We start from the raw sequence: 56710 nt of genomic DNA, 5'->3' as shown, positions 1-56710 counted from the left end.
GCCGCCCATGCCCTTGACCATCTTGCCTGGAATCATCCAGTTCGCCAGGTCGCCCTTTTCCGACACTTGCATGGCACCCAGGATGGCCAGGTTGATCTTGCCGCCACGAATCATGCCAAACGAGTCGGCCGAGCTGAAGTAGGCTGCGCCCGGCAAGGCCGTCACCGTCTGCTTGCCAGCGTTGATCAGGTCGGCATCGACTTCCGCATCGGTGGGGAACGGGCCGATGCCCAATAGCCCGTTTTCCGACTGCAGAAACACTTCGATATTTTCCGGCACATAGTTCGCCACCAGGGTCGGCAAGCCGATGCCCAGGTTCACATAAAAGCCATCCTGCAATTCTTTCGCCGCGCGCGCGGCCATTTCGTCTCTAGTCCAAGCCATGATGTTCTCCGTATTCTTTTTTATGCTTCAGTGCGCACGGTGCGCTGCTCGATGCGTTTTTCCGGGTTCGCGTTGACCACGATGCGGTGCACGAAGATGCTCGGCGTGTGGACCTGGTCCGGGTCGATCTCGCCCACTTCGACCAGTTTTTCCACTTCGACGATGGTGATCTTGCCGGCCATGGCCACGTTCGGGTTGAAATTGCGCGCCGTCTTGCGATAGACCAAATTGCCCGCGCGGTCGGCCATGTAGGCTTTCACCAGCGACACATCGGCCACCAGGCTGCGTTCCATCACGTATTGCGCGCCGTCGAATTCGCGCAGCTCCTTGCCGTCGGCAACGATGGTGCCCACGCCCGTCTTGGTGAAGAAGGCGGGAATGCCGGCGCCGCCGGCGCGCAGCTTCTCGGCCAGGGTGCCTTGCGGGGTGAATTCCAGTTCCAGTTCGCCGGCCAGGTACTGGCGCGCGAATTCCTTGTTTTCGCCCACATAGGAGGCGATCATTTTCTTGATCTGGCGCGTGGTCAGCAGCTGGCCCAGGCCGAAGCCGTCCACGCCGGCGTTATTCGAAATGGCTGTCAGGCCCGTCACGCCCGAATCGCGCAAGGCGCCGATCAGGGCTTCGGGAATGCCGCACAGGCCGAAGCCGCCGACGGCGATGGTCTGGCCATCTTGGACGATACCGGCCAGCGCCGAAGCGGCGTCAGGATAAACTTTATTCATAGGTGTCCCTCTATCTTTTGTTAAGCTTTGGTCTTGAGTCCATGACTCAGGCAGCGACTCAGCATAAAATACGCGAGTGGAAAGTACAATACCGTAGAACTACCGGCGCCGTGCCCGCAATCCCCCTGTGAGAGTGATACGTATCAGATGAACGCCGCGTCAGCCATCGATTATGAAAGCATCTTCCTGCACGCGCCCGTGGGCATGTGCATGTCGGAAAACCGCATCATGCGCAGCTGCAACGAAGCGCTGGCAGCCATGTTCGGCTATGCGCGCGCCCAGCTGGACGACCAGTCGTTCGAAGTACTCTACCCCACGCACGATGAATTCCTGCGCACGGGTGACCGCATCATCCCCATCATGAACGCCAAGGGACGCTATTCGGACGAGCGCATCATGCGCCGCAGTAATGGAGAATTGTTCTGGTGCCACGTCACGGGCCACGCCATGCTGGCCGCACAGCCGCTGGGGCCGGGCATCTGGACGTTCGAGGATGTCAGCGAGAAACGTCCCGTGACGGCGGAGCTGACCCCGCGCGAGCGCGAAATCGCCGCCCTGCTGGTCGAAGGCAAGACCAGCAAGGTCATCGCCCGCCAGATCGACCTCAGCCCCCGCACGGTGGAAATGCACCGTGCCAAGCTGATGCGCAAGTTCGCCGCTTCGACCTCGTCGGAGCTGGTGCACAAGCTGGTGGGCTTGCAGCTACAACGATAGGGACAGGTTCAAAGCGAGCAGCAAACGTTGCCCACAGGAAAAATACAAGTTATGATGAAGAGTCAGCAAACCCTGCCTCTCAGGCTTGCCTATTCAAGTCGTTCCAATGAAAAAAATTTCCGTCCCCACGACCGCCATCCTCGATCAACTGTCTGGCCCCGTTTTCAACCCCGACATCTTCCGCAAGGCAGGCGTATTTATCATGCGCAATGCGATCCCTGCGGATGCGATTGAGCAATGGCAAGCAAGCTGGCTTGAATTCCAGGCAACGCAGCTGCAGGAAAGCCGCGATGTGAACCAGGCCAATCCTGTTGCACTATCAGAACAGTTGCCGCCGCCACTGGCGACCATGTACCGGCACCCCGTTTTCGCGGAAACCATGCGGCAAGTGCTGGGCGAGCATATCGCACTGTACAACCATCGTTTTGTCATCAAGGATCGCTTCAGCACGGGCAAGGTGTTCTTGCATCAAGACAGTTGCTACCATGTGGGCAACCTCAACAAATGCAGCCTGTTCGTGCCGCTCAGCAAGGCAAACCGCGACAATGGCGGCATGACATTCCATGTCGGCTCGCATCAACTCGGTTTTCTCGGCGATGCCGGTGAAATCAACCCGGCGAAATTCGACGTGCAGTGGCCCACGGTCACGCCGGAACTACTGCCAGGCGACTTTGTCATCATGCACAGTTCCCTGTGGCACGAATCCGGCCCGAACACCTCCGGCATCGACCGCATCCTGGCCGATACCATCGTGCAGGCGGCCGATGACCCCACGGGCAAGGAACTGCTGTGCGGAGAATGGCAGACAGACATCTTCTATTCGCCCGTGAACTACATCCGCTATTTCGTCAATTCGCGCGTCCTCAAAATTATCAAGTATGAAAAAGAGCGTGCCGAGGCCCTGCACGCGGGGCATTGACGCGCCACCTGGCCGCATTGCCACCCTCCCTCAATACCCTCTTTAAAGTTGACAATATGCCATCCACAAGTGCTCACGCATGCCCGATTTGCCATGGCCCGATGCAGGAGGTCACGAATGCCTCCTGTGCGATGCACGCCAGCCTGTTACATCCGGCCACCGAGCTGGCACAATATCTGTGCCAGGATTGCGGGCATGGCCGGCTGACACACAGCATTCCCGCCGAGGTACTGTACAACTCGAATGTCGCCATTCCAACCGATCACTCGGCCGGAGACGTGCGCTTTGCCTTCATACAAAATGCAGCCGACTTGACGCAGGTCAATGGCACGATTGTGGAATTTGGCGGTGGCCCCGGCGAACTGGCTGAGCAGGCCCGGCAGGCGCTGGGGCGCCCGCGCGCGACCGTAATGGACTTTGTCGACCGCGTTGCCTTCCCCTCGCTTGATTTCGTGAAAATGGATTTGAATGTGGATGGCGCCAGGATTGCGCAACGACTGGAAGAGCAGTTGCATGACAAAAACCTGTTCCTGCTGTCCCACGTCGTCGAGCACCTGAACGATCCTAGCGCGCTGCTGCAGGAACTGCACCGCTTCAGCAACAGCCTGGTCTACATCGAAGTGCCCGATTTTGGCACGGCACATCCGGCCAGCACCCTCAAATTCTCATTGAATTGCCTGGAACACTACCACTATTTTACCGACCGTTCCCTGCTGGACATGGTGCACAAGGCGGGTTTCCGCGTCATCGCCTTCGAAACCCAGGACGCGCCGCGCATGCCGGCCATCCGCGTGCTGTGCACTCCCCGTCCACAGCTGAGCAATGCCGTACTGAACTACAACGACCATTTCGATGTCATTGCGGAGCGGCTGCGGCAAAAAATATTGTCCGCTCCAAAAGACCAGGAAATCTGGTGCTGGGGACTGTCCGCCTTCATGGCCGAAGCGCTGGACAAGCTGGGGGCCGAACGCCATCGCGTGAAAGGTATCCTGGATACACGCTATCCGGGCGCGGACTTCCTGGGCATCCCGGTCCAGCACGAAGCTGCCGCACGGGCCGATGCAGCGCCGCCACAAAACATCTTGCTGGTGTGTGGCTCCACTTACTCGGCAGTACAGGCAATTATCCAGGCCAAAGCCCACGCGAGCTATCCGGACGCCGAGTTCTTTACCGTATCAATTGATTAAACAAGCAACTGCGATGGGCGACTCAGGCAACGACGCCGCTCATCGCACGATCAGAAAGTGCTCATGCCGCCATCGGCGGAAATAATGGCGCCATTGATGAAATGCGAATCCTCGCCCGCCAGCAACAGCAGCAGGCCGTCGAGGTCTTCCGGCTTGCCCGGACGTTTATTCGGCAGCATTTCGATCAATTTCTTGCCCTGCTCGGTGGCAAAGTAATCTTCGTTGATTTCCGTGGAAATATAGCCGGGGCAGATGGCGTTCGTGTTGATGCCGTACTTGCCCCACTCCACGGCCATGGCGCGCGTCATGTGCACCATGCCCGCCTTGCTCATGCAGTACACGCCGATCTGCGGCAGCACCTGCAAGCCTGCCATCGAGGCGATATTGATGATGCGGTGCTGTTTCTTCGGGTCGCCCTTGGCGCGCGCGATCATGCGCTTGGCCGTTTGCTGGGCCACGAAGAACGATCCGCGCAGGTTGGTGTCCATCACGAACGAGTAATCTTCGGGCGTGACGTCGACCAGGCGTTGCGTGGTGGAGACACCGGAATTGTTGACGAGGATATCGATGGGGCCCGCTTCCGTTTCCGCATGCGCGATGGCCGACTTGATGCTGGCGAAATCGGTCACGTCGAGCGACACCACGTGCGCGGCGCCGCCGTCCGCTTCGATCTCGGCGCGCAATTCCTTCAGGCGTTCGGTGCGGCGCGACGCCAGCACGACCTGTGCGCCAGCCTGGGCCAGCACTTTCGCAAAACGCGCGCCGAGGCCGCTCGATGCGCCGGTAATCAGGGCAATCTTGCCCTCGAAATTGACTTCTATGCCCACGAGCTACTCCTGTTTTATTTTAGACAACACTTTACGCCGTGCCACTGGCACAGGGGCAAAATACCCTGCATCGCACTTGAGCAAAGGTAAACGCCATCATTACACAAAATGGCCGGATTTAGATTGCGGCGAGGGGCAATGTCACGCAAAATGGCGCCAAAGTTGCAATCCTCGCCAAAAACAAGCACACTCGTGCTTAAATTTCCCCGATGATGCTTTATTCCCTATCCTTGCTACCTAATTGAGTGACTATAAATCGAGACCATGACACAGCCTAATAACTTAGTTGAACAGTACGGACCGCGCGAAACCATGGAATATGACGTGGTGATCGTCGGCGGTGGCCCCGCAGGCTTGGCCGCGGCGATCCGCCTGAAGCAGCTGGCCGCTGAAAAGAGCCAGGAAGTGTCCGTCTGCGTGCTGGAAAAAGGCGGCGAACTGGGCGCGCATATCCTGTCGGGCGCCATCATGGACCCGAAAGCGCTGACGGAACTGATTCCAAACTGGAAAGAACTGGGCGCGCCCCTGAACACGGAAGTGACGGAAGACCGCATCCTGTTCCTGACCGAAACCAAAGCGTATAAAACGCCAGGCTTCGCCGTGCCGGCCTGCTTTGAAAACCACGGCAACTACATCGTCTCGCTGGGCAATGTAGTGCGCTGGATGGGCCAGCAGGCGGAAAACCTGGGCGTGGAAATCTTCCCCGGCTTCCCTGCCGCGGAAATCCTCTACAACGACGACGGCTCCGTGAAAGGCGTGGCGACCGGCAACATGGGCGTCAAGCGCGACGGTGAGCCGGGCCCCGACTTCCAGCTGGGCATGGAATTGCACGCCAAGTACACCCTGTTCGCCGAAGGCGCGCGCGGCCACCTGGGCAAGCAATTGATGGCCAAGTATGACTTGAACGCCGGCAAGGATCCCCAATCCTACGGCATTGGCATCAAGGAATTGTGGGAAATCGACCCTGCCCAGCACAAGCCGGGCCTGGTGATCCACTCGAGCGGCTGGCCGCTGGACACGAAAACCTACGGCGGCTCCTTCCTGTACCACCTGGAAAACAACCAGGTGATGGTCGGCTACGTGGTGGGCTTGAACTACGAAAACCCGTACCTGTCGCCGTACGAGGAATTCCAGCGCTACAAGACGCATCCGGAAATCCGCAAGTTCTTCGAAGGCGGCAAGCGCATTTCGTACGGCGCGCGGGCGATTGCGGCCGGCGGCCTGCAATCGCTGCCGAAACTGGTGTTTGCCGGCGGCGCGCTGATCGGCTGCGATGCGGGCTTCCTGAACATGAGCCGCATCAAGGGCAGCCACGCGGCCATCAAGAGCGGCATGCTGGCGGCGGACGCGGCCTTCGGCGCGCTGGGCGAACAGCGCCAGCACGACGAACTGACGAGCTACCCTGTCGCCTTTGAAAAATCGTGGCTGCATGAAGAGCTGCACGTGGCGCGCAACGTCAAGCCATGGCTGTCGAAAGGCCTGTACCTGGGCAGCCTGATGACGGGCATCGACCAGTTGATCTTCCGCGGCAAGGCGCCATGGACCCTGCACCACTCGCATGGCGACCACGAATGCCTGAAACCGGCGGCCCAGTCGAAAAAGATCGTGTATCCGAAACCCGATGGCAAGCTGACCTTCGACAAGATGTCGTCCGTGTTCATCTCGAACACGAACCACGCGGAAGACCAGCCGATCCACCTGACGTTGAAGAACGCCAGCGTGCCCGTCGACGTCAACCTGGCCACGTATGCGGGTCCGGAAGCCCGTTACTGTCCCGCCGGCGTGTACGAGTTCGTGAAGAACGACGACGGCGCCGAACGCCTGCAGATCAATGCGCAGAACTGCGTGCACTGTAAAACCTGCGACATCAAGGATCCGACGCAGAACATCGTGTGGGTGACACCGGAAGGCGGCGGCGGGCCGAACTATCCGAACATGTAATGCCCCCGTGCATGGCGACCATGTCGCCAGCTGGCAGGAAGACAGCGCCCTACCCCATGGTAGCGCGCTGTTTTTTTATCAAAAATATCATATTGCCCCACGCTTTGACCGGTCAGCAACACCAAGTTTGCATTGCGGCAGCATTCCTGGATAAATTCCACCTGGAAAGTTTCTCAGAAGCACTTCCACCAGTTACAATTCCCTTTGCTAACTATTTCACCTTCCGCCCGCTCATGAACGCAAACGCCCTTCCCGCAGTGCCCCTCGACGCCGAATTGCAGCAGGCAATCACCGAACACCAGGCCGGCCGCTACGCCGAGGCGGAGGAGCTTTACCTGGCGATCTTGCAGGTGCAGCCCTATCACGCCATCGCCAACCACAATATGGGCTTGCTGGCGGGACAAGTCGGACAATACCAGGCCGGCTTGCCGTATCTGCACAAGGCGCTGTCGGTGGACCCCGACGAAGGCCAGTTCTGGCTGTCGTATGCGGATGGCTTGCTCAAGGCGGGCGAGCGCGAGCAGGCGCTGGAGATCGTGACGGCAGCCATCACGCGCGGGCTCGACAACGAACAGTCGCAGGGCTTGCGCAACCGCATCGAAACGGCCATCGCAAGCACGCCGACAGCGCAGGAAACGCAGCACGTCATTGCGCTGTATCAAGCCGGCCATCATGCCGAACTGGAAGTGGCCAGCCATGCCCTGACGCAGCGCTACCCCAAGTCGGACTTTGCCTGGAGCGTGCTGGGCACCGCCCTGCAATTACAGGGCAAGGATGCCTTCGAGGCCCTGCAAAAAACCGCGCAATTGGCGCCCAACGATGCCGAAGCGCATGGCAACCTGGGCACAGCCTGGCAGGAACGGGGCATGTACGAACAGGCGATCGGCAGCTATACGCGGGCGCTGGAACTGAATCCGGACTTTGTCGAGGCGCATGGCAACCTGGCGGCGGCGCTGCAGGCGCAAGGCAAGCTGGAGCAGGCCGAACAGGCATACCGGCAAGCGCTGGCGCTGCGTCCCGACTACGCCAAGGGCCATTTCAATCTCGGCAATACTTTGCAAGCGATGCAGCGCAGCGCCGACGCCATCGCGTGCTATCAACGCGCCCTGGCCCTGCTGCCGGGCGACGCTGAAATCTATCTGAATCTGGGCAACGCCCAGCAAGACCTGAAGCAATGGCAAGCGGCTATCGTCAGCTATCGGGCTGTGCTGCAACTGGCGCCGCATACCTCAGCGGTGCATGCCAATCTGGCCGCCGCGCTGCATGAGGCCGAAGACTACGAAAGTGCGGTGAAAATTTGCCATTCCGGCATCGCGCTGCATGCAGATGACGCCAAATTGCACAACAATCTGGGACGCGCACTTCAGTCGCTGGGACTGGCAGAGCAAGCCATCGCCGCATATGAAGGGGCGATAGCGCTGAATGGCGATTTCTCCCAGGCGCTGAGCAACCTTGGCTTGCTTCAATGCAAACAAAAAAACTACGCGGCAGCTATCGAGTACTGTACACGTGCGCATCGCCTGCAAGCAGACGATGCACAAATCTGCGCCCAACTCGCCATCGCCTACGGTGCCGCAGAGGAAAGGGACAAGGCGCTGAAGTACTTTCAAAAGGCAATCGATTTGGCACCGGATAACGCCATAACACACAAGCATCTGGGCGATTACTACAACACGATCAAGCGCTTCGAGCAAGCCATAGCGTCATACCACCATGCACTTGAACACGAACCCGACAATAGCGATACGCATAACAACCTTGGGGTCGTCTTGCAGGAATTGAAGGCGTTCGACGAAGCGACCGCAGCCTACGAGCGCGCGCTGGAATTGAACCCGAAAAACACCTCGGCGCTATGTAACTTGGGATCGACACAACAGGCGCAAAATCAATTACAACAAGCCAAACAGACTTATCTGTCCGCGCTCGACATCGCCCCCAAATTCGAGCGCGCTCAATTTGCACTCGGCAATTGCTATGTGCTCATGAAGGAGCCCCTATTAGCACTGGAGTGTTATCACAAGACGCTGGCAATCAACCCCAACTATCGCGACGCCTACCTCAATATCAGCGCCACCTTCAGCAATATCGGCCGGATAGACGAAGCCATTGCAATCTGCCGCAAGGGCTTGGCAATCTGTCCACTATGGGAAACCCTGTTCAGCAACTACCTGTTCCTGCTGTCGCATAGCGCCGACATCGACGCCGAGACGCTGTTTTCCGAGCACCGGCGCTTCAGTGACACCTTCGAGACGCATATCGAAAAAAATCGCAAGCAGCACGACAATACCCGTGAGCCGCTGCGCATGCTGAAAGTTGGCCTGGTATCGGGCGACTTGCTCAACCATCCGATCCCGCATTTCATTATCCCGATTCTGGAAAACCTAGTCGATGGCGTCAAGCTGTCGCTGCATGCCTACCATAACAATCCGCAAGACGACGAGGTCACGCAACGCCTGCGCGAACTCATTCCCCACTGGCGCCAGGTGGAGCACCTGTCCGACCCGGACCTGGCGCAGCAGATCCGCGACGATGGCATCGATATACTGATCGACCTGTCCGGCCACTCAGGCAAGAACCGCCTGCTCGTGTTTGCCGCCAAGCCGGCGCCTGTCCAGGCAAGCTGGATCGGCTACCCGCTCACCACGGGCCTGCAGGCCATGGATTACTACCTGAGCGATCCATTCTTTTCGCCACCAGGAAAATTCGACAGCCAGTTCACTGAAAAACTGCTGTTACTTCCTGCCTGCGCACCGTTCCTGCCATCGCAATATGCACCAGGGATCAAGCCGGCGCCCGCGCTGAGCAATGGCTTCATCACCTTCGGCAGCTTCAATCGCCTGAATAAAATCAATCGCCAAGTGGTTGCACGCTGGTCCAGGCTGCTGCGCGCACTGCCCGATTCAAAGATGTTGCTAGCCGCCATGCCCAAGTCGGAAGCTCCCGCGCAACTCACGGAGTGGTTCGGAGAGGAAGGCATTGCGCTGGAGCGGCTCACCTTTGAAGGCCGCACCGGCATGAGCCAGTTCATGGCCATGCACCACCGCGTCGACCTGTGCCTCGACACCTTCCCGTATGGCGGCGGCACGACCACCTTCCACGCACTGTGGATGGGCGTGCCGACGCTCACCGTGGCAGGGCCGACGTTGCCCAGCTGCGCCGGCACGTCCATCCTGCGCCAGGTCGAGCTGGAAGAGTTCATCGCCACCGATGACGACGATTTCGTACGCAAGGGCGTTGCCATCGCGGCCAATCCCATGCTGCTGGGCGCGTACCGCCTCAGCGTGCGGCACCGCCTGGAACGTTCGACCATGGGCAAGCCGAAACTGATCGCTGAAGGATTCGAGAACGCCATGCGCATGGCCTGGCAACGCTGGTGCGAAGGCTTGCCGCCAGTTTCGTTCGAAGCGCCCGTGGCCGTGCCCAACCCGCCGATCGGATTATGATGAGCGCTCAAAAAAACAAACCAGTCTATGTCACCCAGCCCCTGCTGCCGCCGCTGGAGGATTTCCTGCCGTATCTGGAAACGATCTGGGACAACAAGATCCTGACCAATGGCGGCCCCTTCCACCAGCAACTGGAACAGGCGCTGTGCGACTACCTGGGCGTCAAGCATATCTGCCTGTTCGCCAACGGCACGCTGGCATTGATGACGGCCTTGCAGGCGCTCCGCATCAACGGCGAAGTCATCACGACGCCGTATTCGTTTGTCGCTACTGCTCATTCGCTGCTGTGGAACAACATCAAACCCGTCTTTGCCGACATCGAGCCGCACAGCCTGAACCTCGATCCGGGCAAAATCGAGGCGGCCATCACGCCGCAGACCACCGCCATCATGCCCGTGCACTGCTACGGCCGGCCATGCGACATCGAAGCCATCGAAAAAATCGCCGACAACTACAACCTGAAGGTGATCTACGATGCGGCGCATGCGTTCGGCGTGCGCCACCGGGGCAGCAGCGTGCTCAATCACGGCGACCTGTCCGTCATCAGCTTTCACGCCACGAAGATCTTCAACACCTTCGAAGGCGGCGCCATCGTCTGCCCTGACGCCAAGACCAAGCAGCGCATCGACCACCTGAAAAACTTCGGCTTCGTCGATGAAGTCACGGTCGTGGCCGCCGGCATCAATGGCAAGATGAGCGAGATCAATGCCGCCTTCGGCTTGCTGCAGCTCAAGGGCATCGACGGCGCGCGCCAGAAGCGCAAGGCCATCGATGCGCATTATCGCCAGCAGCTGGCCGGTATCGATGGCATCACCTGCCTGGAGCAAGGCGAAGGCGAGGCGGCCAACCACGCCTATTTCCCGATCCTGGTCGGCCCCGATTACCCGCTGTCGCGCGATGCCCTGTTCCAGCTGCTGCGCGACCAGGAAATCTACGCACGCCGCTACTTTTACCCGCTGATCAGCGACTTTCCGATGTACCGCGGAATGCCGTCTGCAGCGCATGGCAACCTGCCAGTGGCTCGACTGGCAGCATCGCAAGTGATCTGCCTGCCCATCTATCCGGACCTGGAGATGGCAAGCGTGGACGCCATTATTGCCATGATCGCCGCCCCCGCACGGGAACAAGAACTGACACGGAACATAGCCTGATGCACATTTCCACCGAAACCAATTTTTCCGGTGTGACGGAAAACCATCCGTGGTCGGCCCAATTCACGGTACTGGGCTACGACGATGGCGCCATCAGCACCTTACCCCACCAATTTTTCCGCGACTGGCTGGACCAGGAACCGACAAGCGGGCACTTCTACATCGGACGCGGCTCCGGTTTTGGCGTCGGTTCGCTGGTGAAATACGACAGCGGGCGGCAAAGCCTGTGCGTGGGACGGTACGTGGCCGGTGGTTCGCGCCTGCGCTTCCTGCTCAATGGCCAGCACGAGATGCGCACGATCTCGACATACATGCTGTCGATCCTCGGCGGTGGCTTGAAAAATGCGCCACAGCCACAGTATGCCGACACGGTGATCAAGAACGATGTCTGGATCGGTGACGAAGTGATGGTGCTGGGCGGCAGCGTGATCGAAAACGGCTGCGTCATCGGCGCCCGTTCGCTGTTGCCACCGAATTTCCGCTCGGAACCCTATGGAATTTATGCCGGCTCGCCGGCGCGCCTGATACGCTACCGTTTCTCTGAAAAAGTCCGCGCCGCGCTGCTGGAACTGGCCTGGTGGGACATGCCGCTGGCCTGGGTGCGCGACAATAATGCCATGTTCCTGGAAGATATGTGTGCCGATGAAGCGAAGGCATTGCTGGTCATCGACATCCTGAAAAGCAGCCGCAAACAATGGGAACAAGCGCACGGCCAGGCATCCGCCTGAAGATAGCCAGCTTCGCCTTTCCATCCTGACGCCACCGACACCTGACCCAACGACCCCGCATGCAGAACCACGCCCAACTTACCGCCATCGCCTATCACCTGCCGCAGGCCACCTTGACCAACGACGCCCTGGCGCAGGAATTGGGTGAGTGGTCGGCGCAAAAGATTTTCGACAAGACCGGCATCGCCGAGCGGCATATCGCCGCAGCCGATGAAACGGCCAGCGACCTGGCCTTCCATGCGGCAGAAAAGCTGTTCAGCGAACATGCCATCGAGCGCGATGGCATCGACTTCCTGATCCTGTGCACGCAGGCGCCCGACCATTTGCTGCCCAGCAGCGCCTGCGTCCTGCAGCAGCGCCTTCGCCTGCCCACCTCGTGCGGCGCACTGGACATCAACCTCGGCTGCTCTGGCTACGTGTATGCGCTGGCGATGGCCAAGGGCCTGATCGAAGCCGGCATCCGCAAGCAGGTGCTGATCCTGACGGCCGATACATATTCCAAGTTCATCAACCCGCGCGACCGCAGCGTGCGCACCCTATTTGGCGATGCGGCGGCGGCCAGCCTGGTATCCGGCGGCGCAACGCAGCAGGGGTTGGGGCCTTTCGTGCTGGGCACGGACGGCAGCGGCGCGAAGAATCTGATCGTGCCAGCCGGTGCCATGCGCCTGCCGCGCAGCGCGGCCACGGCGGTGGAAAGCGAAGATGCCTCGGGCAACTGGCGCAGCCAGGACGACCTGTTCATGGACGGCGCCGAGATCGTCCAGTTCACACTGGGCGCGGTGCCGCGTACAATGCAGGAGTTGCTCGATGCCGCAGGAAAGACGCTGGACGATATCGACCACGTAATCTTCCATCAGGCAAATAAATTCATGCTCGACGCCCTGCGCCGCAAGATCCGCATCCCGGAAGCCAAATTCGTGATTGAAATCGATACCGTCGGCAATACCGTCTCCTCGACCATACCGATTGCCATCGCGCGGGCGCGCCAGTCGGGCCGTATCCATCCTGGCGACACAGCCCTGCTGCTGGGCTTTGGCGTCGGCTATTCGTGGGCCGGCACCTTGGTGCAGCTGTAGCGCTGCCAGGCCATCCATGGACGCCCCCCTGCTCACTGACCAGTTACTTATTCCGAAAGAAATGATTATGCAAGAATTTTTCGACGGCATGGCCGACATCCTGGAAATCGACGCCGGCAAGATCGGGCCGCAACTGAACCTGGGCGACTACGCCTGGGATTCGCTGGCCATCATTTCCACCATCGCGCTGGTCGATGACCTGTTCGACCAGATGCTCGATGGCCAGGCCCTGGCGCAGTGCGTCACCCTGGCCGACGTACTGGCATTGATCACCGTCAAGGCCTGAACATGTCCAGCCTGCGCCTCGCTTCGGGCTTGCCGTTTACCTCCGCACACCTGGCCTTGCGCGGCGTCGTATGCGCCTTGCCGCGCACGGAAATTCATAATGCCGCGTTCGAGGAGCGCTTTGGCGCCGCCGGCGTGGCCGACGTGAGCAAGATGATCGGCGTGCAGTCGCGCCGACGCGCGCTGGAAGGACAAACCACGGCCGACCTGTGCCAGGCGGCGGCGGAAGCCCTGCTGGCAGACTTGGGCTGGGAACGCGACAGTGTCGATGCGCTGATTTTCATCTCGCAGACACCCGACTATGTGCTGCCGGCCACGGCCTGCGCGCTACACGGCCGCCTGGGCCTGCACAAGGCTTGCGTGGCGTTCGACGTCAACCTTGGTTGCTCCGCCTACGCCTACGGCCTGTGGCTGGCATCGAAAATGCTCGATGGCCAGGCCATCGGGCGCGTGCTGTTGCTGGTAGGCGACACCATCAGCAAGACGGTCGACGACAGCGACCGCGCCACGGCACTGCTGTTTGGCGACGCGGGCACGGCCAGCGCGCTGGAATTCGACCCCGCGGCAGCGGCCAGCTACTTCATCCTGGGCAGCGACGGCAGCGGCGAGCGCCACCTGATGATGGCCGCCAGCGCCTGCCGCCCCTACCTGGGCGACGATGCGCGCCTGGCGCAGCGCGATGCGGCCAAGCTGTACATGGATGGCGGCGAAATCTTCAATTTCACGCTGAAGAACATCCCGCCGCTGGTGGCCGACCTGCTGCATTTTTCCGGACGCGACGCGGAACAGATCGATGCTTTCCTGTTCCACCAGGCCAATACCTTCATGCTCAAGCACATCATCAAGAAAACCAAGCTGCCGCCCGAGCGGGCGCCCATCAACATGGACCGCTACGGCAATACATCGAGCGCCTCGATTCCATTGCTGATCTGCACCAGCCTCGGAGAGCAGGCGCACGGCAAGAACGTGACCATGTTCGGCTTCGGCGTCGGCTATTCCTGGTCGGCCGCCATGCTGCATCTCGGCTCGCTGCGCGTCAACCGCCTGATAGAAATCTGATCCCATGATATTTACTTCTGACATGCTCGCTGGCCAGCGCATTCTTGTCACCGGCGCCTCGTCCGGCATCGGCCGCGATACGGCACTGCTGCTGGCGCGCTGTGGCGCCCAGTTGCTGATCACGGGCCGCGATGCGCAGCGCCTGGAGCAAACCTTGCAGGCGCTGCCCGGCGACGGCCACCTGGCTGAAACGCTGACGCTCGATGGCGGCGACCACATCGTCGACTTCATGAAACGGGTCAGTGCAGACCGGCCCTTTTCCGGCCTCTTCCACGCCGCAGGCGTGGAACTGCTGCGTCCCGTCAAGCTGTCGAAATCACAACAGTTTGACGACGTCTTCGAGTCCAGCGTGAAGACCGCACTGGCATTGGGCCGCGCGGCTGCGCTGCGCGGCGTGATGCGCGATGGCGCGGCGCTGCTATTCATGTCCTCAGTGGCAGGTCAGAGCGGCCAATCCGGCATGAGTGTCTATTCGGCGGCCAAAGCCGCTATTGACGGCCTGGTGCGGGCGCTGGCCGTGGAACTGGCGTCTCGCGCGATGCGCGTCAACAGCATTGCCGCCGGCGCCGTCGCCACTGAAATGCATGCGCGCCTGACGCGCGGCCTGCCCGATGAAGCGATGCAAGCCTATCAGCTGCGCCATCCGCTGGGCTTTGGCAGCAGCGACGATATCGCGCAAACGGCGGCCTTCCTGCTGTCGCCGGCGGGACGCTGGGTCAGCGGCGCCACCTGGGCCGTCGACGGCGGCTACCTGGCACGCTGACGCGGCACGCCCATCCGCCCAATCACCTATTGGAAATTGCATGAAAAATATCATCGTCGTCGGCGCCGGCCGCTTTGCCCGTGAACTGCTGTGCTGGCTGGAAGACAGTCTCGATCCGGCCAACGAGCGCATCGTTGGCTTGCTGGACGACACCATGCCAGCGATGCCCGCGCTGGACGCCAACTATGCCTACCCCGTGCTCGGCAGCATCAGCTACTATGAGCCGGCGCCCGACGACGCGCTGCTGCTGGCGATCGGCGCACCGCAAGCCAAGCTGCGTATCGCGGAGGAACTGGCGGCGCGCGGCGCGCGCTTCCACACGCTGGTCCACCCGAGCGCCATCGTGGCCCGCACGGCCCGCCTGGGCCAAGGCGCCGTCATCTGTCCATTCGCCCTTGTCTCGGCCGGCAGCGACGTGGGGGACTTCGTCACCATCAACAGCTACTCCAGCGTCGGCCATGACGCCGTGCTAGGCAAGGGCTGCACGCTCAGTTCGCACGTGGACATCACGGGCGCCGTGCGCCTGGGCGCGGCCGTCATGGTGGGATCGGGCGCCTCCATCCTGCCGCGCGTCGCCATCGGCGAGCGCGCCACCGTCGGCGCCGGCGCAGTAGTGATGCGCCGCGTTGCCGATGGCGCCACCGTATATGCCCAACCGGCCAAGACCTTATGAATGCCATGCAACAAGCACAACAACTACGCGACGATTTCTGGCACCTGCTGTGCCATCGCAGCGAACTGCCGTCCAGCGGCGACTATCTCAAACTGGAATGGCTGGGCGAGGAAGTGGTCGTATATAACGACCAGGGCAATCTGCTCGCCTTCGACAATCTGTGCCCGCACCGCGGCACGCGTTTTTTCACCGAGACACACGGCAACGCGCCGCTGGCCTGCCCCTACCATGGCTGGTCCTACCGCGCTGGCGCCATGCATATCCCATGCCGCGAACGGTATGCGCAAGCCGACCTGGAGAACGCAAAGCTGCATACCCTGCAACTGGACTGGTGTGCCGACTTCCTGTTCGCCGCGCCAGCGCCACGCATGACGCTGGACGAGCAGCTGGGCAACACCTACGCGCTGCTGGCCGATATCTCCTTCAATATCGCGGGGCGCAGCGACCTCAACGCCTATACCTACGAATGTGACTGGCGCCTCGCGCTGGAAAATGCGCTGGAACCGCTGCACGTGCCCTTCGTCCATCCGGAATCGCTGGCCGAATTGCAGCTTGGCGATGGCAGCAATCAGTTTACGCCGTGGACCTCCGTGTGGCAGGCGGAACTGGGCAACGCGCCCATGGCAAAAAAATTACGTTCCATCAAACGCCTGTTCCAGCTGGACCAGCAATACGAAGGTTATCAGAGCCTGTACCTGTTTCCATTTACCATGCTCTCGTCGACCTATTCGTATTCCTATTCGCTGCAACACTTCTTCCCGTCCGCGCAGCCGTGGCGCACGCACTTTTCCAGCCGCCTGCTCAATGCCGCCGCCAGTGCATCCAGTGCGGCCGCGCTGCAAGGCTTTTTCGATTCCAGCGCGCGCATGAACCGTCAGGTATTTGAGGAGGATCATGCCATCTGCAAACGCATCGCCAAAGATGCGGCCGACACCCCCCGCTTTGACATACTGTCCAGCGACGAAGAGAAAATTGCCCACTTCCGCGCTTGCCTGCTTGCCGCCGGCAACTAGGCCGCAGTACAGGGGGCATGCTCCCCCTTCCTGTGGCAAGGCCGGAAAACAATTCAAAATTTTTCCTCAAAGCATTTAATTAAGGTGTCGGCGCGGTCGTCTTGTACTGGTAGGAGCAGCTAAAAGTCGCTCCTCACCGCAACCACCCAATTAGGAATGACACCATGCTGAGCCTTCACACCAACGCTGCCTCCCTGTCGGCACAAAATTCGATCACGAACACCCAATCCAAACTGTCGACTTCGATGACGCGCCTCTCCACCGGCTTCCGCATCAACTCGGCAATGGACGATGCTGCCGGCCTGCAAATCGCCACCCGCCTGAAAGCGCAAACCAGCGGCATGACCGTTGCGATGAACAACACGCAAAACAGCACCTCGATGCTGCAAACGGCTGAAGGCGCATTCGCCGAAGTGACCAACATGCTGGTGCGCATGAAAGACTTGGCGACCCAGGCAGCCGATGCTTCGTCGACCGCCAATGACAAGACCGCCATGCAAGCGGAATACAATGCATTGGGCCAAGAGCTGTACAACGTGATGACCAACACCACGTTCGGCGGCACCAAGCTGCTGGGCAAAGGCAGCGCCGCCGCTGACGGCACACTGTCGACCTCGATGACGTTCCAGATCGGCGCCAGCTCGACCGAAAAAATGACGTTCGACGTATCGGGTAACCTGAGCACGCTGAACGCCGCCCTGACCGGCCTGAGCGCAAACTTCTCGAGCGCCGCCGCGACAGGCGCCACGGAACTGACGTCCAACGCCAACGCCAACATCGGCCTGCTGGCTACCGCCATCGACAGCGTCAGCACCCTGCGTTCGGCACTGGGCGCGACGGCTAACCGTCTGGACCACGTCAACACCAACTTGTCGAACATCGCCACCAACACCAAAGCCGCTACCGGCCGCATCATGGACACCGACTTCGCTACCGAAAGCTCGAACATGACGTCGTCGCAAATGCTGCTGCAAGCTGGCACCGCGATGCTGAAACAAAGCAACAGCATGTCCTCGATGGTCATGTCCCTGCTGCAATAATATGGACTTGGCCGCTCGCGGCCAGACTCTCGAAGCCAGACTCCGGTCTGGCTTTTTTTTCGTGCGCAGCTGGCGCAGGTACGCCACAACACGTACCGGACGGGCTGACGAAGCAACAAATACCATTTTTTTTAAGAAATTTCCTTAAAGCATTTAATTAAGGCGGCGGCACGGTCGTCTTGTACTGATAGGAGCAGATAAATCGTCGCTCCTCACCGTAACCACCTAATTAGGAATGACACCATGCTGAGCCTTCACACCAACGCTGCCTCCCTGTCGGCACAAAATTCGATCACGAATACCCAATCCAAACTGTCGACTTCGATGACGCGCCTGAGTACCGGCTTCCGCATCAACTCGGCCATGGACGATGCTGCCGGCCTGCAGATCGCCACCCGCCTGAAAGCACAGACCAGCGGCATGACCGTTGCGATGAACAACACGCAAAACAGCACCTCGATGCTGCAAACGGCAGAAGGCGCGTTCGCTGAAGTGACCAACATGCTGGTGCGCATGAAAGACTTGGCGACCCAGGCAGCCGATGCTTCGTCGACCGCCAATGACAAGACCGCCATGCAAGCGGAATACAATGCATTGGGCCAAGAGCTGTACAACGTGATGACCAACACCACGTTCGGCGGCACCAAGCTGCTGGGCAAAGGCAGCGCCGCCGCTGACGGCACACTGTCGACCTCGATGACGTTCCAGATCGGCGCCAGCTCGACCGAAAAAATGACGTTCGACGTATCGGGTAACCTGAGCACGCTGAACGCCGCCCTGACCGGCCTGAGCGCAAACTTCTCGAGCGCCGCCGCGACAGGCGCCACGGAACTGACGTCCAACGCCAACGCCAACATCGGCCTGCTGGCTACCGCCATCGACAGCGTCAGCACCCTGCGTTCGGCACTGGGCGCGACGGCTAACCGTCTGGACCACGTCAACACCAACTTGTCGAACATCGCCACCAACACCAAAGCCGCTACCGGCCGCATCATGGACACCGACTTCGCTACCGAAAGCTCGAACATGACGTCGTCGCAAATGCTGCTGCAAGCTGGCACCGCGATGCTGAAACAAAGCAACAGCATGTCCTCGATGGTCATGTCCCTGCTGCAATAATAGTGACTTGGCCGCTCGCGGCCAGTCTCTCGAAGCCAGACTCCGGTCTGGCTTTTTTTTCGCCTGCCGTGTCTGGCATTTCCCGCATATTGAACTAAATTGCCATCACGTTTAACGATGTTGCCGGCATAGTCGCCTATACAAGGTAGAACACCGAACAATCGTCTACTGGAGCCGCCGCGTGCTGAGCATTCATACCAATACTGCCGCACTGTCAGCCCAGCGGGCCATGGGCTGGGCCCAGCAAATGCTGTCGACGTCGATGACGCGCCTCTCCACCGGTTTTCGCATCAACTCGGCCATGGACGATGCGGCCGGCTTGCAGATCGCTACCAGGCTGAGCGCCCAGACCAGCGGCATGGCCGTGGCCATGCGCAACACGCAAAACAGTACTTCCCTGCTGCAAACGGCCGAAGGCGCGTTTGGCGAAGTCACCAGCATGCTGGTACGCATGAAGGATCTGGCCACCCAGGCGGCGGACGCCTCGTCGAACCAGAAGGACCGCGAGGCCATGCAAGGCGAATACGATGCGCTGGGCGCCGAGCTGTACAACGTGATGACGAACACCCGCTACGGCGGCACTTTATTGCTGGGCAACGGCAGCGCCGGCAAGGGCACCCTGTCGCAAGCCATGACGTTCCAGATCGGCGCCACCGGCAGCGAGACCATGCAGTTCAACGTGTCGGGCGACATGGCCGGCCTGGATGCGGCCCTGCAGGCGATCTCCGTCAATTTCGCGCCAGGCGCCACAGCCGGCAGCGAATTTGCCAGCAACAGCAGCGCCAACGGCATGATCGACATGCTGGCGGCGGCCGTCGACAAGGTCGGCAGCGTGCGCTCGGCGCTGGGCGCCACCGCGAACCGGCTCGGACACGTCTACAACAACCTGTCGAACATGATCACCAATACCAGGGCCGCCATCGGCCGCATCATGGATGTCGATTACGCGGCCGAAAGCGCCAACATGACCTCGGCCCAAATGCTGCTGCAAGCGAGCACGGCCATGCTCAAGCAAAGCCAGAGCATGAGCAAGCTGATTCTTTCTTTACTACAATAGTGACTGGCAGGGCGCGATGGCGGATCGGATGAATATGTATCAGCAGGAAGCAATGGCATGGCGATAGACCGCATCTCATCGGGCAACCCGGTGCCCCTGATTACCCAGCGCTTCGACGTCAGCCCCGCGACGCCGATGGTGCCGGGCGTGGTCCAGCCGCTGGTGCCCATCGGCCCCTACATGGCGCCCGCGCCCGACGCCGGCACCCTGCCCGCCCAGCTGCAACAGAAGGGACAGGACAGCCTGGCGTCCCTCATCAAGCCGAATGCCGATGGCACGGGCGGCGCCATGCCGCGCGACAGCAGCGCCATGCAGGTCAATCAGCTCTTCTTCACGCGCCAGCTGGTCTGGCAACCACCCGACGCGGCGCAGCTGGCCGCCTCGTGGCGCGTGATGGTCAAGACGTATGGCGAGCAATATGCGGCCCTGCAGGAGCAGGCGCGCGGCCAGCACGTGCCGGGCAACCTGTTCATGGCAGAGCAGCAACCGGCCCTGCTGCGCGAAGGCGCCCGCCCGCCCTTGAGCGTCGACAGCGAAGCATGGCGCTTCGCCGTATATGGCTGGGGCGGCCAGCGCCTGCTGCTGCGCGTGCTGGCCAGCGACGAAGACGAAGATGCCACGCCCAGGCGGCGCGGCAAGGTGGCGCTGCGCGTCGAACTGATCATCATCGGCATCGGCCGGGTCGTGATCCAGATGGAACCGGCCGGCGACGGCGTGCTGCTGGAACTGGCCGCCGACGAGGAAGCCGCATTGCGCCATTTGCGCCTGGTCCTGCCCGAGATCGCCGACGCCGTACGGCGCGCGGGCCTGCGCGTGGTGCGCTGCCGCCTGAACCGCCAGCTGCATGCCCAGCGCGTGCACGGCAACTACCCGATGCAGGCGGGCGCCGCCTCGCTGTCGCTGGCCCTGTTCCGCGCCATGGCAGAAGTGGCGCTGCTGCTGACGCAGCCGGAAGCGGAAGCGGCGGCCAATCCCGATGCGCCCGCCGCCAGCGAAGCCGCGGCGGCGGCCGAAGAGGAAACCATCGTCGTCTCGAAGGAAGTGGCGGCGCCGCTCGGTTACGACTATGGCGACGACGAAGAGACGGCGCAAGGCGGCACCGTACTGCTGCTGGCCGACGGCCAGGAGCACGACCTGCTGCCGCCCATCGACGAACAGGATTGACGCAACAGAATTGATACAGCATAAAAAAACGGCGCCCGAAGCGCCGTTTTTCTTTTCATGTCACCGTCCTACCCCACCGTGCCGATGATGCTCACTTCGCGGTTTTCCGGGATTTCGTTGTATGACAGCACATGCAGGCCAGGCGCGAACAGGCGCGCATAGCGGGCCAGCAGCGGACGGATCTGCGGCAGCACCAGCAGCAGCGGCGGCGTGGCCTGCTGCTTCATCTGTTCGCGCGCCACCGGCATATTCACTTGCAGCTGCGACAGCAGATGCGGGTCGATCGGATAGTTATCCAGGGTCACCTTGCCCGACTGGCGCGCCTGGTTCAGGGAGCCAAGCAGCATGTTTTCCAGCTCGCCGCCCAGGTTAAACGCCTGCATTTCCATCTTCTGGCCAAACAGCCCGCTGACGATCTGGCGCCGCAGCGCGCAGCGCACTTCGGCCGCCAGCAGGATCGGATCCTTGGTCGTTTCCGAGCTGTCGAGCAAGGTGGTGGCGATGGGCACGATATCCTTCAGCGACACATTTTCCGCCAGCAAGACGCGGAACACGCGCAGCAGTTGCGTGTGCGTCAGCGCCTTGTCCAGCGCGCCAGCCAGTTTCGGCGACAAGGCCGTCAGGCGCTCCATCATGTTCGAGACGTCTTCGTGGCGGAACAGTTCAGGCAGGTATTCGCGCACCATCTTCGACAAGTGCGTGGCGATCACGCTGGGCGCCTCGATGACCTGGTAGCCGAGGCCCAGCGCATGCGCCTTCTCACCCGGTTCGATCCACGTGACGGGCATGCCGTAGGCCGGCTCGATGCCGGGAATGCCGTCCAGCTGGCCATACACATTCGGCGACGGGATCGCCATCAGGCGGTCGGCCTGCACTTCCGCCTGCGCCACCACGGTGCCCGACAGCACGATCGCGTATTGCGACGGTTTCAGGGCCAGGTCGTCGCGCACGCCGATATTCGGCAGCAGCAAGCCCATCGCCTCGGACAGGCTCTGGCGCACGCCCTTGACGCGCTTGTTCAGCGGTTCGCCTTGCGTTTTATCCACCATGCCAACCAGCTTGTAGCCGAGCATCACCATCAAGGGCTGAACGGCAGGCAGTTGCTGCCACTCCAGCTCGGCCGGACGCTCGTCGCGCAAGGCTGCCTCGATGGCGGCCATGCCGGCCGCGTCGGGTCCTTTCACGCGCTTGGTCAGGCGCCAGGCAACAAAAGCCAGCACGCCGGCAAAGGTCATGAACATGAACCATGGCATGCCCGGAATCAGGGCCAGCGCCACCATCATGCCGGCCGCGCTGTAGATCACCGTTGGCGACGTCAGCACCTGGCCCGCCACTTGCTGTTCGAAGTCGCCCGAATCGCTGATGCGGGTCACCAGGATGGCGGCCGCGGCCGACAGCAGCAGCGCCGGAATCTGCGCCACCAGGCCATCACCGATGGTCAAGAGTGCGTATTGACGGAAGGCATCGCCAAACGACAGGTCGTGCATCAGCGAGCCGATGGCCACGCCGCCCACCATGTTGATGATCAGAATCAGGATACTGGCGACGGCATCGCCGCGCACGAACTTCGACGCGCCGTCCATGGCGCCATAGAAATCCGCTTCGGCGGCCACGTCCTTGCGGCGGATCTGGGCTTTTTCCTGGTTGATCAAGCCGGCGTTCAGGTCGGCGTCGATGGCCATCTGCTTGCCCGGCAAGGCGTCGAGGGTAAAGCGCGCGGACACTTCGGAGATACGCTCGGCGCCCTTGGTGACGACGGCGAAGTTGATGATCATCAAGATCACGAAGACCACGATACCGACGACGAAGTTACCGCCGATCACGACGTTACCAAATGCCTCGATCACCTTACCGGCCGCATCCGCGCCCGTATGGCCGTGCAGCAGCACCACGCGCGTCGACGCCACGTTGAGGGTCAGCCTGAGCATGGTGGTGGCCAGGATCACCGTCGGGAAGACGGAGAAATCGAGCGGCCGCTTGGCCGACACGCTGACGAGGATGACGATCAGTGCCAGCACGATATTGAAAGTGAACAAGATATCGAGCAGCACCGGCGGCAGCGGCAAGATGATCATTGCCAGGATCACCAGCAGGAACAGCGGCGTGGCGAACTTGTGGCGGCGCATTTCAGCAACCACTCGGTTCAGGAAATTCATGGCGGTACGACCTCGCTCAGATGAGATGGCACGGCCATCTCGGTGGGTAATACGGGCTGGGCAGCACGCTGCCCGGACCGGAATGCTTTCAATTGCAGGATGTAGTTCAGCACCTGCGACACGGCCTGGTACAGCTGCACGGGAATCTGCTGCTGCACCTGGCTGGTGTTGTAGATGGCGCGCGCCAGCGGCGGCAACTCCAGCGTTTCAATATGGTGCTCCTTCGCCACTTGCCGGATATACAGCGCCATCTCGTCGACGCCCTTGGCCACGACGAACGGCGCCTCGGCGCGGTCCTGGTCATACTTCAGCGCGACAGCGTAATGCTCGGGATTGACGATCACCACGTCGGCGTCGGGCACGGTCTTGCGCACGCTGCGCCGGCCGATCTGCTGCTGCAGCTGGCGGATGCGCTGGCGCACTTCGGGACGGCCTTCGCTGCTCTTATGTTCTTCCTTGACATCCTGCTTGCTCATGCGCTGGTTGCGGGCAAAGAAAAACGCCTGCGCCGGCACGTCGATGATGGCAAACAGCACGAAGACGGAAATGAGCGCCATCAGGCCGTCGAGCATCAGCGCGGAACCATCGAGCATGGCTTGCTGCAAGGGCCGGTGCTGCAAGTCCACGTACTGCGTCAGGCTGGAGCGACTCACATGCACGAGCACCATGCCCAGCACGACGGCCTTGGCGATGGACAAGCCGAATTCGAAAGCATGCTTGGGCGCAAACAGACGGCCCAGGTTCTTGGCGGGGCTCAGGCGCTCCATCTTCGGCATCCAGTTCTTCGTGCTGATGACCCAGCCGCCAGGAATCAAGGAACCGAGCACAACAAACAGGGGCACGCAAAACAGCGGCACAATCATCTTGATCAGCAAGCCCACCGAGGTCGTAAACGCCATCGACATGGCGTTTTCCAGCGCGCCCTTGCTGTCGAGCGGCATGAAGGCCATGGCGAACAGCTCGCGAAAGCTCAGCAGATAGCCCGGCAGCAGATAAATGAAGACCTTCATGCTGATCAGGATGCCGAGCGCCGTCGACAGGTCGCGCGAACGCACCACCTGCCCTTCCTGGCGCGATTTCTTCAGCTTCTGCGCTGACGCCTTTTCTGTCTTGTCGCCCGTGCTGCTATCCGCCATGGGCCACCCGCATCTGTTCCTGGATCATGTCGAGCACGCGGTTGGTCATGGCGATGTAGTGCTCGGGAATAAAGCGCACGATCTGTATCAGCATCAGCAGGCCGAACATGGTGATCATGGAAAACCCCAGCGAAAACAGGTTCAGCGACGGCGCCACCCGGTTCAGGAAGCCAAAGCCCAGTTGCACCACCATGGTGGAAAAGACGATGGGCAAGGCCAGCAGCATGGCGGCGGCAAAGATCCACGCCACGTTATACGCCACCGTCTGCAGCAGCAGCGGCCCGTAGCCCTGCCCCACGGGCCAGGCCGTGAAACTGGCGCCGATCACGCCCGTCAGCACCAGGTGGCCGTCGATGGCGAAAAACACGATCATGCACATGATGGTGAGCAAACCCGTGATCACGTCCGACGAAGTGCCGTTGAGCGGATCGTTCATCACGGCCATGGAAAAACCCACCTGGCTCGACACCAGGTAGCCGAGCACCGACATGACGGACATGGCGAAGTGGAAGGCCAGACCGAGGACGAAGCCGATGATGGCCTGCTCCAGGGTGGCGACGAGGGCGTGCAGGGAAAACGGATCGATCTTCAGCAAGTCCTGCGACACGCCCGACGCCTGCATCACGGGCAGCATCAGGATCGCCAGCACCAGCGACAGCAGCACCCGCACGGGGACGGGCACCATGGCGTCGCCGATCACGGGCGAGGCGCTGAGCATGGCCAGGATGCGGCAGAACGGCCACCACACGGCCAGCAGAAACGGCAGCACCTGATTGAAAATCTGATCCATGGCGCGCGGCGCTATCCGACCAGGGTGGCGGCGCGCTGAAAAATGGACACGCAATAATCCATCAGGTAACCGGCCATCCAGCGTCCGGCCAGGATCAGGGCCAGCAAGGTGACCAGCAGGCGCGGCAGGAAACTCATGGTCTGTTCATTGATCGAGGTGGCCGCCTGCACCAGCGCGACCAGCAAGCCCATGAGCAAACCCGGCACGACCAGGATCACCACCAGCAGCATGACGACATGCAACGCTTCGATGATCAGGTCGACGGCGACTTCAGGGGTAAACATGGATCAATAGCCCTGTATGCTGGTAACTAAGGTGTTGACGGTCAGGGTCCAGCCATCGACCAGGACGAACAGCAGCAGCTTGAACGGCAGCGAAATGACCAGCGGCGACAGCATCATCATGCCCATCGCCATCAGCACGGACGCCACCACCAGATCGATGATGAGGAACGGGATGAACAGCATGCAGCCGATCTGGAACGCCGTCTTGAGTTCGGACAACACAAACGCGGCCAGCTTGACCGTGAAACTGTGGTCTTGCGGGCGCATGCTCGACGGTTCGCCGGCCAGGTGCGCGATCTGCGCCAGCGCGGCCTTGCTCGTCTGCGCCAGCATGAAGCGCGAAATCGGCACTTCGGCGATCTTCAGGGCTTCCTGCATGCCGATCTGGTCGCGGTCGTACGGCACGAACGCCTCCTTCCACACCTGGTCGCCGATGGGGCGCATGACCAGCAAGGTGAGAATCAGGGCGATGCCGGTGACGATGCGGTTGGGCAAGCCCTGCTGCAGGCCCAAGGCCTGGCGCAGCAGGGACAGCACGATGACGAAGCGGGTAAAGCTGGTCATCATCATGACCATCACGGGCAGCAGCCCGAGCAGGGTCATGACGACCAGGATCTGCATCTTGACCGACAGGTCGGTCTTCGCGCCCGGCACCACGCCGGACAATAAATCCTGCGCCCCGGCGGCGGCGCAGCACAGCATCAGAACGGGAACAGCCAGCGCGGCAGCCAGCGCGCCGCGGCGCCGGCTCAAACTGGGTACCGCCAGCTTCATGCTGTCATCAGGTCGAGATTGAGGCCGTCGAGGTCGATGACTTTCAGGCCATAGTTCTCGCCGGCCACCACCACTTCGGCGCGGCCGATCGGCGTGCCATTGACCTTGATCACCAGCGGTTCGCCGGCCAGCATGTCGAGTTCGATCACGCTTTCAGGGCCGATGGCCATCAGCTCTTCCAGCGAGATGCGGGCCGAGCCCACTTCCAGGGTCAGGGTGACGGGAATCTTGCGCATCATCTGCGGAATGTCGCGCCGCGCGCGGCCGCTGGCCACGTCGGACACGTCGCTCTGGTCGATGATCATGTCATCGCCCAGGTCTTCCAGCAGGGTTTCGCTCTGGTTGGTATCGTTCAGATTCATATTATTCGACATCTTCAAATGAGGTTAAACAGAGCTTGCCCTTGTGTTCGGAAACAGCAGCTGTAAATAAACGGGAGTCGTCGAGCATGACGTCGGTACGGCTCAGGCTGACGGGAATCACGTCGCCCACGCGCAGGTCGAACAAGGCACCCAGCTGCACCTGTTTGCTGACGAGCCGGCCTTCCAGGGTCACTTGCAGGCGCGAAGCGAGCGGGCGCACGCTGCCACGCAAGGCTTTCTTCGCTTGCGCGCGCTCGGGCAGCAAGCCGCGCAGCACGTCGGCCATCAGGCGCTTGTCCAGCGAGAACCAGAACTGGCCGCTCTGCCCCGCCTCGACGTCGCTGAGCGCCACGGTGACGATCCAGCTGCCGCGCGCCGGATGCACGCCAGACTGTACGGCGACCTCGGCACTGGTGTCGATTTCGCTGCTCTTGCCCAGGGTTTGCAGGTTCTTGTGGACGCGGGAAAACAAGCTGTTCACCAACTGTTGTCCCAGCACCACAGCGAGGCGCTCCTCTGTGGCCGTCACGCGCACCTGCGCCGGATCGGGCAGCGCACCCTTGGCGCCGGCACTACCATAGCGATAGTTCAGCACGCTCAAGAGTATCTGCCGTTCAAGGGCAAAGCCCGTCTGGCTGGCCGCCGTGGAAAAACTCAGCCAGCGGTTCACGCTGTCCTCGTTTTCCACGCGCGACAAGCTCACGCCATCGATCTGGAAGTTGCCCCAGTAGCGACGGCTCATCGGCTGGCGCAGGGCCACGGCCAGGTCGTCGCGCAGCTGGGCGCCGAATACATGCAGCAAATGGACAGGACGTCCAAGCAGACAAGAATCGAGGACTTGATGGCGCACAGTTTGATCTGTCTTAGTGGTTATCATGAGGGTCATGTCGTATTGCGGTGGCAGAACAAATTATACGGATCACCCGAAATTAAATACAGCATCATCTTGACCTTGCAAACCGATCCGCAAGCAAACGATTGCGCATCGTATCGCATGCTAGATGACTACGGTGCTGAACAATACATGAAAATGCTAAATATTGCCATGTATCAATATTCCTTGAGGCAATCCTCTCTTTACTTTATAGTTGCCCCGAGGTAAGCTTATAGCGACAAAATAGTGATTTGCAGTGCGCCATTCCGCTTACCTGATTCCGGTTTTTATGGCAGTTTCCAGTCCTTCTTATTGCCACCAGCAGAAACTTTTATCAGATAAATATTAGTTATCATGGCCATGTAAATCATGTTGGCGTGGGTTTGCTGGGTTTGTTTGAGTCTGCTTGAGCGGATGGTGTGGCAACTGATAAAACTGATGGGTCCTGAAATCGGGCCAGGCAAGATGGCATTGGATGTAGTGCCTGCCGGAATGGCAACACCAGTAATTTCTGATTGATACGTCACCGCATATTGAAAGTAGAGGGCAAGATGAGCAACGAACTCGCAGGTCTGATCAAGGCCGATCTGGCAGCACTGAGCAATGACGCGCGCGCCCTAGGCGCCAGCATCGCGCCTGCCGCCCAGTTCGGCGCGCCGGAACAATCCGGCTTCTCCTTTGCGCAAAGCATGAAAGACGCCATCGGCAAGGTCAACGGCGATGACCGCATGGCTGCGCAAAAAATGAGCGACGTCGACAGCGGCAAAAGCGACGACATGGTCGGCGCCATGCTGGCCAGCCAGGAAGCGAGCCTGTCCTTCTCCATGTTGATGCAAGTGCGCAACAAGGTCATGGGCGCCGTCGACGAACTCATCAAACTGCCTCTGTAATCTTCACGTCCTGATCCACGCCCAGCCTCCCAGCGAAAGTTACCCCAAGTGATTACCCCCATGAAGTCCGCATTTGCGCGCTGGCGCCTTGGCGCCCAGCCCGCCATTCCGCCCGCCCTGCTGAAAAACCTGGTTCCCATCGTCGTGCTGGCCATCGGCATCACCGCCATGGTGACCATGTATGCCTGGCGCGACCAGGCCAACTACAAGCCGGTGTTTGGCGCGCGCGAAAAAGTGGCCGTGACGGACATGATGGCCACCCTGGACGCGGAACACATCCCCTACCGCCTGCATCCGGACAGCGGCCAGGTGCTGGTGCCCGACGCCATGCTGGGCAAGGTGCGCATGCTGCTCGCCTCGAAAGGCGTGACGGCGCAGCTGCCGGCCGGCCTGGAGCTGATGGACAAGAACGACCCGCTGGGCGTCTCCCAATTCGTGCAGGACGTGCGCTTCCGCCGCGGCCTGGAAGGCGAACTGGCGCAAAGCATCATGACGATGGACGCGATCGCTTCGGCGCGCGTCCATCTGTCGATTGCCAAATCGACTTCGTTTGTCGCCAGCGACGGCGACAAATCCTCCGCTTCCGTCGTGGTGGCGCTGAAACCGGGCCGCACCCTGGCGCAGGAACAGATCGCCGCCGTCATCAACATGGTGGCCGGCAGTGTCGCCAGCCTGGCGCCCACGCGCGTGAGCCTGGTCGACCAGAGCGGCAACCTGCTGTCCTCGCACATCGACCTGACGGATGGCTTCGATGCCTCGGCCGCCGGCAACGAAGGCGCGAAACGCTTCCAGGATGAAATCCGCCGCAACGTCACGGGCTTGCTGGGCCCGGTCATCGGCGAAGACAACTTCAAGCTCAGCGTGACGGCCGCCGTGAACAACGACCGCGTGGACGAAACGCTGGAAAAATACGGCGAAGCCCCGAAAGTGACGAGCGAAGCGATGCGCGAAGAGCAGGAACGCAACCGCACCGTGGCCGGCATTCCCGGCAGCCTGTCGAACCGTCCGCCAGCGGCCGCCGTGCCGGCACCGGCCGACGCCGCCGGTGGCGCCCCCGCCGATGGCGCGCCAAAGCCATCCGACGATGGCACGGCCCGCAAGAACGCCACCACGCGCCAGTACGCCTACGACCGCAGCATCACGCAGATCAAGCGCAGCCGTGGCCGCCTGGAAAAACTCAGCGTCGCCGTCGTCCTCAACAGCGCCGCCGCACCGAATCCGAAAACGGGCTGGACCCCTGCCGAACTGGGCAATATTGAAAAAATGCTGAGCAGCGGCCTGGGCATCAACGCCCAGCGCGGCGACAGCCTGAGCCTGACGGCGCTGGCCTTCCCGGCCAAGCCGCCCGTGGCGCAGTGGTGGGAAGAGCGCGATACCGTCGTCGATTTCAGCAGCTGGCTGCTGTACGCCCTGGGCGCCATCCTCGGCTACTTCCTGATCCTGCGTCCGCTGCTGCGCCTGCTGACCACGCGCCTGGCGCCGCCGCCACTGAAACAGCTCGATCCCGCCCTGGCACTGGGCGGCAACAGCGCCGCCGGCGCGAATGGCGTGGCCGCCGCCGGCGCGCCTGCCCTGGGCGTGAATGGCAGCCCGCTGGCGCTCGAAGGCGAGGCCGCCGCCGGCAACATGCCGGTCGTGCCGCTGCTGGAAAACTATGACTTGCCGCCACCTGGCTCGGCGGTCGACGTGATGGTCGACCACTTGAAAGTGCTGGCTGAAAAAGAACCCGAGCGTGTCGCCGAAGTCGTCAAACAATGGATGCAGAAAAATGGCCGAACTCAACAACAATAATCCCTCCGACGGCGCAGAATACGAAAGCGTCAGCCTGAACCCCGTGGAACAGGCGGCCATCGTGCTGCTGAGCATCGGCGAAGAACAGGCCGCCAATGTGCTGCGCTGCCTGTCGCGTGAAGAATTGCTGGAAGTCACGCAAGTGATGTCGCGCATGAGCGGCATCAAGGTCGAATCCGTGAAAACGGCCATGCAGACCTTCTTCGACGACTACCGCCAGCAAAGCGGCGTGCACGGCGCCTCGCGCAGCTACCTGAAGCGCTCGCTGGACATGGCGCTGGGCAGCGATATCGCAAATAGCGTGCTGAACAATATTTACGGCGACGCGATCCGCCCCAAGATGGCGCGCCTGCAGTGGGCTTCGCCGAAATGGTTGGCCGAATACATCGTCAACGAACACGTGCAGATGCAAGCCGTATTCCTGGCCTTCCTGCCGCCCGCGCTGGCCGGCCAGATCCTCGATGCCCTGCCCGTCGAAGGACGCGACCTGGTCTTGCTGAACCTGGCACGCCTGGACGAGATCGACCGCGACCTGCTGGTCGAGCTCGACGAACTGGTGGGCCGCTGCCTCGGCACGCTCGACACGCAAAGCACCAGCGTGGAAGGCATCCGCCAGGCGGCCGAGATTCTCAACCGCATGCCGGGCAACCGCGCCGCGCTGGTCGAACTGCTGCGCGCGCATGACCCGGAAGTGGTGTCGGAAATCGAGCTGAGCATGTACGACTTCCTGATCCTGGCCACGCAGAGCGATGTCACGCTCACGCGCATCCTGGAAGACGTGCCGATGGAACAGTGGGCCATCGCCCTCAAGGGCGCGGAACCGTCGATCCGCGACGCCGTGCTGAAAACCATGCCGCGCCGCCAGGCGCAGAGCTTCGAGGACATGATGCGCCGTTCCGGCCCCGTGCCGCTGTCGCGCATCGAACAGACGCGCCAGGAAATCATGGCCACCGTCAAGGGCCTCGCCGATGCGGGCGAGATCGAAGTGCAACTGTTTGCCGAAGCGGTGATCGAATGAAACACTTCCGCTCGTATCGTTTCCCGCCCCTGTCGCAATTCATCGCCGCCGGCCAGCGCGCCTCCAACGAGGACACGGATGGCCAGTGGCAGGCATCCGTCTCGGAAGGCTTCGAGCAGGGCCAGCGCGACGGCTACGAAGTGGGCCTGGTGCAAGGCCAGCAGGACGGCTACGACACCGGACGCAACGATGGCATGGCGCAGGGCCGCGAAGAAGGCCGCAATGAAACCCTGGTGGCCCTGGACCGCCTGGCCCGCCCTGTCGACGCCATCTTGCGCGACCTGAAAAAAGTGCGCGCCGATTACCGCGAAGCGCAGCGCAAGGAAGTGGTCGACCTGGTGGCCAAGGTGGCGCGTCAGGTGATCCGCGCGGAACTGGCGCTGCAGCCGGTGCAATTGCTGGCCCTGGTCGACGAGACCCTGGCCTCGATGCCGCCCACGCGCGAAGAAATCGACGTCTTCCTCAATCCGGAAGAATTGAAACGCATCAGCGAACTCGATCCGAAGCGCGCCAAGCGCTGGAACCTGATCGCCGACGCGCGCCTCGACGCGGGCGAATGCCGCATCAAGGCGGGCGACAATGAAGTCGACGCGGGCTGCCATCAGCGCCTGTCGGCCTGCATGGAACAGGTCAGCAGCCACCTGGCGCTGGCCGCCGAACACGCGGACCAGGGCGCGCCTGCATGATCGCCGACACGCTGCGCAGTTTCGAGATCGGCGATATCCCGGTCGCGACACCCACCGGCCGCCTGGTCGGCGCCTCCGGCCTGCTGCTGGAAAGCGCCGGCTGCCGCCTGCACACGGGCCAGCGTTGTCAAATTGAAACTGTAAGCGGCGAGTGGCTCGATGCGCAAGTCGTCGGTTTTCGCGAAAAACTGTCTTACCTGATGCCATTCAAGAAGGCGACAGGACTGACCACCGGCGCCAGAGTTCTCCCGTTGCCCGACAAGGCCAGCCTGCAGATCGGCCCCTCGTGGCTGGGCCGCATGGTAAATGGCCTCGGCGAGCCGATCGATGACCTGGGCCGCCTCGGTGGCGAACACATCCTGGAAGTCACGCCACCGAAGATCAATCCCCTGAAGAAACAACCGGTGGTCGAACCGCTGGACGTGGGCGTGCGGGCGATCAACAGCATGCTGACCCTGGGCAAGGGCCAGCGCGTGGGCCTGATGGCCGGTTCCGGCGTGGGCAAGAGCGTGCTGCTGGGCCTGATCACGCGCCAGACGGTGGCCGATGTCGTCGTCGTCGGCCTGATCGGCGAACGGGGCCGCGAAGTGCGCGAATTCGTGGAAAAGTCGCTCGGCGCCGAAGGCTTGAAAAAGGCCGTGCTGGTGATCGCGCCGGCCGATGAGTCGCCCCTGATGCGCATCATGGCCACCGAGCTGTGCCATTCGATCGCCGCCCATTACCGCGACCAGGGCAAGCACGTGCTGCTGCTGGTCGATTCGCTGACGCGCTATGCCATGGCCTTGCGCGAAGTGGCGCTGGCCCTGGGCGAGCCGCCGGCCACGCGCGGCTACCCGCCGTCCGTCTTCTCGAACTTGCCGCAACTGGTGGAAAGCGCCGGCAACGGCGCCCACCCGGAAGGCAGCATGAGCGCCATCTACACGGTGCTGGCCGAAGGCGACGACCAGCAGGACCCCGTGGTCGACACGGCGCGCGCGATTCTCGACGGCCACATCGTGCTCACGCGCGAACTGGCCGAGCGGGGCCACTACCCCGCCATCGACATCGCGGCCTCGATCAGCCGCTGCATGGCGCAGGTGATCACGCCCAGCCACATGCAGGCGTCGCGCGCGCTGAAAGCGTCGATGGCGCGCCATGCGCGCGTGCGCGACCTGATCCCGCTGGGCGCCTACGTACCCGGTGCCGACCCGATCACCGACCGCGCCGTCCAGCTGCACGCACCCATCGAAGCCTTCCTGTGCCAGGGCACCAAGGAAGAGGCGCCGATGGGACCGTGCATCGAACAACTTGAACAGATCATGGCCTAGGAGCATACGTGAGCGACGCGCATACCATCCGCAACCTGACCACCCTGGTCGGCCTGCGCAGCACCGAAGTGGAACGCCTGCAAGGCGAAATGGCGGCGCAGACGGCCGTGCGCGAGCGCTACCAGAAAAACCTGGAGCGCCTCACGGGCCTGTACACAGATAGCGGCCCCAGCGGCGCCCTGCCCCTGGCCCTGTCCGTCAACTGCGGCAACTTCAAGCAAGCCGTGATGCAGATGGCCGACCAGCACCGTACCGACCTTCACCTGCACGAAGCCAACATGGCCGTTTCGCAACGCGCGCTGAATACGGCCTGGGCCAAGCGCGAAGTGCTGGACCAGGTGCTGACGCAAAAGCAAAAGCATGTTGCAAATGAGCAACACCGAGTTGATGCCAAGCGGCAAGACGAGCTGGCGACGCAATTCTGGTTCCGCGGGCAGGTAAAATGAGGTTTGTGTAAGTTTCTTTCAGGAAAACTTCACGAAACGGGAATGGGGGTCGCCTTGTACCGGTATATCCCTTTATTCAGGAGTCTGGCATGGCAAACGTAATTACCGCACCACGATACGATCCGATCGTCACAGCAGAACAATTGGCTACCAAATCGGTGGCGGCGCAAAAGGCAGCCCTGGCGAATCAGACCACGCTGGCCAACAACACCAGCAGCGCGCTGGGCAACCTGAAATCGGCCATCTCGGCATTCCAGCTGGCGATGACGACCATGACGTCCAGCAAATCGGTACTGAGCCAGTCCGCCACCTTCAGCAATACCGCGTATGGCACGGGCACGGCCGGCATCAAGGCGGCGCCTGGCAGCTACGCGTTCTTTGTCGAACAACTAGCCACGGCCAGCCAGACCTCGTATGGCGGCTTGAGCAGCACCACGCCAGCCAACGGCGGCAACATGACCATCCGCCTCGGCGATCCGCTGGCTGCCGTCACCGCCGACAACGCCTTCGACATCGACCTGGCCGCCGCCAACAAGGATGGCGACGCCTACCTGACGCCGCAGGAGATCGCCGCCGCCATCAATGGCAACAGCAAGAATAATGCGCGTGTCACCGCTTCCGTCATCAATATCGGCAACCAGGCGCAACTGGTGCTGACGTCGAATCTCACCGGCGTGGCCAATGCCGTCTCGATCGATACCAACAGCGTGACGGATGCGGGCCTGAAGTCAGCGCTGCAGAGCGACATAAAAGCCATCGCGGCACCGAAGGACGCCATCGTCTGGCTGGGCGCGCAGGGTTCCGGCACCAAGATCACCCAGGCATCGAATACCTTCACCAACGTGCCTGACGTGAAAATGACGTTCACCAAGGCCATGACGGCAGGCGAGAGCCCCGTTACCGTGACCGTCGGCACCGACAGCGCCGGCACCATTGCCAATGTGCAAGCCTTCGTCGATGCCTACAACAAGCTGAAAAGCGTGATGGATGGCTTGGCCAGTCCCGGCAATCCGGAAAAAAATATCGCTGCCGGCATCTTTGCCCACGACTCCGGCCTGAACGCCCTGCGCACCAGCATGGGCGATGCCTTGCGCCTGAACGTCGATGGCGTATCGCTGGTAGCGTATGGCATTACCGCCCAGCGCGACGGCACGATCAGCCTGAATACGGCCAAGCTGACGGCCAAGCTGGCGGACAATCCTGGCGGCCTGGACAAATTGTTCGGCAATAACAGCCTGTCGGCCCCAGCCGGCGTGCTCGGCGGCCTGGACAAGGTGCTGGGACAGTGGAGCAATGTCACCAAAGGCCAGATCACCCAGCGCATGGCAGCGACGGACAAGTTGCAGAAAAGCCTGGCCAAGAGCGCCGAGCGCCTGACCAACCAGTACAACACTGCCTACACCCGTTTCCTGGACCAATATTCCCGACTGCAAGTATTGCAGGAGCAAATGACCCGGAATTCGGACATGTTCGATGCCATGTTTAGCAACGATAAATCCTAAGGCGGACGTGCCTGCCGCGCCGCCACAGTTAACATAGCGAGAAGAGAATAATGTTGAACAATGAAGCTTACGGCAGCTACCATGCCGTCAACCTGGATTCCCAGACCGCCCGCGCCACACCGGTCGAACTGGTGCTGGTGCTGACGGACGGCCTGCTGGAAGAACTGGCGCGCGCGCGCGGGCACATCGTGGGCAAGCGCTACGAGCAAAAGGCGATCAGCCTGGATAAATGCACGCAGATCATCAACGGTCTGTCGAGCTCGCTCGATTTCGACAATGGCGGCGAAGTGGTGGTCAACCTGGCGCGCCTGTACGACTATTGCGTGGCGCGCCTGTACACGGCCGGCATCAAGCTCGACCCGACGCTGATCGATGAAGTGACTACCTTGATGACCACCATCAAGCGTGGCTGGGTGGGCGTCCAGGCGAATAATGCCTAGGCGCGCTGCGCTGCAGCAGCTGAGCCGGCATTTGAGCGCGGCGGTCGCCCAGGCGGACTGGGAGGCGATGGAAAAACTCTCGGCCAGCCTGGCAAAAAACATTCCGCTGCTGGCCGAACGTGGCGCATGGAATGCGCTGGAACAAACAGAATTGTTGCAATTGCGCAAAATTCACGCGCAAGCGGTTAAAATTTGCTCTGCGGAAAAAGAACGCCTGGGTCAACACCTGGGTGCATTACAGGCAAATAAGGAAGGTTGGGTCGCCTACGCCGCGCTCGGCGAATACGACTCGGACGGGAATCAAGCATGATCATGAACTTCAACAAGGCGCCGGCCGCTCCGGCAGCGGCGGCCAATGCGGCACCGACACCAGCCTCGGCGCCAGCGCCGGCACAGACGGCCACCTTGCCTGGCACGCCAGGCTATGGCAGCAACGGCGCCGCGCCCTCCGCCCTGCCCCTGTTTGCGCAGGTGCTCGATGTGACAGGCGGGGAGTCGGCCGATGCCGGCACGCCCGCGCCAGCCCCCGTCAAGGATGGCGACAGCGACAGCCAGGCCGACAGCGGCTTGCCTGCCATGGCAGCGCCCGTCATCGGCCTGCCGATGACGATGCTGCCGCCAACGGACGCGGCCGCAGCCGAGGCGCGCGCCGCCGCGCAGGCACAGACATCAGCCCAGGCGAATGTGGCGCAAGCCAACCCGGCACTCAACATCAGCCTGCATCCGGCGGCAATCACCCTCACCGCACAGGGAACGGCACAGCCGGCAGGCCGCGATACGCGCGAACCGCTGGCAGCAGCCATCCCGGCGAGCGCCGCCAAGGGCAGCGCGCCCGCACAGCCGTTCGAATCGCTGCTGCAGCAAGCCGCTCCGGCAAGCGCCGTCGTCGCCCCTGCCCCGCGCGATGGCGAACGCAGCGCCGCGACGCCCGCGCCAGCCGCGCCCAACCTGGGCTTGACGGGCGCCATCGGCAATACGGCTACGGCGGCCCCGGCCGGCGATACCATCAAGCTCAACGGCCCTGCCCAGCAATGGCAGGAACCGCTGCGCGAAGCGCTGGGCGAACGCCTGCAGACGCAGATCGGCCGCAACAGCGAACACGCGACGATCCGCCTCGACCCGCCCATGCTGGGCCGCATTGAAATTTCCATCCGCCACACGGCCGGCGCGCTGCAGGTAAACGTCACGGCGTCGAACTCGGAAGTGTTACGCCAGCTGCAAGGCATCGGCGAAAACATGCGCAGCGACCTGGCACAGCGCCAGTACACCGAGGTGGCCGTGAATATCAGCGCCACCCCGCGCAGCCCGGCCGCCCAGGCGTTTGCCGAAGGCGATGCACGCGGCCAGCGTCAACCGGGCCGCCAGCAGGATGATGCCGAACCGGGCCGCGCCCTGTCCGACGGCAGCACTGCCAGTACCACTTACGCCATGCACGAGCGAGAGAGCGCCTGATGAATATGAAAATGAAACTGATCGGCGGCTTTGTCGCCGTGGCAGTGCTGGCCGCCGGCGCGGCTGGCGGCGCCATGTGGTACCTGGCCAAGCCGGTTGCCGGCCATGCCGATGCCACCGAAGCGAAAGCCCCGCCACCGCCCGCCACGGGCAAGAAGGCACGCAAGTTCATCACCCTGGACAAGGTCATCGTGATGCTGCGCCGCGGCCCCGGCGACGGTGAAACGCATTACCTGTCGGCCGACCTGGTGATCGCCACCACCGAGGAAAAGGAAAAGCTGACCAAGGACCACTTGCCGTTGATGCGCTCGATCGCCGTCAGCACTCTGTCGAGCTTTCCGATGGAAAAGGCACAGACCATGACGGTGGAGCAGTATGCCGAACAGATCAACAAGGCCTTCAATGTCAGCTATGAACGCGAGCAGATGGAAAAACCCTTCACCGAAGTCATGGTCGGCAAGCTGATCATTGAATAAGCCAACACGCCAGCCGACCTAGTGGGAGATCCCTTGGCCTATGTAGAGCAATACCAGGAAGCGTATGGCGCCGGCGAATATGCGGCCGCCAGCGCTTGCGCGGCCGTGCTCAGCGTTGCTGAAGAGCAACAACATCTGGTCGCCTACTCCCCTTTGGTGAAACGCATCGTGCGCCAGCTCAATTCGCAGGTGTCGGGCGCCATCGACCGCGACGACATGGAACAGATTGGCTTGATGGGCCTGCTGGAAGCACTGCGCCGCTACGGCGTGCCTGACCAGTCTTTCGGCAGCTATGCCAGCCTGCGCATCCGTGGCGCCATCCTCGATGAACTGCGGCGCCAGGACTGGCGCCCGCGCGCCGTGCGCCAGGAAAGCCACCGCCTGCGCGACAGCGTGCGCGCCCTGACCCGGCGCCTGGGGCGCGAGCCGCTGGAAGCGGAAATCATGGCGGCCCTGAAACTGACGCCGGAAGCCTTCCAGGAATATCAATTGGCGGAAAACGCCGAGCTGATCGCCAGTTTCGACGAAGTGCTGCAGGAAAGCCTGGGGCAAGCCGACAGCGCACCGAGCCCGGAAGAGCAATTGATGGTGCGGCGCAGCCTGGAACAGGCGCTGCGCACGCTGGACGAACGGGAACAGCGCGTGGTGCAGATGTATTACGAGTTCGAACTGAGCTATAAAGAAATTGCCGCCGTCCTGGACCTGAGCGACGCCCGCGTCTGCCAGCTCAACAAGACGGCGCTGGGCAAGATGAAAGCCATGCTGCAAGACGCATAAGAGTAAGCAAGATCCATCAAATTGACGCAGCACAATGACGCAGAAAGGCAGTTGACATGGTAATTATCGGTATCTTAATCGTGATGGGGTGTGTATTCGGAGGCTTCGCCCTGATGGGCGGCACCGTCCACGCGATCTGGCAACCGGTCGAGTTGATCATCATCATCGGCGCCGCCGTTGGCGCCCTGGTGCTGGGCAACCCCAAGCATGTACTCGGTGAAATGCTGCACCAGATGCGCAAGATCGTCACGCACAAGAAGCAAGGCTCGGAATTCCAGCGCCAGTTGCTGCTGCTGATGTATGAACTGCTGCAAACGGCCGCCGGCGGCCTGAAGGCGCTCGACGCCCACGTCGAGGCACCGCGCGAAAGCGCCCTGTTCCAGCGCTATCCGCTGGTACTGGAAGAGCCGAAGCTGCTGGCCTTCATCGTCGACAACTTCCGTTTGATGGCGATGGGCAAGATCAACGCGCATGAGCTCGAAGGCGTGCTGGAGCAGGAACTGGAAGCCATCCACGACGAATTGCTGCAACCGTCGAAGTCCCTGCACAAGATCGCCGAAGCCATGCCAGGTTTCGGTATCCTGGCTGCCGTTCTGGGCATCGTGATGGCCATGAATTCCGTGGCCGACGGCGCCGATGCGGCGGAAATTTCGGAAAAAGTGGGTGCCGCCATGGTCGGTACCTTCATCGGCATCTTCTTTTGCTACGGCGTGCTCGATCCGATGTGCAACATGATGAAGCAATTGGTGGGCGAGGAAGGCTCGACCATGGAATGCGTGAAGGTCGTGCTGGTCACGCACGTGGCGGGCAAGCCGCCCCTGCTGGCGATCGATGCGGGCCGCCGCCTGGTGCAGCTGAACATCAAGCCGAGCTTCGCCCAGCTGGAAAGCTGGATCAATGCGCTGGAAGATGGCGGCGCCGAACAAGAGCAGGGCCAAGGCCGGGGAGGCCGCCGTGCTAAAGCCGCATGAGAAACATGAACAGGCCATCATCAAGCGTGCTGGCCGCAAGCATGACGACGATGGCCATGGCGGCGCCTGGAAAGTAGCGTTCGCCGACTTTTGCCTGGCCCTGCTGTCGCTGTTCCTCGTGCTGTGGCTGATGGCTGCGCGCGAGCAGCAGGCAATGAAGGAAATCATGATGGATGCGTCGGCCAGCAGCCGCCAGGGCGAAGGCCAGGGCGTCATGCCGGAACAGAGTGGCGGTCCGCGCGGCAGCCTGATCGAGCGCTTCCCCATGCCCCGCAAGGGCTCGGGCGACACGCGCACGGAAGGCAAGCAGATGCAGGACGGCAAAGCCGGCTCCGCGCCGCAAAACCAGACCAAGGTCAGCTACCAGTCGCCGGAAGACTTGATGGCCTTGTCGCGCGCGCTCGACAAGCTCAGCGACGAAGCGGGACTCAAGAGCAACCTGCAATCCGTGATCACGCCGTACGGCTTGCGCGTCATGCTGCACGATACGGACAAGCAAGGCATGTTCGTGCGTGGCAGCGCCGTGCCGACCGACCGTTTCCGCAAGCTGCTGCGCCAGATGGGCCCCGTGTTTGCGCAAATGGAAAACCAGATGCTGATCGTCGGCCACACGGATTCCTTGCAATACGCCAATAACGGCTATGAAGGCTATTCGAACTGGACCCTGTCGGCCAACCGCGCCATGTCGGCGCGAGCGCAATTGCTGATCGGCAGCATGAGTCCGGACAGCGTGCTGCAAGTGGTGGGCATGGCCGACCGCGCGCCGCTGGACGTGAAAAATGCCAGCGCCGGCATCAACCGCCGCATCGAACTGTTAATATTGACGCGTGGCCAGGCAGACAGCATCGCCGCCATGTTCGGCATGGCCGGGCAAAAGCCGCAAGGCGACGAGCTGCAAGTGGGTGAACCGGATGCGGGCACCTTGCAGCGCCTGCGCGAAAAACTGGGCCTGCCCGCAAAGAAGGAGCGGGATGAGCATGCAAATTAAGGGCAAGGGACAACGTATGAAAATCTCCTCCGGCAATACCGGTGCTGCCGTGCGCAGCAGCGCCGTCGCGCCGGCCGAGGCGATCGCCGAGAACGCGGGCGCCGCCGGCGCCATGGGCGGCTCGTCGGCCGGGGCGGAATTGCAATCGGCCGTGCTGCAACCGGCCATGGCCGCCCTGCGCGCCATGCCCGAGATCGACCACGAGCGCGTGGCCATGCTGCGCGATGCGCTGGCGAAGGGCGAATTGCCGTTCGATCCGTCAAAACTGGCAGGCTTGATCCAGCGCTTCCACGGCGGTGAATCGTGACCGCAGCGCGCAAGGGCATCACGCGCCAGGAAGCCGTGCGCCGCGTGCTGCAAGGCATGAAAGACGACAGCATCGGCTATGCCGCGCTGCAAACCTTATTGGAAGAGCAATTCCAGGCCACCCTGCACCACCGGAGCGCGCAGCTGACGGCACTGGCCGACCAGGTCATCGCCGCCGTCGAACCGCTCGATGCGCGCCGCCGCCAGCGGGTCAGCCTCGTCACGGCCCTGCTGGGCCCGCAAGGCGACATGGCCCAATTGTTTGCGCTGTTGCAAGAAGACGCGCGTACGAGCGCCGAACGCGACTGGGCCGCGCTCGAGCAGATGGTGCTTGAATGCAAACGCCTGAACGCCCGCAACAGTGATTTATTAACAGAGCAGTACAGCATCATGCAGCGCGTGCTGCATGGCGAGGAAGATACGTATGCGCCAGGCTGATTTCCTGACCACCCGCGCCACGGCGGCAACGCCGTCGACGGCAGCCACGTCCGCCGTGCAGAGCAATATGCGCGCCACCGACGCCACCCGTTCCAGCGGCAACTTCAGCAGCGTGTTCCGGCAAGTACAGGGCGAAGTGGCCCGCTTCATCGAACAGGGCGGCGGCAATGCCACCAGCCTGAGCCCGCAAGGCCGCGCCTACTTGGAACAGAGCCAGCCCGTCAATGTGCTGGGCAACATCAACCAGGGCGGAGAAATCGGCGAAGTACAGCAGCAATTTCTCGCCTCGATCAAGCCGTGGACGCAAGAAACAGGCGCGCGCCTGGGCGTGGCGCCGGAAATCGTCGCCGCCCACGCGGCACTGGAATCGGGCTGGGGCCAGCGTCCGCTGCGCCAGGGCACGGGGGCGGACACGAATAATCTGTTCGGCATCAAGGCCGGCGGCAAATGGCAGGGCGACGTGGCCAGCAATGTCACCACCGAATACGAGGCGGGCAGCGGCACGGCCCTGAAGAAAACGGAACGTTTCCGCAGCTACCCGGACCAGGCCAGCGCCTTCCGCGACTATGCGCAGGTCTTGCTCGACAATCCGCGCTACCGCGCCGCCCTGAACACGGGTGCCGACGCGGGCGCCTTCGCGCAAGGCCTGGCGCGCGGCGGCTATGCCACCGATCCGAATTACGCCGCCAAGCTGACGCAGCTGGCGACGCGTCTGCAGCGCACGGCCGCCGCGGACTGATTTTCCTTAACGGCCGGGAAGTTCGGCCGGTTCCACCACGCCCGCATCGACCACCCTGGCACGTATCACCGTGCCGCTGGTGGCGTTGCGCACGCGAATCACCTCGCCCAGCGCGCCCGGATCCATCGCTTCGCCGGCCATGCTCACTTCCACCTGCTCCTTGCGCGCCACGATATTCACCGCACTGCCCCGCTTGATCAGCACGGGCGATGCCAGTTGTCCCTGACGCAACACTTCGCCGGCACGCAAACTGCGCCGGCTCGACAGGCCAACGGCGCCGGGCAAGGAGGCAATACTGTCGGGCACCATCGTCACGTCGCGCCGCCCCAGGGTCACGTCGCCCGCCTGCAACGGCGTATTGGCCGTGACGGGGACGCTGGTGACGGCCACCTGGGCCGTGATGCTGCCGCGCGCCAGCATTTCATAACGCCAACCGTTGCTCCCAGGACACACTGCGACAAAGCGCATGCGCTGCGCCGAGCGGCTGTCCGCCGTTTCCAGCGCAACGGGCGCCGCGCACGCAGGCACGGGGCGCGTGCTTTTTACAACGGTGACTTGAAACTGCGGTTCCAGCAATCCGGCCGAGGCTGCCTGCTGCGCCAATTGCTCGCGCGCTAATTGTTCCACACGCGAAAATATATTGTCGGCTGGCAATTCTGCGCGTCCTGCACTACTATATAGGCTGGTCAGTAAAAAGAGGCCCGGAAGCAGTATGTGACGACATTGCGCCTTGTTCCACATCACGGAATAGTTCTCAAAGTAAATCATTGCTAACCTTAATCAAAGATACTGAAGCGGCATGACCTTACCATGCGTCAACATGACCAGGCTGGGATTTTACCTCTGCACCACCTATTTTCTAGCCCGAACCGCAAAAAGCACGAACGAATTCAACACAAAGGATGACCATGGGGATTAATTTCAAGGATGCGCTGGGCGTGCACGCCGATGCGCTCGCGCTGCGTGCCGACCGCACACGCGTACTGGCCGCCAACATCGCCAATGAAAACACGCCCGGCTTCCAGGCCATGGACATGGATTTCGGCAGCGCCCTGCAGCAGTTGCAGGACAACGAAGCTGGCCTGCTGTCGACCGATGACGATGCCAGCGCCCTGTACCGCGTCCCCTATCACCCCAGCCGCGACGGCAATACCGTCGAAATCGGCGTCGAGCAGGCGGCGTTCTCGCAGAATGCCACCGACTTCCAGACCAGCCTGACTTTCGTCAACATGAAACTGAAGGGTCTGTCCAAGGCCATTTCCGGACAATAAGGATCAGCATGAGCTTCCAGGATATTTCCAAGATCGCCGGTTCGGCGATGGCGGCGCAAACCGTGCGCCTCAATACCATCGCCAGCAACCTGGCCAATGCCGATTCCGTGGCCGGTTCCGAAGGCGAAACCTACCGCGCGCGCAAGCCCGTATTTGCGGCCGTGATGGATGGCCCCGGTGCCAGCGGCGCCGGTGGAAGAGTGCAGGTGCTCGACGTGGTGCAAAGCGACGAGCCACTGCGCAAGGTGTATGAACCGGGCCACCCGATGGCCAATGCCGATGGCATGGTGTTCTACCCCAACGTCAATCAGGTGGCCGAAATGACCGACATGATGTCGGCGTCGCGCGCGTTTGAAACCAATGTCGAAGTTCTGGGCCGCATCAAGTCGATGCAGCAATCGCTCCTCAAATTAGGTGAAGCATAATCCATGGAAACCAATCTCTTTACAAACAACACCAGTGGCAGCAACAGCGGCAGCAATGCCGTCAAGTCGCAAAGCAATGCTACCCAGGATATGTTCACCAAATTGCTGGTGGCCCAGATCAAGAACCAGGATCCCCTCGCACCGACCGATCCGAGCCAGTTCGTCAATCAATTGACGCAGCAGGCGCAGACGGAAGCGATGCAAAATCTGTCGGCGCTGACCAGCGCCAATGCCAGCGTGCTGCAATCGATGCAGGTGCTGGCCCTGGGCGCGCAAGTGGGCTCCGAAGTGATGGTCAACAGCGAAACGGTCCAGCTCGACAAGAGCAAGGTCAGCGGCAGCATCGCGCTCGCGGCCGGCACCACCAAGACCACGGTGACCCTGAAAGGCATCGACGACAAGGAATACAAGATCGAACTGGGCGCCAAAGGTGCCGGCACGGTGCCGTTTACCATCGATCCCGTGGCCCTGGGCTTGCCTGCTGGCACCTATACCATGGCGGTGACGACCAGTGGCACCGAAAAACCGACGGTCGACATCGCAGGCAAGCTCAATAGCGTGCGCCTGTCGGCCGGCGGCAGCATGATTCTGAGCGTGTCGAACCTGGGCGAAGTCAACCCTGGCGCGATCACCGGTTTTAACGGTAAGACGGCCTGATCCGCCCTTCCCTTCGTTTCCTGAACACTAATCTCGTCCTTCACTAAAGGAAGTCAACATGAGTTTCGACATCGCCCTGTCCGGTATCCAGTCCATCAACCAACAGTTGAACAGCACCAGTAACAATATCGCCAACGCCGGCACCTACGGCTTCAAGAGCAGCCGCGCCAACTTTTCGGCCATGTACGCCGGTTCGCGCGCCACGGGCACGGAAATCGGCTCGCTGACGCAAAGCATGTCGCTCAATGGCGGCGTGCTGAACACGGGCCGCGCACTTGACGCGGCCATCGATGGCCGCGGCTATTTCGTCACGCGCGATGCGCAGAACACGATGACCTACAGCCGCGTCGGCATCTTTTCGGCCAGCAATGAAGGCAAGCTGATCGATGCGAATGGCCGTCTGGTGCAGGGCTATGCGGCCGTCAAGGGCAGCACCACGCTGGGCACCATGGGCGACATGCTCATTCCAACGGGCCAGATTCCCGCCGTGGCCTCGACCAAGCTGGCGTATGCCGCCAACATGTCGTCCGAATGGACCGTGAAAACGCCGCCGTTCAACAAGACCAACGAACTGAGCTACAACAGCGCCAAGTCCTCGATCGTCTACGATTCGCTGGGCGCCAAGCACTCGCTGGGCCAGTATTTCGTCAAGACGGCAACGGGCGTGGACGTGCACTACACCTTCGACAACGCCGATGTGACGCCGGTGACGAGCATGACCTTCGACACGAACGGCAAGCTGGTGACCGGCACGGGCGCCACGCCAGTGCTGCCGACGCCGCCTGGCGCGGCGGCGCTGTCGGTCGTCATCGACTACACGGGCACCACCCAGTTCGCCGGCGAAGCCACCACCTCGACCGACCGCGCCGACGGCTATGCCTCGGGCACCTACACGGGCGTGGAACTGGCCGATGACGGCTCCGTCGTGGCGAAATACACGAACGGCCAAAAGCAGAGCATCGGCGTGATCGCCCTGGCTACCTTCCCTGACGAAGGCGCATTGACGGCCGTCAACGATACCAGCTGGGTCGCCTCGACCACTTCCGGCACCGCCATGTATGACCGTCCGGGCGTCGGCATGGCCGGCAAACTGGTGACGAGCTCGCTGGAACAGTCGAACGTCGACATCACCTCCGAACTGGTGGGCCTGATGACGTCGCAGCGTAACTACCAGGCCAACTCGAAGGTCATCTCGACCGAGAACGCCATGCTGCAATCGCTGATGCAAGCGCTGTAATCCACGATACGCAAAGGTAAAGAGCAATGGATGCGCTGATTTATACCGCCATGAGCGGGGCCGACCGTGCCCTGCGGGCACAGCAGGTACACGCCAACAACCTGGCCAACATCGAAACGGGCGGCTTCCGCGCCAACCTGGAAGTGTCCACTGCCCAGCCGTTGCAAAACGGCTATGGCTACGACGACCGCCACATGACGCAAACGCAGTCGAGCGCCATCGGCACGCGCACGGGCGCCATCAAGGAAACGGGACGCGAGCTCGACGTGGCCGTCACGGGCCCCGGCTTTCTCGCGGTACAGTGGCAAAACGGCGAAGCCTACACGCGCGCCGGCGCCATGGACCTCGATGAAACGGGCGCGCTGACCATCAACGGTCGGCCCGTGCTGGGCGAAGGCGGTCCGATCACAATTCCCGAGCACACCAGCCTGTCGATCGGCGGCGATGGCACGATTTCCATCCAGGTGCCGGGCACTGCGCAAATGCAGACGGTCGACAAGCTCAAGCTGGTCAACGCCGAAGCGGGCGAGCTGACCAAGAACGAAGCGGGCCTGATCGTGGCGCGCGGCGGCGAAGACCTGCAAGCTGATCCGACGGTACGCATCCGCGACCGCCACCTGGAAGGCAGCAACGTCTCGGCCGTCGAGGAAATGGTCGCCACCATGAGCCTGAACCGCAGTTTCGAGATGCAGATGAAAGTTTTCAAGGCCAGCGATTCCATGACGGAATCGGGCAACCGCCTGCTGGGCGCTTAAGCCCAACGCCAATCTATTATTAGGAGCAATACATGAATCCAGCAATGTGGATCAGCAAGACCGGCGTGCAGGCACAAGATGCCAAACTGCAAGCCATCGCGAATAACCTGGCCAACGTCAATACGGTCGGCTTCAAGCGCGACCGCGTCGTCTTCGAAGACCTGTTTTACCAGGTCGAGCAGCAGCCGGGCACGCAGCGCGCCGACAACACCCTCTCGCCATCGGGCGTGCAGCTGGGTAACGGTACGCACATGGTCGGCACGCAAAAGGTGTTTACCACCGGCAGCCTGCAAACGACCAGCCGCGAATTCGACGTCGCCATCACCGGCAACGGCTTCCTGCAAGTGCTGCGCCCGAACGGCGAAGCGGCCTACACGCGCGCCGGCCAGTTGAGCCTGAATGAAAACGGCGTGATGGTCAACGCCCAGGGCTTGCCCCTGGTGCCGCAGATCACCGTGCCGAACAACGCCACGGCCATCACCATCGGTGAAAACGGCATGGTCACGGCCACCGTGCCGGGCAATGTCGCCGGTACCGAACTGGGCCAGCTGAACCTCTCCAGCTTCGTCAACCCGACCGGCCTGCTGGCACTCGGTGAAAACCTGTTCCAGGAAACGGCATCGAGCGGCACGCCGACGGAAGGCCGTCCCGGCGAAGGCGCCCTGGGCAAATTGAAGCAATTCGCGCTGGAAGGCTCGAACGTGCAAGTGGTCGAAGAGATGGTCGACATGATCGCTGCCCAGCGCACCTATGAAATGAATACCAAGGTGCTGTCGGCCGCCGACAATATGCTGCAATACCTGGCGCAAGCGGCACGTTGATGAAGGCCGCACTGAAAGCCGGAGCGGCCCTGCTGCTGGTCCTGGCGGCCGGTTGCGCCAGCCAGCCGGTGGCCCCTCTGGCGCCCAGCTTTTCCGATACGCCGCTGCCCGTGGCGCCGCGCAGCGCTGCGCGCGGCGGCGTGGCCGGCGGCGTCTTCAATCCCGATGCGGGCCTGGCCCTGACTTCCGACAGCCGCGCTTTCCGCGTCGGCGACGTCGTCACGGTGGCCCTGCAGGAAACCACGCAGGCGAGCAAGAAGGCGGGCACCTCGTTCAACAAGGGTTCGTCCGTCGGCGTGCAGGCGGCCAATATCCTTGGCAAGACCTTCCCCAAGACGGGCATCGACCTGTCTGCCGACCGCAACTTCGCCGGCGACTCGACCAGCACGCAGCAAAACGCGCTGTCCGGCGCCATCACGGTGATCGTGCAGGAAGTGCTGCCGAACGGCTTGCTGCGCGTGCAGGGCGAAAAAACCCTGACCCTGAACCAGGGCGAGGAATTCGTGCGCCTGCGCGGCTACCTGCGCGCGGCCGATATCGATTCCAACAACCAGGTGTCATCGTTGCGCATCGCCAATGCGCAGATCGCCTATTCCGGCCAGGGTACCCTGGCCGAAGCCAACAAACCAGGCTGGCTGACGCGTTTCTTCGTCGGCCCATGGATGCCGTTTTAAGGTGACCTCATGAAATTTCGTTCCGCCCTGCCCCTGGCAGCCATGCTCGCTGCGCTGTCCGGCTTTGCCCTGCCCGCCAGCGCCGCGCAAGTGCTGCGCAACCTGGTCAGCATCGAGGGCGTGCGCGACAACCCGCTGGTCGGCTACGGCCTCGTCGTGGGCCTGAACGGCAGCGGCGACACCACGCAGGTGAAGTTTTCCAGCCAGTCCGTGGTCAACATGCTCAAGCAGTTCGGCGTGAAAATGCCGGACGGCGCCGAATCGAAAAGCAAGAACGTCGCCACCGTCATGGTCAGCGCCGTGTTTCCTCCGGGATACCGCCGTGGCCAGGCCATCGACGTGACCGTATCGTCGCTGGGCGATGCGAAAAGCTTGCGCGGCGGCACTTTGCTGCTGACGCAATTGCGCGCGGCCGACAATGAAACGTATGCGCTGGCGCAAGGCAACGTCGTCGTCGGCGGCTTGAACGCCACCGGCAAGAGCGGCTCGTCCGTCACCGTCAACACGCCCACCTCGGGCCGCATTCCCAACGGCGGCAACATCGAGCGCGAAATCCTCAGTGATTTTTCGACCAAGCCGACCGTCACCCTGAATCTGCGCCACCCGCATTTCGAGACGGCCATCAATATCGTCGAAGCCGTCAACCGCCGCTTTGGCGCCGTCGCCACCACCAGCGACGCCACCAGCGTGGAAGTGCTGGCGCCGGAAAACCCGACCCAGCGCGTGGCCTTCATGGCCAAGCTCGAAGCCTTGAGCGTCGATGTCGGCGTCGATACGCCGAAAGTGGTCTTCAATTCGCGCACGGGCACCGTGGTCATCGCCGAAGGCTTGCGCGTGAAAGCGGCCGCCGTCACGCATGGCTCGCTCAAGGTCGTCATTTCCGAAAGCTCGGCCGTCAGCCAGCCGGCGCCGTTCGGCCGCGGCCAGACCACCGTCACGCCGCAATCCAAAGTATCCGTCGACCAGGGTAACGGCAATATGTTCAAATGGCCTGCCGGCGCCAAGCTGCAATCGATCATCGACGTGGTCAACAGCCTGGGCGCCTCGCCCGATGACATCATGGCAATTCTGCAAGCCCTCGACCAAGCGGGAGCCATCGAAGGCGAACTGGTGGTGATCTAACGTGCCCGTCAAAAAGCCCAGGACTACGTTGCACTGCCTCGTCGTACATTCGTACTGCCTTCGGCAATGCGCCTTGCCCTGAACATTTTGACGAACACTGAAAGCTGAATGGAAATGAATGTAAACGACAGCAGCAGCGCCCTGCCCTCGGCGCTCGACGACCGCTCCCCCGCCGCCGCCACGCCGGCCGATCCGCGCTACGCGGCCAAGGCCACCGAGGCGGCCGTCAAGTTCGAAGCGTTCTTCATCTCGCACATGCTGCGCCAGATGCGTTCGGGCACGCGCGAGATGGCGGGCGAAGACAGCGTCTTCAAGGATCCCATCAACAACGACATGCTGGAAATGGCCGACAACCTGGTGGCCGACAAGATGGCCGGCCAGCGCGCCTTCGGCATCGCCGACGCCATCCTGCGCCAGCTGCTGCCGGCGGCCAGCGCCCCCGTGGCAGCCAAAAGCACTGTCAAGACCGACAATATTGCAGCGCCGCTTAATAAATCCGTCTGAAGCGTCGCCTGTACAAGGTAACAACGATTCAATGCCTGCCCACCAGCACGCGCCACTCTCTTCACGAAAGAAACTTGCCCAATGAGCATCATCAGCAATGCATTGTCAGGCAGCATCGCCGCCCAGGCCGCACTCAATGCGGCCAGCCAGAACATCGCCAACCTGCAAACGGCGGGCTATACGCGCCAGGGCGTGCTGTTGTCCTCACTTGGTGCCGGCGTGGGCGTGCGCTCGGCCGGCAATGGGGTGGAAGTGTCCGCCCTGCTGCGCTTTGCCGATGCTTATAAAAGCCAGCAAATGTGGCGCGCCGCGTCCGACCAGGGCGCCCGTTCGCAGACCCAGCCTTACCTGACGCAGCTCGAGCGCGTGATGGGCGACGATGCTTCCAGCATCAGCAACGGCATCGACGGCTTTTTCGCCGCCCTCAACGCCTCGGCCGTCGACCCGACCTCGACGCCGCTGCGCCAGCAGATCGTCACCTCCGCCGACGCCATGGCGCAGCGCTTCAACAGCATCAGCACCGTCATGGGCAATCAGTTGCTGTCGGTGCAGCAGCAACGCGCAGCGATCGTGCCGCAAGTCAATACCACCCTGGCCAATATCGCCGCGCTGAACCAGCGCATCAGCACCTCCACCGCCGCCGGCACGAATGTGTCGTCTCTGATGGATGCGCGCGACCAGCTGATCGACGGCCTGGCCTCGCAAATGGGCATCGAGGTCCTCGACCAGCCGGACGGTTCGCGCAATATCGCGCTGAAGTCGGGCCAGCCGCTGGTCATCGGCAGCCTGGCCGGCACCATGAGCAGCAACATGACGAACACCGGCGAACAGACGCTGAGCCTTGATTTCGCCAAGTCCTCGTACAAGCTCGACCCGGTCGCCATCGGCGGGCAGATGGGCGGCCTGGGCGAGTTCGAGCAAAATACCCTGAAACCGCTGCAGCAGTCGCTGCAAGACATGGCCACCCAGTTAACCAACAAGGTCAACGCACAGCTGGCACTGGGCAAGACCATGGCCGGTACCCCAGGTGGCCCCCTGCTGGCCTACGCAAATGGCAAGCTGAGCATTACGCCCGGCTTCAACGCCAAGGACCTGGCCCTGTCGCTGACGGGCCAGGCCGGCGACAGCGGCAACTTGCAGAAATTGATCGAGATCAAGAATCAACCGATCACCGTCAGCTGGGTCGGTTCTGTCCTGATGAGCGACGCGGATACGCAACTGGTCGGCAAGCTGGGCATCTACAGCCAGCAGAACCAGGCCTTGCTGAAGACGGCCAACACGGTGCGCGCGCAAGCGATCGACGACTGGAAGTCCACCAGCGGCGTGAACAAGGATGAAGAAGCGATGAGCCTGGTCGAATTCCAGAATATGTATCAAGCAAACATGAAAGTCATTTCCGTGGCGAATAGCTTGTTTGACGCCACTTTGCAAATGATGGGTTAAGGAGAAGATCATGCGTGTCGCCAGTAGCCAGTACCAATCGCTGATCAATATTTCGCTTCAGCAAAATCAGGAACGCATCAACTTCCTGACCCAGCAAATGTCTTCCGGCTTGCGCATCCAGCTGCCATCGGACGATCCGATCGGCAACGTGCGCATTTCGCGCCTGACGCGCGAGCAAGCCATGGTCACGCAGTACCAGGACAATATCGCCACGGTGAAAGTGCGCCTGCTGAAGAATGAAAACTACCTGTCGAGCATGGTCACCGACATGGGTCAGGCGCGCGACCTGCTGGTATGGGCCGCCGACGGCAGCAATACGCCGGGCGACCTGAATGCGATGACGCAATCGCTGACGGCCATGCGCGACAGCGTGCTGTACACGGCCAACCTGAAAGACCAGGAAGGCCGCTACATGTTTTCCGGCACAGCGACCGACCAGCCCGCAATCAAATACGACCCGACGGCAGCCGCCGGCTCGCGCTACAGCTACATCGGCAACACCGACACGCAGACCGTGGTAGTGGGCAATGGCGTGACGCAGGCGGCCAACGTCGACGTGAAGAACCTGGAAGTGTGGCTCAACAAGATCGACCAGGTCATCACCACGCTCGGCACGCCGGGCGTCAACCCCAACGACCCGGCAGTGCGCGCCATCGTCAGCGACGGCCTGGGCGGCACCGATGATGGCATGGATTTGCTCTCTGGCAAGATCGCCATCTTCGGCGGCGCGCAAAACATCCTCACCACGCTGTCCGGCAACCTGGCCAATGTGTCGCTGTCGAACAATTCGGCCCTGCTGGACCTGAAAAAGACCGATATGGGCGCGGCGGCGATTGAACTGACCGGCTACCAGACGGCCCTGCAGGCAACCTATAAAGCCTACACCAAGGTTGGCACTATTTCCCTGTTTGATCTTCTCTGACCATCATGCAAATCGTTCAGACTTCCTCCTCTTCCGGCGTCAATGCCAAAGGCGCCGGCACAGCCCGCGTCGTCGATGACGCGTCCGCCGCAGTCAAAAGCAGTGCCAGCGCGCGCAGCGAGGCGCCGGCAGCGAGGAGTTCGACGGCGAGCCTGCAGCGTGGCCTGAGCAACTGGGATCACCAGCTGCAGGGGGAAATTTCTAACGCACAACAAACCCTGGACTACCTGGAACGCAGCAGCAGCCAGTTGCAAGCGCTGAAAAGCGAACTGGCGGCCAAGCTGGCCGCGCGCCAGGGACGCGAAGGGCAAGTCGAAGCCAGAGTACGCCAGTTCAGCAATACCTGGCGCCAGCGCGCCAGCGCCTCGGGCGGCACGCTCGATGCACAGCTCGGCTATACCAGCCCGCAGGCGGCACAGCAGAACTTCAGCATCCGTGGCCTGACCATGGCCAGCCTGCAGGAAGGCCCGCAGGAAGTGCTGGCCTTTTCCGTCGGCGGCGCGAGCCAGGCCTTGCGCTCGGTGAATATCGAACCTGGCCTGAGCGAGAACGAAATCGTCTCCCGCTTCGACCGCGCACTGATGCCGTCAGGCATAGGCGTCAAGCTGGGCGAGAATGGCGAACTGGTGTTCAGCACGTCGGAAGCGGCCTGGGCCAGCGTGCGCGACAGCCTGTCCGTGCGCGGCAGCGGCATCCGCTACCCGACCGGCCAGATGAGCCGTGTGCGCACGGATGCGGAGCCGGCCGCCATCGCCCCGGAAGAATGGAGTACCGGCGACGTGGAAGCCCTGCGCGCCACCTTGCAGCAAGTGGTGCAGGCGCTGGCGCAGTTGCAGGCGGCGCGCAGCTCCGTCAGCCTGGCCCTGGCGCAAGCGACGGGGCGGGTCGCCCGCGCGCAACCGGTGCAGCAAGTCAACGTCAGCATGGATACCTTGGCGGAAAACTTCACGGAAAAAGCCAGCCAGCCCGGCTATGAATCACTGCTGGCGATCAGCTCGGCGCTGGTCGGCATCAGCCGCGAGCGCGTCGTCGCGCTGCTGGGCCTGGAATAACCCCCTGCCGCGTGCGCTGACTTGGCGCACGCGGCAATAATGGGCCACACCCCCTAGCTCAGGACGGTGGAAATCCGTAAGATGCTGCTGTCGCTGGCGCTTTGTCCCATACGCCAGCGCATCCCGTCATCCACCTCCGGAGTTCCCTTGATAAAGACCGCCGCCCGGCTGATCAGCTACGCCCTGCTGGGCAAATCCGGCAAGCACCCCCTCGATATCGCCAAGGTGCGCAAGGTATTAATTTTGCGCAACGACAAGATCGGCGACATGATCGTCACCACGGCCCTGCTGCGCGAACTGAAGAAAAACTATCCGCACTGGCAGATCGACGTGGCCGCCAGCAGCGCCAACCGGGCGGTGCTCGCCGATAATCCGCATGTCGGCGAAATCCTCATCTGGGACAAGCAGCCGCTGCTGCGCGACTTGCGCACCACCATCGCCGAGCTGCGCCGACGCCGCTATGACGTCATCTTCAACCCCTACAACCGCTTTTCGATTCCCTTGCTGCTGCGCATCAAATGGCTGGGTGCGCGCTATTTGACGGGCTTTGCCATTCCCAAGTATGGCACTTCGACGGCGAATCTGGGCATGTTCGACCATACGGTGCCCTGCGACCGCAGCCGCCACATCCTGCACAGCTATTTCGCCACGTTCGGGCAATTTGAGCTGCGCGACATCGATATGCGCTATGAACTGTTCGGCGTCGATGCGCACGCGGCACGTGTCGACGCCGCCTGCGATACCCTGCTGCGCACGCATGAAGGCCTGTTTTGCCTGAATTTCCAGGGCAGCAATGCGCAACGCACGGTCAGCGTGGCCGATGCCCAGCGCTGCTGCGCGGCCCTGGCGGCGCGCTACCCGCGCCATGCGCTGCTGGTGATCGCCGCGCCGGGCACCGAGGCGCGCGCCGCCGAGATCGTGCGCGGCGCCGGCCATGCCAACGTGATGGCCGCGCCGCCCACCGGCCACATCCTTGAGCTGGCGGCCCTGATCCGCCGCTGCGAACTGGTGTTGTCGCCCGACACCTCGGTGATCCACATCGCCTCGGCGTATGACAGGAAGATCGTCGGCTACTACATTCGCACCGACAACTACCGCTGGTTCTATCCGGCCAGCCGCCATTACCGCGTGATCCTGGCGCCCGGCCTGACCCTGGCCACGGTCAGCGCCGCCGAGACCCTGGCCGCCGTGGAACAGCTGATGCAGGACGATGGGCAGGCGCAAGCGACGCTTCAAGCCGCCGGCTGAGCCGCCAGCAGGCCATCCATCTGCCCTGCCAGCAGCGCGCGGGAAAAGAAATATCCTTGCGCATAGTCGCAGCCGGCGGCGCGCAGCAAATCGCGCTGCGACGCCGTCTCCACGCCTTCGGCCACGACTTTCACTCCCAGTCGCTGCGCCAGTGCAATGATCGCCTCGCACAGGCCCAGCCCGGCATCGTCGCGTCCCAGTTCGCCGACCAGCGAACGGTCGATCTTGAGAAAGTCGATATCGGCCTTCTTGATGCATCCGAGCGATACCTGGCCGCTGCCGAAATCGTCGAGCGCCAGCGCCAGGCCCATGGCGCGGAACTGGCGCAGGCGGTCGCCCACCTGGCGCGCCTTGTCGAGCAGCACGGCTTCCGTTGTTTCGATGACGATGGCGCCCGGCGCCAGGCCCGCCCGCGCCAGGGCATTGCCCCAGTCCTGGTACAACGCGGCGTCGCAGCGGAATTCCACGGGCGACTTGTTGATACAGATCGGGAACGGGGCGCCATGCTCGCCCTGCCACTGGCGCGCCTGACGCACGACCTGCTGAAACACCCATTCGCCGATATCGATGATCAAGCCGTTTGCCTCGGCAAAGGCGATGAAATCGGCGGGCACGAGCAAGCCGCGCAGCGGATGGCGCCAGCGCAGCAGCGCCTCGGCCCGCTCGATCGTGCCATCGCACAGGCGGATGATGGGCTGGTAATGCACTTCGAACTGCTCCTGCGCCAGCGCCAGGCGCATCTCGCGCACCGTGGTGCGGCGCAGGTCGGCCGCCTGCTGCAAGGCCGGCGTGAAATAGCTGTAGCCGTTGCGCCCCGCGCTCTTGGCGGCATACATGGCCTGGTCGGCGTGCCGCAGCAAGGTTTCCGTTGCCTCGGCGTCGGCCGGATACAGCGCCACGCCCACGCTGGCCGACACTTGCGCCGTGTCGCCGTCGAGCACGAAAGGCAGGGCCAGCGCCGTCGTCAGTTCCTGCAGCACGCGTTCGATGCCGCCCAGGTGCCCCACGCCGGCCAGGATGACGGTGAACTCGTCGCCGCCCAGGCGCGCCACCGTGTCGGTGGCGCGCACGCGCTCGCTGATGCGCAGCGCCGCCTGGCGCAGCAGCATGTCGCCCTTCTCGTGGCCGAGACGGTCATTCACCTGCTTGAAATGGTCGAGGTCGATGAACAGCAGGGCCAGGCAACCGCCTTCGCGGCTGGCGTGGCGCGCCTCGTGCTGCAAGCGGTCGAGGAACATGTGGCGGTTCGGCAAGCCCGTCAAGGGATCGAAATTGGCTTGCCGCCAGATGCGCTCGGACGCGGCGCGCTGGGCCGTGATGTCGCTGACGAGCGCCAGCGCGCCCAGGTAGGTGCCGCTGGAATCGAAGATGGGATTGGTGGCCAGGGTGGCCCACAAGGTGCTGCCGTCACGCCGCAGGAACTTGAATTCGTGGCGCTCGGCGATGCCATCCTGGCGCCGCGCAATGTTGCGCTCCAGGATGGCGCGCCCCTCGTCATCCATGAAGGCGGCCAGCGGCTGGCCCAGCATATCCTCGATCTGGCAACCGAGCATGTGCGCCATCTTCGGATTGACAAAGCTGGTCAGCGCCTGCGCATCGATTTCCCAGATGCCCTCCTCGGCGCCGTGCACGATGCGCCGGAAGCGCTCTTCGCTGCGTTCGAGCGCAGCCAGCTTGCCCTCGGCCTGCTCCAGCACCAGGCGCAGCGCCTGGCCGTTCGGATCTGCGCTGCCCAGCAGGCTGACGGGCAAGCCCGCCTCGCGCGCGCCAGGGCGCAGCCGTACCTGCAGCTGGATGCGCTCGGGCTCGCTGCTATTGAGCACGCGCTGCACGAACTGCTCGAAATCGTGGCGGAACGCCTCGTGCACATACGAACGGAACAGCACGTGGCCAAGGCGCTCGCGCACCAGGCCGAACAATTCGGCCGCCACCAGGTTGACCTGCACGATCGCGCCATCGAGGCCGAGCACGAAATAGGCGACAGGCGCCAGCAGGTATAAATCGTTGAAATAGGCTTGCTCGCGTTCGGCCTTCACCCGTTCCGGACTGAAGACGCCATCGTCAAGCAGGGGCGCGGCATGCCCCAACACGCCGTCATGGCTGTGCTGGGAGGAATCCGGATCAGGTACCGCGAGCGGTGGTATGTCCATGGCTATCCTTTGCACCGCCGCCCTGGCAACCAGGTGGGTGCAGTTGCAAGACTAGCATGCGCCACGCGCAGTGTCGAGCCAAGCCTGCCATGGATGCCACTTCTGCAACAAGGCCGTTCAGCGCCCCATGCGGCTGCGGCGCAAGCCGAAATCATGGCCTACCACCAGCAAGGTGCTCGCTACCAGGCTCGATAGCCCCACGATCAGCTGGATCAATTTATCATCAGGCAAGATCCATAGCGACGAATCCGGCGTCTCGCAGCCCGTGGCCGCGCTGATCAGGGGAGACACCCAGGCCGCGTCCGGCGTCACGTCGAGCACGACGGCGCCGTCGGCGCTGGTCTGCATATAGATATCGCCGCCTTCGGCCAGGGTAAAGCAGATGCCCACGCCCGTTTCCGTGGCGCGAATATTGTCCTGCATGCTGCGGTTATGTTCTTCGATCCACACTTCCACGTCGTATGGCGTTTCCAGGTGCTCCCACGGACGGGGGCGAAAACGGGGACGTTCGTCCGCACTGGCGGGGGTGTCGGGAACCTCGGGGATGTTGCTGTCTGCTGC

60 protein-coding genes (2 of these 60 only partly in view) are annotated in these 56710 nt (G+C 62.2%); 47 read left to right on the top strand and 13 right to left on the bottom strand.

The window, feature by feature from the left end; genetic code table 11:
- Both O3297_RS04580 and O3297_RS04575 read right to left on the bottom strand, forming a co-directional pair.
- A protein-coding gene (locus O3297_RS04580) for a CoA transferase subunit B (RefSeq protein ID WP_034784214.1) crosses the window boundary here: on the bottom strand, positions 1 to 384 show its 5' portion. It extends 267 nt beyond the left edge of the window; only the first 384 of its 651 coding nucleotides appear in the window; the start codon lies at positions 382 to 384; its stop codon lies beyond the left edge, outside the window.
- 20 nt (positions 385 to 404) lie between these two features.
- Positions 405 to 1106 (bottom strand): CoA transferase subunit A, encoded by a 702-nt coding sequence (locus O3297_RS04575; protein ID WP_305047867.1) that lies wholly within the window; start codon positions 1104 to 1106, stop codon positions 405 to 407.
- Positions 1107 to 1253: 147 nt separating this feature from the next.
- Here O3297_RS04575 and O3297_RS04570 point away from each other — a divergent pair, with 147 nt between their 5' ends.
- From O3297_RS04570 to O3297_RS04560, 3 genes are all read left to right on the top strand, one after another.
- Positions 1254 to 1820 (top strand): LuxR C-terminal-related transcriptional regulator, encoded by a 567-nt coding sequence (locus O3297_RS04570; RefSeq protein WP_034784217.1) that lies wholly within the window; start codon positions 1254 to 1256, stop codon positions 1818 to 1820.
- 106 nt (positions 1821 to 1926) lie between these two features.
- On the top strand, positions 1927 to 2739 hold the full coding sequence (locus tag O3297_RS04565; protein ID WP_305047866.1) for a phytanoyl-CoA dioxygenase family protein: 813 nt from the start codon (positions 1927 to 1929) through the stop codon (positions 2737 to 2739).
- Between the two features lie 131 nt (positions 2740 to 2870).
- Entirely contained in the window at positions 2871 to 3926 is a 1056-nt protein-coding gene (locus O3297_RS04560) for a class I SAM-dependent methyltransferase (protein WP_305047865.1), read from the top strand.
- 50 nt (positions 3927 to 3976) lie between these two features.
- Here O3297_RS04560 and O3297_RS04555 read toward each other — a convergent pair whose 3' ends face one another.
- A complete protein-coding gene (locus O3297_RS04555) occupies positions 3977 to 4753 on the bottom strand; it encodes an SDR family oxidoreductase (protein WP_034752351.1) in 777 nt (258 codons plus the stop codon).
- A 264-nt stretch (positions 4754 to 5017) separates the two neighbouring features.
- On the opposite strand from O3297_RS04555, the gene O3297_RS04550 reads away from it, so the two are divergent.
- From O3297_RS04550 to O3297_RS04485, 14 genes are all read left to right on the top strand, one after another.
- Positions 5018 to 6694, top strand: a complete 1677-nt coding sequence (locus O3297_RS04550; protein ID WP_175444538.1) for an electron transfer flavoprotein-ubiquinone oxidoreductase — start codon at positions 5018 to 5020, stop codon at positions 6692 to 6694.
- A gap of 233 nt (positions 6695 to 6927) precedes the next feature.
- On the top strand, positions 6928 to 10137 hold the full coding sequence (locus tag O3297_RS04545; RefSeq protein WP_305047864.1) for a tetratricopeptide repeat protein: 3210 nt from the start codon (positions 6928 to 6930) through the stop codon (positions 10135 to 10137).
- On the top strand, positions 10134 to 11288 hold the full coding sequence (locus O3297_RS04540) for a DegT/DnrJ/EryC1/StrS family aminotransferase (RefSeq protein ID WP_370385383.1): 1155 nt from the start codon (positions 10134 to 10136) through the stop codon (positions 11286 to 11288). The genes O3297_RS04545 and O3297_RS04540 overlap by 4 nt, the downstream gene beginning before the upstream one ends.
- Entirely contained in the window at positions 11288 to 12016 is a 729-nt protein-coding gene (locus tag O3297_RS04535; RefSeq protein WP_305047862.1) for an acetyltransferase, read from the top strand. Before O3297_RS04540 ends, O3297_RS04535 begins: the two co-directional genes overlap by 1 nt.
- Positions 12017 to 12075: 59 nt before the next feature.
- Complete coding sequence (locus O3297_RS04530) at positions 12076 to 13092, top strand: 3-oxoacyl-ACP synthase III family protein (protein WP_305047861.1); 1017 nt, start codon at positions 12076 to 12078, stop codon at positions 13090 to 13092.
- A gap of 67 nt (positions 13093 to 13159) precedes the next feature.
- On the top strand, positions 13160 to 13378 hold the full coding sequence (locus O3297_RS04525) for an acyl carrier protein (protein WP_305047860.1): 219 nt from the start codon (positions 13160 to 13162) through the stop codon (positions 13376 to 13378).
- 2 nt (positions 13379 to 13380) lie between these two features.
- Positions 13381 to 14436, top strand: a complete 1056-nt coding sequence (locus tag O3297_RS04520; RefSeq protein WP_305047859.1) for a ketoacyl-ACP synthase III — start codon at positions 13381 to 13383, stop codon at positions 14434 to 14436.
- A gap of 7 nt (positions 14437 to 14443) precedes the next feature.
- Positions 14444 to 15199 (top strand): SDR family NAD(P)-dependent oxidoreductase, encoded by a 756-nt coding sequence (locus tag O3297_RS04515; protein ID WP_305049601.1) that lies wholly within the window; start codon positions 14444 to 14446, stop codon positions 15197 to 15199.
- Between the two features lie 40 nt (positions 15200 to 15239).
- Positions 15240 to 15872, top strand: a complete 633-nt coding sequence (locus O3297_RS04510; protein WP_305047858.1) for an acetyltransferase — start codon at positions 15240 to 15242, stop codon at positions 15870 to 15872.
- Positions 15873 to 15877: 5 nt separating this feature from the next.
- Positions 15878 to 16885 carry a Rieske 2Fe-2S domain-containing protein gene (locus O3297_RS04505; RefSeq protein ID WP_305047857.1) on the top strand — a complete coding sequence of 336 codons (1008 nt, stop codon included), beginning with the start codon at positions 15878 to 15880 and terminating at the stop codon, positions 16883 to 16885.
- Between the two features lie 164 nt (positions 16886 to 17049).
- On the top strand, positions 17050 to 17925 hold the full coding sequence (locus O3297_RS04500) for a flagellin (RefSeq protein WP_230541908.1): 876 nt from the start codon (positions 17050 to 17052) through the stop codon (positions 17923 to 17925).
- 243 nt (positions 17926 to 18168) lie between these two features.
- Positions 18169 to 19044, top strand: a complete 876-nt coding sequence (locus tag O3297_RS04495) for a flagellin (protein WP_230541908.1) — start codon at positions 18169 to 18171, stop codon at positions 19042 to 19044.
- A 181-nt stretch (positions 19045 to 19225) separates the two neighbouring features.
- Complete coding sequence (locus O3297_RS04490) at positions 19226 to 20101, top strand: flagellin (RefSeq protein WP_305047856.1); 876 nt, start codon at positions 19226 to 19228, stop codon at positions 20099 to 20101.
- 57 nt (positions 20102 to 20158) lie between these two features.
- Positions 20159 to 21265 (top strand): hypothetical protein, encoded by a 1107-nt coding sequence (locus O3297_RS04485; protein ID WP_305047855.1) that lies wholly within the window; start codon positions 20159 to 20161, stop codon positions 21263 to 21265.
- A gap of 68 nt (positions 21266 to 21333) precedes the next feature.
- On the opposite strand, the gene O3297_RS04480 is transcribed toward O3297_RS04485, so the two are convergent.
- The 7 genes from O3297_RS04480 to O3297_RS04450 are packed head-to-tail and all read right to left on the bottom strand — an operon-like array spanning position 21334 to position 27569.
- Entirely contained in the window at positions 21334 to 23421 is a 2088-nt protein-coding gene (locus tag O3297_RS04480; protein WP_070253620.1) for a flagellar biosynthesis protein FlhA, read from the bottom strand.
- Positions 23418 to 24557, bottom strand: coding sequence for a flagellar type III secretion system protein FlhB (gene flhB, locus O3297_RS04475; protein ID WP_034787883.1), 1140 nt, complete (start codon positions 24555 to 24557; stop codon positions 23418 to 23420). The genes O3297_RS04480 and flhB overlap by 4 nt, the downstream gene beginning before the upstream one ends.
- On the bottom strand, positions 24547 to 25347 hold the full coding sequence (locus tag O3297_RS04470; protein WP_070253621.1) for a flagellar biosynthetic protein FliR: 801 nt from the start codon (positions 25345 to 25347) through the stop codon (positions 24547 to 24549). Before O3297_RS04470 ends, flhB begins: the two co-directional genes overlap by 11 nt.
- Before the next feature lie 11 nt (positions 25348 to 25358).
- On the bottom strand, positions 25359 to 25631 hold the full coding sequence (locus O3297_RS04465; RefSeq protein WP_034757874.1) for a flagellar biosynthetic protein FliQ: 273 nt from the start codon (positions 25629 to 25631) through the stop codon (positions 25359 to 25361).
- Between the two features lie 3 nt (positions 25632 to 25634).
- Positions 25635 to 26405, bottom strand: a complete 771-nt coding sequence (fliP, locus tag O3297_RS04460) for a flagellar type III secretion system pore protein FliP (RefSeq protein ID WP_305047854.1) — start codon at positions 26403 to 26405, stop codon at positions 25635 to 25637.
- Complete coding sequence (locus tag O3297_RS04455; RefSeq protein ID WP_034787877.1) at positions 26402 to 26767, bottom strand: FliM/FliN family flagellar motor switch protein; 366 nt, start codon at positions 26765 to 26767, stop codon at positions 26402 to 26404. The genes fliP and O3297_RS04455 overlap by 4 nt, the downstream gene beginning before the upstream one ends.
- Before the next feature lies 1 nt (position 26768).
- A complete protein-coding gene (locus O3297_RS04450; protein WP_305047853.1) occupies positions 26769 to 27569 on the bottom strand; it encodes a FliM/FliN family flagellar motor switch protein in 801 nt (266 codons plus the stop codon).
- A 623-nt stretch (positions 27570 to 28192) separates the two neighbouring features.
- Here O3297_RS04450 and O3297_RS04445 point away from each other — a divergent pair.
- The 17 genes from O3297_RS04445 (at position 28193) to O3297_RS04365 (ending at position 41868) form a co-directional block, all read left to right on the top strand.
- A complete protein-coding gene (locus O3297_RS04445) occupies positions 28193 to 28531 on the top strand; it encodes a flagellar hook-basal body complex protein FliE (protein ID WP_034787870.1) in 339 nt (112 codons plus the stop codon).
- 60 nt (positions 28532 to 28591) lie between these two features.
- Positions 28592 to 30322 (top strand): flagellar basal-body MS-ring/collar protein FliF, encoded by a 1731-nt coding sequence (gene fliF, locus O3297_RS04440; protein ID WP_305047852.1) that lies wholly within the window; start codon positions 28592 to 28594, stop codon positions 30320 to 30322.
- The gene (locus O3297_RS04435; protein WP_034787864.1) at positions 30300 to 31340 is read left to right on the top strand and encodes a flagellar motor switch protein FliG; all 1041 of its coding nucleotides are present in this window, start codon (positions 30300 to 30302) and stop codon (positions 31338 to 31340) included. The genes fliF and O3297_RS04435 overlap by 23 nt, the downstream gene beginning before the upstream one ends.
- Entirely contained in the window at positions 31337 to 32026 is a 690-nt protein-coding gene (gene fliH, locus O3297_RS04430) for a flagellar assembly protein FliH (RefSeq protein ID WP_034787861.1), read from the top strand. Before O3297_RS04435 ends, fliH begins: the two co-directional genes overlap by 4 nt.
- A complete protein-coding gene (fliI, locus tag O3297_RS04425) occupies positions 32023 to 33333 on the top strand; it encodes a flagellar protein export ATPase FliI (protein WP_034787854.1) in 1311 nt (436 codons plus the stop codon). The genes fliH and fliI overlap by 4 nt, the downstream gene beginning before the upstream one ends.
- 8 nt (positions 33334 to 33341) lie before the next feature.
- Positions 33342 to 33779: a flagellar export protein FliJ gene (locus O3297_RS04420; protein WP_046684908.1), complete on the top strand. Its 438-nt coding sequence runs from the start codon at positions 33342 to 33344 to the stop codon at positions 33777 to 33779.
- Between the two features lie 89 nt (positions 33780 to 33868).
- Positions 33869 to 35281: a flagellar filament capping protein FliD gene (gene fliD, locus O3297_RS04415; RefSeq protein WP_034787851.1), complete on the top strand. Its 1413-nt coding sequence runs from the start codon at positions 33869 to 33871 to the stop codon at positions 35279 to 35281.
- Positions 35282 to 35331: 50 nt separating this feature from the next.
- Positions 35332 to 35721, top strand: a complete 390-nt coding sequence (gene fliS, locus O3297_RS04410; protein WP_034757830.1) for a flagellar export chaperone FliS — start codon at positions 35332 to 35334, stop codon at positions 35719 to 35721.
- Positions 35714 to 36031 (top strand): hypothetical protein, encoded by a 318-nt coding sequence (locus O3297_RS04405; RefSeq protein WP_034787848.1) that lies wholly within the window; start codon positions 35714 to 35716, stop codon positions 36029 to 36031. Before fliS ends, O3297_RS04405 begins: the two co-directional genes overlap by 8 nt.
- Positions 36028 to 37173 (top strand): flagellar hook-length control protein FliK, encoded by a 1146-nt coding sequence (locus tag O3297_RS04400; RefSeq protein WP_305047851.1) that lies wholly within the window; start codon positions 36028 to 36030, stop codon positions 37171 to 37173. The genes O3297_RS04405 and O3297_RS04400 overlap by 4 nt, the downstream gene beginning before the upstream one ends.
- Positions 37173 to 37649: a flagellar basal body-associated FliL family protein gene (locus tag O3297_RS04395; RefSeq protein WP_081345405.1), complete on the top strand. Its 477-nt coding sequence runs from the start codon at positions 37173 to 37175 to the stop codon at positions 37647 to 37649. Before O3297_RS04400 ends, O3297_RS04395 begins: the two co-directional genes overlap by 1 nt.
- Before the next feature lie 33 nt (positions 37650 to 37682).
- Complete coding sequence (locus tag O3297_RS04390) at positions 37683 to 38426, top strand: FliA/WhiG family RNA polymerase sigma factor (RefSeq protein ID WP_034787845.1); 744 nt, start codon at positions 37683 to 37685, stop codon at positions 38424 to 38426.
- Between the two features lie 56 nt (positions 38427 to 38482).
- Positions 38483 to 39397, top strand: coding sequence for a flagellar motor stator protein MotA (gene motA, locus O3297_RS04385; RefSeq protein ID WP_034757817.1), 915 nt, complete (start codon positions 38483 to 38485; stop codon positions 39395 to 39397).
- A complete protein-coding gene (locus O3297_RS04380) occupies positions 39381 to 40385 on the top strand; it encodes a flagellar motor protein MotB (protein ID WP_034787914.1) in 1005 nt (334 codons plus the stop codon). The genes motA and O3297_RS04380 overlap by 17 nt, the downstream gene beginning before the upstream one ends.
- A 16-nt stretch (positions 40386 to 40401) precedes the next feature.
- On the top strand, positions 40402 to 40692 hold the full coding sequence (gene flgM / locus O3297_RS04375) for a flagellar biosynthesis anti-sigma factor FlgM (protein WP_034757812.1): 291 nt from the start codon (positions 40402 to 40404) through the stop codon (positions 40690 to 40692).
- Complete coding sequence (gene flgN, locus O3297_RS04370; protein WP_081345406.1) at positions 40689 to 41129, top strand: flagellar export chaperone FlgN; 441 nt, start codon at positions 40689 to 40691, stop codon at positions 41127 to 41129. Before flgM ends, flgN begins: the two co-directional genes overlap by 4 nt.
- A complete protein-coding gene (locus O3297_RS04365) occupies positions 41116 to 41868 on the top strand; it encodes a glycoside hydrolase family 73 protein (RefSeq protein ID WP_305047850.1) in 753 nt (250 codons plus the stop codon). The genes flgN and O3297_RS04365 overlap by 14 nt, the downstream gene beginning before the upstream one ends.
- Positions 41869 to 41874: 6 nt before the next feature.
- Here the strand turns inward: O3297_RS04365 and flgA are convergent, their stop codons facing one another.
- Positions 41875 to 42495: a flagellar basal body P-ring formation chaperone FlgA gene (flgA, locus tag O3297_RS04360; protein ID WP_305047849.1), complete on the bottom strand. Its 621-nt coding sequence runs from the start codon at positions 42493 to 42495 to the stop codon at positions 41875 to 41877.
- Positions 42496 to 42776: 281 nt separating this feature from the next.
- Between flgA and flgB the strand changes: the two genes are divergently transcribed.
- The 13 genes from flgB (at position 42777) to O3297_RS04295 (ending at position 53999) form a co-directional block, all read left to right on the top strand.
- Positions 42777 to 43139, top strand: a complete 363-nt coding sequence (gene flgB, locus O3297_RS04355) for a flagellar basal body rod protein FlgB (protein ID WP_034758109.1) — start codon at positions 42777 to 42779, stop codon at positions 43137 to 43139.
- An 8-nt stretch (positions 43140 to 43147) separates the two neighbouring features.
- A complete protein-coding gene (gene flgC, locus O3297_RS04350; protein ID WP_034757795.1) occupies positions 43148 to 43564 on the top strand; it encodes a flagellar basal body rod protein FlgC in 417 nt (138 codons plus the stop codon).
- A 3-nt stretch (positions 43565 to 43567) separates the two neighbouring features.
- Entirely contained in the window at positions 43568 to 44221 is a 654-nt protein-coding gene (locus O3297_RS04345; protein ID WP_070253631.1) for a flagellar hook capping FlgD N-terminal domain-containing protein, read from the top strand.
- Positions 44222 to 44279: 58 nt separating this feature from the next.
- Positions 44280 to 45458, top strand: coding sequence for a flagellar hook protein FlgE (locus O3297_RS04340; protein WP_034787837.1), 1179 nt, complete (start codon positions 44280 to 44282; stop codon positions 45456 to 45458).
- Between the two features lie 26 nt (positions 45459 to 45484).
- Positions 45485 to 46213 carry a flagellar basal body rod protein FlgF gene (locus O3297_RS04335; protein WP_034787834.1) on the top strand — a complete coding sequence of 243 codons (729 nt, stop codon included), beginning with the start codon at positions 45485 to 45487 and terminating at the stop codon, positions 46211 to 46213.
- Between the two features lie 32 nt (positions 46214 to 46245).
- On the top strand, positions 46246 to 47034 hold the full coding sequence (gene flgG, locus O3297_RS04330; RefSeq protein WP_170846442.1) for a flagellar basal-body rod protein FlgG: 789 nt from the start codon (positions 46246 to 46248) through the stop codon (positions 47032 to 47034).
- Positions 47034 to 47708, top strand: a complete 675-nt coding sequence (gene flgH / locus O3297_RS04325) for a flagellar basal body L-ring protein FlgH (RefSeq protein ID WP_034787828.1) — start codon at positions 47034 to 47036, stop codon at positions 47706 to 47708. Before flgG ends, flgH begins: the two co-directional genes overlap by 1 nt.
- A 9-nt stretch (positions 47709 to 47717) precedes the next feature.
- Complete coding sequence (locus tag O3297_RS04320; RefSeq protein WP_034787825.1) at positions 47718 to 48830, top strand: flagellar basal body P-ring protein FlgI; 1113 nt, start codon at positions 47718 to 47720, stop codon at positions 48828 to 48830.
- Between the two features lie 108 nt (positions 48831 to 48938).
- Positions 48939 to 49334 carry a flagellar biosynthesis protein FlgJ gene (locus O3297_RS04315; RefSeq protein WP_370385382.1) on the top strand — a complete coding sequence of 132 codons (396 nt, stop codon included), beginning with the start codon at positions 48939 to 48941 and terminating at the stop codon, positions 49332 to 49334.
- 81 nt (positions 49335 to 49415) lie between these two features.
- On the top strand, positions 49416 to 50777 hold the full coding sequence (gene flgK, locus O3297_RS04310; protein WP_092610836.1) for a flagellar hook-associated protein FlgK: 1362 nt from the start codon (positions 49416 to 49418) through the stop codon (positions 50775 to 50777).
- Positions 50778 to 50787: 10 nt separating this feature from the next.
- A complete protein-coding gene (gene flgL, locus O3297_RS04305; protein WP_099387433.1) occupies positions 50788 to 51699 on the top strand; it encodes a flagellar hook-associated protein FlgL in 912 nt (303 codons plus the stop codon).
- A gap of 5 nt (positions 51700 to 51704) precedes the next feature.
- Positions 51705 to 52751 (top strand): hypothetical protein, encoded by a 1047-nt coding sequence (locus tag O3297_RS04300; protein ID WP_034787803.1) that lies wholly within the window; start codon positions 51705 to 51707, stop codon positions 52749 to 52751.
- A 147-nt stretch (positions 52752 to 52898) separates the two neighbouring features.
- Positions 52899 to 53999, top strand: a complete 1101-nt coding sequence (locus O3297_RS04295) for a glycosyltransferase family 9 protein (RefSeq protein ID WP_170846441.1) — start codon at positions 52899 to 52901, stop codon at positions 53997 to 53999.
- Here the strand turns inward: O3297_RS04295 and O3297_RS04290 are convergent.
- Both O3297_RS04290 and O3297_RS04285 read right to left on the bottom strand, forming a co-directional pair.
- Positions 53984 to 56149 (bottom strand): bifunctional diguanylate cyclase/phosphodiesterase, encoded by a 2166-nt coding sequence (locus O3297_RS04290; RefSeq protein ID WP_170846440.1) that lies wholly within the window; start codon positions 56147 to 56149, stop codon positions 53984 to 53986. The two genes, O3297_RS04295 and O3297_RS04290, sit on opposite strands and share 16 nt — an antisense overlap.
- 117 nt (positions 56150 to 56266) lie before the next feature.
- Positions 56267 to 56710, bottom strand: the 3' portion of a protein-coding gene (locus O3297_RS04285) for a hypothetical protein (RefSeq protein ID WP_034787797.1). 9 nt of this gene lie beyond the right edge of the window; only the last 444 of its 453 coding nucleotides appear in the window; the start codon falls outside the window, past its right edge — the gene reads right to left on this strand; it ends in the stop codon at positions 56267 to 56269.

This window comes from Janthinobacterium sp. SUN128 (assembly GCF_030587275.1).
Classification (GTDB): Bacteria; Pseudomonadota; Gammaproteobacteria; order Burkholderiales; family Burkholderiaceae_D; genus Janthinobacterium; species Janthinobacterium lividum.
Note: the sequence above shows the minus strand (reverse complement) of the source record. Positions and strands in the feature narration are given on the sequence as shown.

Bases quoted from the DNA above. Each gene is read 5' to 3' on its own strand.
- O3297_RS04505 (WP_305047857.1), top strand. From the start codon at position 15,878: ATGCAACAAGCACAACAACTACGCGACGATTTCTGGCACCTGCTGTGC.
- O3297_RS04455 (WP_034787877.1), bottom strand. From the start codon at position 26,767: ATGAATCTGAACGATACCAACCAGAGCGAAACCCTGCTGGAAGACCTG.
- O3297_RS04520 (WP_305047859.1), top strand. From the start codon at position 13,381: ATGTCCAGCCTGCGCCTCGCTTCGGGCTTGCCGTTTACCTCCGCACAC.
- O3297_RS04300 (WP_034787803.1), top strand. From the start codon at position 51,705: ATGCAAATCGTTCAGACTTCCTCCTCTTCCGGCGTCAATGCCAAAGGC.
- O3297_RS04485 (WP_305047855.1), top strand. From the start codon at position 20,159: ATGGCGATAGACCGCATCTCATCGGGCAACCCGGTGCCCCTGATTACC.
- flgB (WP_034758109.1), top strand. From the start codon at position 42,777: ATGGGGATTAATTTCAAGGATGCGCTGGGCGTGCACGCCGATGCGCTC.
- O3297_RS04480 (WP_070253620.1), bottom strand. From the start codon at position 23,421: ATGAATTTCCTGAACCGAGTGGTTGCTGAAATGCGCCGCCACAAGTTC.
- O3297_RS04540 (WP_370385383.1), top strand. From the start codon at position 10,134: ATGATGAGCGCTCAAAAAAACAAACCAGTCTATGTCACCCAGCCCCTG.
- O3297_RS04500 (WP_230541908.1), top strand. From the start codon at position 17,050: ATGCTGAGCCTTCACACCAACGCTGCCTCCCTGTCGGCACAAAATTCG.
- flgG (WP_170846442.1), top strand. From the start codon at position 46,246: ATGAATCCAGCAATGTGGATCAGCAAGACCGGCGTGCAGGCACAAGAT.
- O3297_RS04345 (WP_070253631.1), top strand. From the start codon at position 43,568: ATGGAAACCAATCTCTTTACAAACAACACCAGTGGCAGCAACAGCGGC.
- O3297_RS04340 (WP_034787837.1), top strand. From the start codon at position 44,280: ATGAGTTTCGACATCGCCCTGTCCGGTATCCAGTCCATCAACCAACAG.
- flgK (WP_092610836.1), top strand. From the start codon at position 49,416: ATGAGCATCATCAGCAATGCATTGTCAGGCAGCATCGCCGCCCAGGCC.
- O3297_RS04465 (WP_034757874.1), bottom strand. From the start codon at position 25,631: ATGTTTACCCCTGAAGTCGCCGTCGACCTGATCATCGAAGCGTTGCAT.
- O3297_RS04335 (WP_034787834.1), top strand. From the start codon at position 45,485: ATGGATGCGCTGATTTATACCGCCATGAGCGGGGCCGACCGTGCCCTG.
- O3297_RS04320 (WP_034787825.1), top strand. From the start codon at position 47,718: ATGAAATTTCGTTCCGCCCTGCCCCTGGCAGCCATGCTCGCTGCGCTG.
- O3297_RS04405 (WP_034787848.1), top strand. From the start codon at position 35,714: ATGCCTAGGCGCGCTGCGCTGCAGCAGCTGAGCCGGCATTTGAGCGCG.
- O3297_RS04545 (WP_305047864.1), top strand. From the start codon at position 6,928: ATGAACGCAAACGCCCTTCCCGCAGTGCCCCTCGACGCCGAATTGCAG.
- O3297_RS04315 (WP_370385382.1), top strand. From the start codon at position 48,939: ATGGAAATGAATGTAAACGACAGCAGCAGCGCCCTGCCCTCGGCGCTC.
- fliH (WP_034787861.1), top strand. From the start codon at position 31,337: ATGAAACACTTCCGCTCGTATCGTTTCCCGCCCCTGTCGCAATTCATC.
- O3297_RS04535 (WP_305047862.1), top strand. From the start codon at position 11,288: ATGCACATTTCCACCGAAACCAATTTTTCCGGTGTGACGGAAAACCAT.
- fliP (WP_305047854.1), bottom strand. From the start codon at position 26,405: ATGAAGCTGGCGGTACCCAGTTTGAGCCGGCGCCGCGGCGCGCTGGCT.
- fliD (WP_034787851.1), top strand. From the start codon at position 33,869: ATGGCAAACGTAATTACCGCACCACGATACGATCCGATCGTCACAGCA.
- flgM (WP_034757812.1), top strand. From the start codon at position 40,402: ATGAAAATCTCCTCCGGCAATACCGGTGCTGCCGTGCGCAGCAGCGCC.
- O3297_RS04400 (WP_305047851.1), top strand. From the start codon at position 36,028: ATGATCATGAACTTCAACAAGGCGCCGGCCGCTCCGGCAGCGGCGGCC.
- O3297_RS04435 (WP_034787864.1), top strand. From the start codon at position 30,300: ATGGCCGAACTCAACAACAATAATCCCTCCGACGGCGCAGAATACGAA.
- O3297_RS04470 (WP_070253621.1), bottom strand. From the start codon at position 25,347: ATGGATCAGATTTTCAATCAGGTGCTGCCGTTTCTGCTGGCCGTGTGG.
- O3297_RS04525 (WP_305047860.1), top strand. From the start codon at position 13,160: ATGCAAGAATTTTTCGACGGCATGGCCGACATCCTGGAAATCGACGCC.
- O3297_RS04445 (WP_034787870.1), top strand. From the start codon at position 28,193: ATGAGCAACGAACTCGCAGGTCTGATCAAGGCCGATCTGGCAGCACTG.
- O3297_RS04290 (WP_170846440.1), bottom strand. From the start codon at position 56,149: ATGGACATACCACCGCTCGCGGTACCTGATCCGGATTCCTCCCAGCAC.
- O3297_RS04530 (WP_305047861.1), top strand. From the start codon at position 12,076: ATGCAGAACCACGCCCAACTTACCGCCATCGCCTATCACCTGCCGCAG.
- flgL (WP_099387433.1), top strand. From the start codon at position 50,788: ATGCGTGTCGCCAGTAGCCAGTACCAATCGCTGATCAATATTTCGCTT.
- fliI (WP_034787854.1), top strand. From the start codon at position 32,023: ATGATCGCCGACACGCTGCGCAGTTTCGAGATCGGCGATATCCCGGTC.
- O3297_RS04365 (WP_305047850.1), top strand. From the start codon at position 41,116: ATGCGCCAGGCTGATTTCCTGACCACCCGCGCCACGGCGGCAACGCCG.
- O3297_RS04560 (WP_305047865.1), top strand. From the start codon at position 2,871: ATGCACGCCAGCCTGTTACATCCGGCCACCGAGCTGGCACAATATCTG.
- fliS (WP_034757830.1), top strand. From the start codon at position 35,332: ATGTTGAACAATGAAGCTTACGGCAGCTACCATGCCGTCAACCTGGAT.
- O3297_RS04395 (WP_081345405.1), top strand. From the start codon at position 37,173: ATGAATATGAAAATGAAACTGATCGGCGGCTTTGTCGCCGTGGCAGTG.
- flgH (WP_034787828.1), top strand. From the start codon at position 47,034: ATGAAGGCCGCACTGAAAGCCGGAGCGGCCCTGCTGCTGGTCCTGGCG.
- O3297_RS04495 (WP_230541908.1), top strand. From the start codon at position 18,169: ATGCTGAGCCTTCACACCAACGCTGCCTCCCTGTCGGCACAAAATTCG.
- O3297_RS04570 (WP_034784217.1), top strand. From the start codon at position 1,254: ATGAACGCCGCGTCAGCCATCGATTATGAAAGCATCTTCCTGCACGCG.
- motA (WP_034757817.1), top strand. From the start codon at position 38,483: ATGGTAATTATCGGTATCTTAATCGTGATGGGGTGTGTATTCGGAGGC.
- O3297_RS04510 (WP_305047858.1), top strand. From the start codon at position 15,240: ATGAAAAATATCATCGTCGTCGGCGCCGGCCGCTTTGCCCGTGAACTG.
- O3297_RS04550 (WP_175444538.1), top strand. From the start codon at position 5,018: ATGACACAGCCTAATAACTTAGTTGAACAGTACGGACCGCGCGAAACC.
- O3297_RS04575 (WP_305047867.1), bottom strand. From the start codon at position 1,106: ATGAATAAAGTTTATCCTGACGCCGCTTCGGCGCTGGCCGGTATCGTC.
- O3297_RS04565 (WP_305047866.1), top strand. From the start codon at position 1,927: ATGAAAAAAATTTCCGTCCCCACGACCGCCATCCTCGATCAACTGTCT.
- flgC (WP_034757795.1), top strand. From the start codon at position 43,148: ATGAGCTTCCAGGATATTTCCAAGATCGCCGGTTCGGCGATGGCGGCG.
- flhB (WP_034787883.1), bottom strand. From the start codon at position 24,557: ATGGCGGATAGCAGCACGGGCGACAAGACAGAAAAGGCGTCAGCGCAG.
- fliF (WP_305047852.1), top strand. From the start codon at position 28,592: ATGAAGTCCGCATTTGCGCGCTGGCGCCTTGGCGCCCAGCCCGCCATT.